The 54900-nt window shown below is 70.1% G+C and carries 59 protein-coding genes and 1 tRNA gene (1 of these 60 only partly in view); 34 read left to right on the top strand and 26 right to left on the bottom strand.

The window, feature by feature from the left end:
- The 6 genes from Aau02nite_RS25480 to Aau02nite_RS25455 form a co-directional block, all read left to right on the top strand.
- Positions 1-295, top strand: the 3' portion of a protein-coding gene (locus tag Aau02nite_RS25480; protein ID WP_212991090.1) for an alpha-amylase family protein. Its footprint begins 1352 nt before the window's first position; 295 of the gene's 1647 nt are visible here — the last part of the coding sequence; the start codon falls outside the window, past its left edge; the stop codon is at positions 293-295.
- Between the two features lie 109 nt (positions 296-404).
- Entirely contained in the window at positions 405-1163 is a 759-nt protein-coding gene (gene fabG, locus Aau02nite_RS25475; protein ID WP_212991089.1) for a 3-oxoacyl-ACP reductase FabG, read from the top strand.
- A gap of 85 nt (positions 1164-1248) precedes the next feature.
- Positions 1249-1656 (top strand): hypothetical protein, encoded by a 408-nt coding sequence (locus Aau02nite_RS25470; protein ID WP_212991088.1) that lies wholly within the window; start codon positions 1249-1251, stop codon positions 1654-1656.
- 3 nt (positions 1657-1659) lie between these two features.
- Entirely contained in the window at positions 1660-3123 is a 1464-nt protein-coding gene (locus tag Aau02nite_RS25465; RefSeq protein ID WP_212991087.1) for a glutathionylspermidine synthase family protein, read from the top strand.
- A 52-nt stretch (positions 3124-3175) separates the two neighbouring features.
- Positions 3176-3673 (top strand): SigE family RNA polymerase sigma factor, encoded by a 498-nt coding sequence (locus tag Aau02nite_RS25460; protein WP_212991086.1) that lies wholly within the window; start codon positions 3176-3178, stop codon positions 3671-3673.
- Positions 3673-4686: a hypothetical protein gene (locus Aau02nite_RS25455; protein WP_212991085.1), complete on the top strand. Its 1014-nt coding sequence runs from the start codon at positions 3673-3675 to the stop codon at positions 4684-4686. The genes Aau02nite_RS25460 and Aau02nite_RS25455 overlap by 1 nt, the downstream gene beginning before the upstream one ends.
- Positions 4687-4695: 9 nt before the next feature.
- On the opposite strand, the gene Aau02nite_RS25450 is transcribed toward Aau02nite_RS25455, so the two are convergent.
- Positions 4696-5127 carry a hypothetical protein gene (locus tag Aau02nite_RS25450; protein WP_212991084.1) on the bottom strand — a complete coding sequence of 144 codons (432 nt, stop codon included), beginning with the start codon at positions 5125-5127 and terminating at the stop codon, positions 4696-4698.
- On the bottom strand, positions 5120-5485 hold the full coding sequence (locus tag Aau02nite_RS25445; protein WP_212991276.1) for a hypothetical protein: 366 nt from the start codon (positions 5483-5485) through the stop codon (positions 5120-5122). The genes Aau02nite_RS25450 and Aau02nite_RS25445 overlap by 8 nt, the downstream gene beginning before the upstream one ends.
- 79 nt (positions 5486-5564) lie before the next feature.
- On the opposite strand from Aau02nite_RS25445, the gene Aau02nite_RS25440 reads away from it, so the two are divergent.
- Complete coding sequence (locus Aau02nite_RS25440) at positions 5565-6476, top strand: Gfo/Idh/MocA family protein (protein WP_212991083.1); 912 nt, start codon at positions 5565-5567, stop codon at positions 6474-6476.
- Here Aau02nite_RS25440 and Aau02nite_RS25435 read toward each other — a convergent pair.
- Together Aau02nite_RS25435 and Aau02nite_RS25430 are read right to left on the bottom strand one after the other, a co-directional pair.
- Positions 6473-7699: a hypothetical protein gene (locus Aau02nite_RS25435; protein ID WP_212991082.1), complete on the bottom strand. Its 1227-nt coding sequence runs from the start codon at positions 7697-7699 to the stop codon at positions 6473-6475. The genes Aau02nite_RS25440 and Aau02nite_RS25435 overlap by 4 nt on opposite strands.
- Positions 7696-8208 (bottom strand): SigE family RNA polymerase sigma factor, encoded by a 513-nt coding sequence (locus Aau02nite_RS25430; protein WP_212991081.1) that lies wholly within the window; start codon positions 8206-8208, stop codon positions 7696-7698. The genes Aau02nite_RS25435 and Aau02nite_RS25430 overlap by 4 nt, the downstream gene beginning before the upstream one ends.
- Before the next feature lie 153 nt (positions 8209-8361).
- On the opposite strand from Aau02nite_RS25430, the gene Aau02nite_RS25425 reads away from it, so the two are divergent.
- From Aau02nite_RS25425 to Aau02nite_RS25405, 5 genes are all read left to right on the top strand, one after another.
- Positions 8362-8982 carry a sigma-70 family RNA polymerase sigma factor gene (locus tag Aau02nite_RS25425; RefSeq protein WP_212991080.1) on the top strand — a complete coding sequence of 207 codons (621 nt, stop codon included), beginning with the start codon at positions 8362-8364 and terminating at the stop codon, positions 8980-8982.
- Entirely contained in the window at positions 8979-9737 is a 759-nt protein-coding gene (locus Aau02nite_RS25420; protein WP_212991079.1) for an anti-sigma factor, read from the top strand. The genes Aau02nite_RS25425 and Aau02nite_RS25420 overlap by 4 nt, the downstream gene beginning before the upstream one ends.
- A gap of 68 nt (positions 9738-9805) precedes the next feature.
- On the top strand, positions 9806-10177 hold the full coding sequence (locus tag Aau02nite_RS25415) for a DUF4383 domain-containing protein (protein ID WP_212991078.1): 372 nt from the start codon (positions 9806-9808) through the stop codon (positions 10175-10177).
- Between the two features lie 100 nt (positions 10178-10277).
- On the top strand, positions 10278-10907 hold the full coding sequence (locus tag Aau02nite_RS25410) for a fasciclin domain-containing protein (protein ID WP_212991077.1): 630 nt from the start codon (positions 10278-10280) through the stop codon (positions 10905-10907).
- Positions 10908-10975: 68 nt separating this feature from the next.
- Complete coding sequence (locus tag Aau02nite_RS25405; protein ID WP_246595431.1) at positions 10976-12484, top strand: molybdopterin-dependent oxidoreductase; 1509 nt, start codon at positions 10976-10978, stop codon at positions 12482-12484.
- A gap of 17 nt (positions 12485-12501) precedes the next feature.
- On the opposite strand, the gene Aau02nite_RS25400 is transcribed toward Aau02nite_RS25405, so the two are convergent.
- Positions 12502-12792: a hypothetical protein gene (locus Aau02nite_RS25400; RefSeq protein ID WP_212991076.1), complete on the bottom strand. Its 291-nt coding sequence runs from the start codon at positions 12790-12792 to the stop codon at positions 12502-12504.
- 314 nt (positions 12793-13106) lie between these two features.
- On the opposite strand from Aau02nite_RS25400, the gene Aau02nite_RS25395 reads away from it, so the two are divergent.
- Entirely contained in the window at positions 13107-13445 is a 339-nt protein-coding gene (locus tag Aau02nite_RS25395) for a hypothetical protein (RefSeq protein WP_212991075.1), read from the top strand.
- Between the two features lie 370 nt (positions 13446-13815).
- Positions 13816-14172, top strand: coding sequence for an STAS domain-containing protein (locus Aau02nite_RS25390; protein WP_203775492.1), 357 nt, complete (start codon positions 13816-13818; stop codon positions 14170-14172).
- 58 nt (positions 14173-14230) lie between these two features.
- Here Aau02nite_RS25390 and Aau02nite_RS25385 read toward each other — a convergent pair whose 3' ends face one another.
- The gene (locus tag Aau02nite_RS25385; RefSeq protein ID WP_212991074.1) at positions 14231-15136 is read right to left on the bottom strand and encodes a LysR family transcriptional regulator; all 906 of its coding nucleotides are present in this window, start codon (positions 15134-15136) and stop codon (positions 14231-14233) included.
- Between the two features lie 72 nt (positions 15137-15208).
- Between Aau02nite_RS25385 and Aau02nite_RS25380 the strand changes: the two genes are divergently transcribed.
- Positions 15209-16060, top strand: a complete 852-nt coding sequence (locus tag Aau02nite_RS25380) for an oxidoreductase (protein WP_212991073.1) — start codon at positions 15209-15211, stop codon at positions 16058-16060.
- 6 nt (positions 16061-16066) lie between these two features.
- Entirely contained in the window at positions 16067-16528 is a 462-nt protein-coding gene (locus tag Aau02nite_RS25375; RefSeq protein WP_212991072.1) for a VanZ family protein, read from the top strand.
- Here the strand turns inward: Aau02nite_RS25375 and Aau02nite_RS25370 are convergent.
- Positions 16443-17345 (bottom strand): alpha/beta hydrolase, encoded by a 903-nt coding sequence (locus Aau02nite_RS25370; RefSeq protein WP_246595430.1) that lies wholly within the window; start codon positions 17343-17345, stop codon positions 16443-16445. The genes Aau02nite_RS25375 and Aau02nite_RS25370 overlap by 86 nt on opposite strands.
- Before the next feature lie 77 nt (positions 17346-17422).
- Between Aau02nite_RS25370 and Aau02nite_RS25365 the strand changes: the two genes are divergently transcribed.
- Positions 17423-17794, top strand: coding sequence for a winged helix-turn-helix transcriptional regulator (locus tag Aau02nite_RS25365; RefSeq protein WP_212991071.1), 372 nt, complete (start codon positions 17423-17425; stop codon positions 17792-17794).
- On the opposite strand, the gene Aau02nite_RS25360 is transcribed toward Aau02nite_RS25365, so the two are convergent.
- The 4 genes from Aau02nite_RS25360 to Aau02nite_RS25345 form a co-directional block, all read right to left on the bottom strand.
- A complete protein-coding gene (locus Aau02nite_RS25360) occupies positions 17740-18366 on the bottom strand; it encodes an NADPH-dependent F420 reductase (RefSeq protein ID WP_212991070.1) in 627 nt (208 codons plus the stop codon). The two genes, Aau02nite_RS25365 and Aau02nite_RS25360, sit on opposite strands and share 55 nt — an antisense overlap.
- An 86-nt stretch (positions 18367-18452) precedes the next feature.
- Positions 18453-19655, bottom strand: a complete 1203-nt coding sequence (locus Aau02nite_RS25355) for a VOC family protein (protein WP_212991069.1) — start codon at positions 19653-19655, stop codon at positions 18453-18455.
- 57 nt (positions 19656-19712) lie between these two features.
- A complete protein-coding gene (locus tag Aau02nite_RS25350; protein WP_212991068.1) occupies positions 19713-20009 on the bottom strand; it encodes a DUF3817 domain-containing protein in 297 nt (98 codons plus the stop codon).
- Positions 20010-20011: 2 nt separating this feature from the next.
- Positions 20012-20554 carry a hypothetical protein gene (locus tag Aau02nite_RS25345; RefSeq protein ID WP_212991067.1) on the bottom strand — a complete coding sequence of 181 codons (543 nt, stop codon included), beginning with the start codon at positions 20552-20554 and terminating at the stop codon, positions 20012-20014.
- Between the two features lie 95 nt (positions 20555-20649).
- Between Aau02nite_RS25345 and Aau02nite_RS25340 the strand changes: the two genes are divergently transcribed.
- Both Aau02nite_RS25340 and Aau02nite_RS25335 read left to right on the top strand, forming a co-directional pair.
- Complete coding sequence (locus tag Aau02nite_RS25340) at positions 20650-21597, top strand: GlxA family transcriptional regulator (RefSeq protein WP_212991066.1); 948 nt, start codon at positions 20650-20652, stop codon at positions 21595-21597.
- A gap of 67 nt (positions 21598-21664) precedes the next feature.
- On the top strand, positions 21665-22228 hold the full coding sequence (locus Aau02nite_RS25335; protein ID WP_212991065.1) for a dihydrofolate reductase family protein: 564 nt from the start codon (positions 21665-21667) through the stop codon (positions 22226-22228).
- A 9-nt stretch (positions 22229-22237) separates the two neighbouring features.
- On the opposite strand, the gene Aau02nite_RS25330 is transcribed toward Aau02nite_RS25335, so the two are convergent.
- Together Aau02nite_RS25330 and Aau02nite_RS25325 are read right to left on the bottom strand one after the other, a co-directional pair.
- On the bottom strand, positions 22238-22705 hold the full coding sequence (locus Aau02nite_RS25330) for a hypothetical protein (protein WP_212991064.1): 468 nt from the start codon (positions 22703-22705) through the stop codon (positions 22238-22240).
- Positions 22702-23091 carry a winged helix-turn-helix transcriptional regulator gene (locus Aau02nite_RS25325; RefSeq protein ID WP_212991063.1) on the bottom strand — a complete coding sequence of 130 codons (390 nt, stop codon included), beginning with the start codon at positions 23089-23091 and terminating at the stop codon, positions 22702-22704. The genes Aau02nite_RS25330 and Aau02nite_RS25325 overlap by 4 nt, the downstream gene beginning before the upstream one ends.
- A 74-nt stretch (positions 23092-23165) precedes the next feature.
- Between Aau02nite_RS25325 and Aau02nite_RS25320 the strand changes: the two genes are divergently transcribed.
- The 4 genes from Aau02nite_RS25320 to Aau02nite_RS25305 all read left to right on the top strand — a co-directional run bounded on the left by Aau02nite_RS25320 (position 23166) and on the right by Aau02nite_RS25305 (position 27399).
- The gene (locus Aau02nite_RS25320) at positions 23166-24161 is read left to right on the top strand and encodes a zinc-binding alcohol dehydrogenase family protein (protein ID WP_246595429.1); all 996 of its coding nucleotides are present in this window, start codon (positions 23166-23168) and stop codon (positions 24159-24161) included.
- A gap of 33 nt (positions 24162-24194) precedes the next feature.
- The gene (locus Aau02nite_RS25315; RefSeq protein ID WP_212991062.1) at positions 24195-25361 is read left to right on the top strand and encodes a serine hydrolase domain-containing protein; all 1167 of its coding nucleotides are present in this window, start codon (positions 24195-24197) and stop codon (positions 25359-25361) included.
- A 60-nt stretch (positions 25362-25421) separates the two neighbouring features.
- Positions 25422-25790, top strand: a complete 369-nt coding sequence (locus Aau02nite_RS25310; RefSeq protein WP_212991061.1) for a nuclear transport factor 2 family protein — start codon at positions 25422-25424, stop codon at positions 25788-25790.
- A 163-nt stretch (positions 25791-25953) separates the two neighbouring features.
- Positions 25954-27399 (top strand): serine/threonine-protein kinase, encoded by a 1446-nt coding sequence (locus Aau02nite_RS25305; RefSeq protein WP_246595428.1) that lies wholly within the window; start codon positions 25954-25956, stop codon positions 27397-27399.
- A gap of 10 nt (positions 27400-27409) precedes the next feature.
- Here the strand turns inward: Aau02nite_RS25305 and Aau02nite_RS25300 are convergent, their stop codons facing one another.
- Entirely contained in the window at positions 27410-28192 is a 783-nt protein-coding gene (locus tag Aau02nite_RS25300; RefSeq protein ID WP_212991060.1) for a helix-turn-helix domain-containing protein, read from the bottom strand.
- 63 nt (positions 28193-28255) lie between these two features.
- Here Aau02nite_RS25300 and Aau02nite_RS25295 point away from each other — a divergent pair, with 63 nt between their 5' ends.
- A complete protein-coding gene (locus tag Aau02nite_RS25295) occupies positions 28256-29062 on the top strand; it encodes an SDR family NAD(P)-dependent oxidoreductase (protein WP_212991059.1) in 807 nt (268 codons plus the stop codon).
- A 219-nt stretch (positions 29063-29281) separates the two neighbouring features.
- Positions 29282-32650 carry a CARDB domain-containing protein gene (locus Aau02nite_RS25290; protein WP_246595427.1) on the top strand — a complete coding sequence of 1123 codons (3369 nt, stop codon included), beginning with the start codon at positions 29282-29284 and terminating at the stop codon, positions 32648-32650.
- On the opposite strand, the gene Aau02nite_RS25285 is transcribed toward Aau02nite_RS25290, so the two are convergent.
- The gene (locus Aau02nite_RS25285) at positions 32647-33645 is read right to left on the bottom strand and encodes a hypothetical protein (RefSeq protein WP_212991058.1); all 999 of its coding nucleotides are present in this window, start codon (positions 33643-33645) and stop codon (positions 32647-32649) included. The genes Aau02nite_RS25290 and Aau02nite_RS25285 overlap by 4 nt on opposite strands.
- A gap of 405 nt (positions 33646-34050) precedes the next feature.
- Here Aau02nite_RS25285 and Aau02nite_RS25280 point away from each other — a divergent pair, with 405 nt between their 5' ends.
- Positions 34051-34686: a DUF4360 domain-containing protein gene (locus Aau02nite_RS25280; RefSeq protein ID WP_212991057.1), complete on the top strand. Its 636-nt coding sequence runs from the start codon at positions 34051-34053 to the stop codon at positions 34684-34686.
- 293 nt (positions 34687-34979) lie between these two features.
- Here Aau02nite_RS25280 and Aau02nite_RS25275 read toward each other — a convergent pair whose 3' ends face one another.
- Genes Aau02nite_RS25275 through Aau02nite_RS25265 form a run of 3 tightly spaced genes read right to left on the bottom strand, consistent with a single transcriptional unit; the run spans position 34980 to position 37497 of the window.
- Complete coding sequence (locus Aau02nite_RS25275) at positions 34980-35339, bottom strand: hypothetical protein (RefSeq protein ID WP_212991056.1); 360 nt, start codon at positions 35337-35339, stop codon at positions 34980-34982.
- On the bottom strand, positions 35339-35839 hold the full coding sequence (locus tag Aau02nite_RS25270) for a cation:proton antiporter regulatory subunit (RefSeq protein WP_212991055.1): 501 nt from the start codon (positions 35837-35839) through the stop codon (positions 35339-35341). The genes Aau02nite_RS25275 and Aau02nite_RS25270 overlap by 1 nt, the downstream gene beginning before the upstream one ends.
- Positions 35836-37497: a potassium/proton antiporter gene (locus Aau02nite_RS25265; protein ID WP_212991054.1), complete on the bottom strand. Its 1662-nt coding sequence runs from the start codon at positions 37495-37497 to the stop codon at positions 35836-35838. The genes Aau02nite_RS25270 and Aau02nite_RS25265 overlap by 4 nt, the downstream gene beginning before the upstream one ends.
- A 446-nt stretch (positions 37498-37943) precedes the next feature.
- Between Aau02nite_RS25265 and Aau02nite_RS25260 the strand changes: the two genes are divergently transcribed.
- The gene (locus Aau02nite_RS25260; protein ID WP_212991053.1) at positions 37944-38894 is read left to right on the top strand and encodes a HAMP domain-containing sensor histidine kinase; all 951 of its coding nucleotides are present in this window, start codon (positions 37944-37946) and stop codon (positions 38892-38894) included.
- 2 nt (positions 38895-38896) lie between these two features.
- Positions 38897-39550: a response regulator gene (locus Aau02nite_RS25255; protein WP_212991052.1), complete on the top strand. Its 654-nt coding sequence runs from the start codon at positions 38897-38899 to the stop codon at positions 39548-39550.
- 98 nt (positions 39551-39648) lie between these two features.
- Here the strand turns inward: Aau02nite_RS25255 and Aau02nite_RS25250 are convergent, their stop codons facing one another.
- From Aau02nite_RS25250 to Aau02nite_RS25240, 3 genes are all read right to left on the bottom strand, one after another.
- Positions 39649-39807: a hypothetical protein gene (locus Aau02nite_RS25250; protein WP_212991051.1), complete on the bottom strand. Its 159-nt coding sequence runs from the start codon at positions 39805-39807 to the stop codon at positions 39649-39651.
- A 436-nt stretch (positions 39808-40243) separates the two neighbouring features.
- Positions 40244-41422: a cation:proton antiporter gene (locus Aau02nite_RS25245; RefSeq protein WP_212991050.1), complete on the bottom strand. Its 1179-nt coding sequence runs from the start codon at positions 41420-41422 to the stop codon at positions 40244-40246.
- Positions 41423-41428: 6 nt separating this feature from the next.
- Positions 41429-41929: a cation:proton antiporter regulatory subunit gene (locus tag Aau02nite_RS25240; RefSeq protein ID WP_212991049.1), complete on the bottom strand. Its 501-nt coding sequence runs from the start codon at positions 41927-41929 to the stop codon at positions 41429-41431.
- A 384-nt stretch (positions 41930-42313) separates the two neighbouring features.
- Between Aau02nite_RS25240 and Aau02nite_RS25235 the strand changes: the two genes are divergently transcribed.
- Together Aau02nite_RS25235 and Aau02nite_RS25230 are read left to right on the top strand one after the other, a co-directional pair.
- Positions 42314-42526: a hypothetical protein gene (locus tag Aau02nite_RS25235; protein WP_212991048.1), complete on the top strand. Its 213-nt coding sequence runs from the start codon at positions 42314-42316 to the stop codon at positions 42524-42526.
- Positions 42527-43104: 578 nt separating this feature from the next.
- Positions 43105-43668, top strand: coding sequence for a site-specific integrase (locus Aau02nite_RS25230; RefSeq protein WP_246595426.1), 564 nt, complete (start codon positions 43105-43107; stop codon positions 43666-43668).
- 49 nt (positions 43669-43717) lie between these two features.
- Here Aau02nite_RS25230 and Aau02nite_RS25225 read toward each other — a convergent pair whose 3' ends face one another.
- The 5 genes from Aau02nite_RS25225 to Aau02nite_RS25205 all read right to left on the bottom strand — a co-directional run bounded on the left by Aau02nite_RS25225 (position 43718) and on the right by Aau02nite_RS25205 (position 49262).
- On the bottom strand, positions 43718-46717 hold the full coding sequence (locus Aau02nite_RS25225; RefSeq protein ID WP_212991047.1) for a tetratricopeptide repeat protein: 3000 nt from the start codon (positions 46715-46717) through the stop codon (positions 43718-43720).
- A 114-nt stretch (positions 46718-46831) separates the two neighbouring features.
- On the bottom strand, positions 46832-47206 hold the full coding sequence (locus Aau02nite_RS25220; RefSeq protein ID WP_212991046.1) for a Het-E N-terminal domain-containing protein: 375 nt from the start codon (positions 47204-47206) through the stop codon (positions 46832-46834).
- Between the two features lie 437 nt (positions 47207-47643).
- Positions 47644-47715 (bottom strand) — tRNA-Arg (locus tag Aau02nite_RS25215).
- Between the two features lie 66 nt (positions 47716-47781).
- Positions 47782-48450 (bottom strand): DUF305 domain-containing protein, encoded by a 669-nt coding sequence (locus Aau02nite_RS25210; RefSeq protein ID WP_212991045.1) that lies wholly within the window; start codon positions 48448-48450, stop codon positions 47782-47784.
- Complete coding sequence (locus Aau02nite_RS25205; protein ID WP_212991044.1) at positions 48450-49262, bottom strand: thioredoxin-like domain-containing protein; 813 nt, start codon at positions 49260-49262, stop codon at positions 48450-48452. Before Aau02nite_RS25205 ends, Aau02nite_RS25210 begins: the two co-directional genes overlap by 1 nt.
- Positions 49263-49358: 96 nt before the next feature.
- Between Aau02nite_RS25205 and argS the strand changes: the two genes are divergently transcribed.
- From argS to thrC, 4 genes are all read left to right on the top strand, one after another.
- Complete coding sequence (gene argS, locus Aau02nite_RS25200; protein ID WP_212991043.1) at positions 49359-51029, top strand: arginine--tRNA ligase; 1671 nt, start codon at positions 49359-49361, stop codon at positions 51027-51029.
- 2 nt (positions 51030-51031) lie between these two features.
- Positions 51032-52417: a diaminopimelate decarboxylase gene (gene lysA, locus Aau02nite_RS25195; RefSeq protein WP_212991042.1), complete on the top strand. Its 1386-nt coding sequence runs from the start codon at positions 51032-51034 to the stop codon at positions 52415-52417.
- Complete coding sequence (locus tag Aau02nite_RS25190) at positions 52414-53724, top strand: homoserine dehydrogenase (RefSeq protein ID WP_212991041.1); 1311 nt, start codon at positions 52414-52416, stop codon at positions 53722-53724. Before lysA ends, Aau02nite_RS25190 begins: the two co-directional genes overlap by 4 nt.
- A 79-nt stretch (positions 53725-53803) precedes the next feature.
- Positions 53804-54853: a threonine synthase gene (gene thrC, locus Aau02nite_RS25185; protein WP_212991040.1), complete on the top strand. Its 1050-nt coding sequence runs from the start codon at positions 53804-53806 to the stop codon at positions 54851-54853.
- Positions 54854-54900: the final 47 nt, after the last annotated feature.

Here is a 54900-nt window from a genome sequence, read left to right as displayed (position 1 = left end):
GATCCATACCCTGCGCGAGGCGCCGGAGGTGGGCAGCGGCAGCTGCACGCACGTCGACGTGCCGGCGCCCTCGGGCCTGCTGGTGCACCGCGCCGACGACGTCACCGGGACGATGTTGTTCCTGCACAACCTGGCGCCCGAGGACGGGGAAGTAGACCTGAGCAGCCTCTACCCGGAGGCCAACTTCCCCAACGACGTGCTCGCCGACCAGGAGTATCCGGAGCCCGGCAAGCTCGACAAGCTCGCGGTGGCGGGCTACGGGTACCGCTGGATCCGGCTGTGCCGGAAGCCCTGAGCAGCAATCTGCATCCTTGATGCAGAAAGATGCCCCGGCCGGGTAACTCGCGGGTAACCCCTGGGTTAGAGTCGGCCGACTGCGTAACAGATCAACCGGGAGGCCAGCAATGACCCAGCCGAGTCGGGTAGCGATCGTGACCGGGGCCGCACGTGGCATCGGCGAGGCGACCGCGCGCAAGCTCGCCGCCGACGGCATGTCCGTGGCGGTCGTCGACCTCGACGAGGGTGCCTGCGCGAACACGGTGACCGCGATCCACGACGCCGGCGGCACCGCCCTGGCCGTCGGCGCCGACGTCTCGGACGCGGTCCAGGTCGCGGCCGCGGTCGAACGGGTCACCGCGGAGCTCGGCGCACCCACGGTGCTGGTGAACAACGCCGGCGTGCTGCGCGACAACCTGCTGTTCAAGATGAGCGACGACGACTGGGAGACCGTGATGGCGGTCCACCTGCGCGGCGCGTTCCTGTTCAGCCGGGCCGTGCAGAAGCACATGGTCGACGCCCAGTGGGGTCGCATCGTCTGCCTGTCCAGCACGTCGGCGCTGGGTAACCGGGGTCAGGCCAACTACGCCGCGGCCAAGGCCGGTCTGCAGGGTTTCACCAAGACGCTGGCCATCGAGCTGGGCCGCTTCGGCGTCACGGCCAACGCGGTGGCGCCCGGCTTCATCGTGACCGATATGACCGCCGCCACCGCGGCCCGGGTCGGCGTCGACTTCGCGGACTTTCAGAAGGCGGCGATCGGTCAGATCCCGGTCGGCCGGGCGGGCCGTCCCGAAGACGTCGCGAACACCGTATCCTTCCTGGTCAGTGAAGGAGCGGGGTTTGTCTCCGGTCAGGTGATCTACGTGGCCGGCGGTCCCCGCGACTAGCCGTCATGACTTGATCCGGCGAGCTACACATGATGGAGCGGGCCGGACGGGTCGAAGGGTGGAGAAGCCGACAGTGAACCGAAGGATGAGCTCTCGTAGCGTGTCGTTGACCAGCACGTTCCTGCTGCTGGCGGCGGGCGGGGTGGCCGCCTGCGACAACGACAACGAAACGCAGGAGGGCTTCTACTGCGCCGATGCCAACGGCACCGTGGTGGACGAGGACTACTGCGACGACGACGATAACAACAACGGCGGCGGTGTCGGTGTCGCGCCGCTCTTCTTCATCTGGCACTCGTCGAGCTACCGCTCCGGCTACCCGGTCGGTTCCCGGCTGCCGCCGGGCGGTAGCCGGTTCGCCTACAACGACCGGGCTGCGCGCTCGTCGTTCGGGTTGCCGTCGACCGGCCGGATCAGCAACGGCACGGTCAAGACCAGCGTGGTCGGCAAGGGTGGCAGCGGCACCTCCGGCAAGTCCGGCAAGTCGGGCGGCTGAGCGTTGCGACGTGTTCCTTACGGACCGGTCCGTGACGGCTGGCGGCTGACCAACTACAGCCTCGGCCTGACCTACAACGACACGGAGCTGCCCGACGGCACCATGATGTCGTACTGGCAGGAGGGGCCGTACTACGACTTCAGCCAGGCCGAGATCGAGGAGCTGGAGGCGGCGACGACCGCGCTCAACAGCATGTGCCTCGACGCCGGCGACTGGATGGTCCAGCAGTGCCCCCGGCACACCGCGCAGGGCCGCCGCGACGGCTACTTCGCCTCGGTCTGCGGCCCGGAGACCTGTTTCCTGGCCAAGATCGGCATCCCGGAATACACCCACGAGCAGATCATCCGCACGTGGTTCGACGGCGACGCCGAGACCTGGACGCACCAGGACAAGGACCCGGACGGCCGGGTCCCGCTCCAGACGCCGGACTACTCGCCGTCCGTCTACGGCCGGTTCGACCTCTGGTACAACGGCGCCGGCAGCACGCCGCGCCTGCTGGAGTACAACGCGCAGACGCCCACGTCGCTGGTCGAGGCCGCGGTCATCCAGTGGCACTGGGTGGACCAGACCGGCGTGACCCAGCACCCCTGGCGGCAGTGGAATTCCATCCATGACCGGCTGGTCGGCTGGGAGGCGGCCGACGGCGAGCCGGCCAACCCCGGCGCCTGGCGGCGCAACATCGGCAAGCTGCGCGAGGCGCGCCCGTGGCTGCCGGAGAAGCCCAAGATCTTCTTCGCGTACGAGACCAGCGAGACGTCCGGTGAGGACCGGATGAACGTGGCCTACCTGATGGCGACGGCCGAGGAGGCCGGCTATCCGGTGGAGCTCATCGCGATGAGCCAGATCGGCTGGGACGTGGCCGGTGACCGGGTGCTCTTCGTGCCGGCGCCGGGCCAGGAGCACAGGGCGCAGCCGATCGACGTGATCTTCATGCTGTATCCCTGGGAGTGGTTCTGGAACGAGGAGGGCGGCAAGGCCTTCTTCCGCAACATGGCCGACCCCGCCAAGCGCGGCACGGTGTGGATCGAGCCGCCGTACAAAGCGGCGCTGCTGGGCAACAAGGCGCTGCTGCCGGTGCTGTGGAAGCTCTTCGGCGACGACCCGGAACGCGGCAAGTACCTGCTCCCGGCCTACTTCGCGGAGTCGTCGAAGGCGGCCACCCTGACCTCGTACGCGAAGAAGCCGGTCTGGGGTCGCGAGGGCGGCTCGGTCAAGCTCGTCAAAGAAGGCGTGACCCTGGTCGACAACCCCACCGAGTACGGCAGCGACGGCCGTTTCGTGGTGCAGGAGCTGCTGGAGCTGCCGTCGTTCGACGGCCTTGAGGGCACCGTGCACCCGGTGATCGGCGCCTGGCTGATCGACGGCGAGCCGGCCGGCATGGGCATCCGTGAGGGCCTGGGCACCGACGGCCTGGTCACCCGGGACAACTGCAACTTCCTCCCGCACACCGTCGGCGCCGATTCCTGAGTTCGTCTCCCGACCCCTCAACGTTGTGGTGCCGCCGCAGCGTTGAGGGGTTGTGACATTCGAGGAGTTCGTGGCGCTGCGGCTGGGCGCCCTGCTGCGCTACGCCACGGTGGTGACCTGGGATCCGCACCTGGCCGAGGACGTCACCCAGGAGGTCCTGGTCCGGGCGCAGCAGCGGTGGGGCCGCATCGCCGCGCTCGACTCGCCCGAGGCCTACGTCAAGCGCATGGTCGTCAACGAGTTCCTGTCGTGGCGGCGGCGCCGCGCCGCGCGGCCGGTGAGCCGGGAGTCGCTGGAGGCCGCCGCCGGCAGCGTGCCCGACCACGGCACCTCCTGGGGTGAGCGCGACGCGATGTGGCGGCTGATCGCCACCCTGCCGGCCCGGCAGCGCGCGGCCGTCGCCCTGCGCTTCTACGAGGACATGTCCTACGACGAGATCGCCGACGCCCTCGGCTGCCGCGCGGTCACCGCCCGTTCGCACGTCTCCCGCGCCCTGCTCACGCTGCGCGAGCAGCTGCCGGCCGCGCCGATCCTGACCGGGGAGAAATGATGAGCCAGTCCCTCGAAGACCTCGTCCGAGCGGCGCAGCACGAGCAGGCCGAGCGGGCCGTGGATCCGCAGCGCGTCCTCGCCGCTCTGCCGCAGCGCCGGACCCGGGTGGTCCGGCGCCGCCGGCTGGTGCTGGCGGTGGCTGCCGCGGCGGTCGTCGCGGTGGTGGCCCCGATCGTCGTCCTGCGTCCGGGGCCGGCCCCGCAGCCGCTGAGTGTCGCCCCGGGCCCCGGCCCGGCCGGGCCGGAGAGCCGGTTCGTGCCCCTGGAGTTCAGCCCGGGCTGGCTGCCGGCGGGGTACGCGGAGTACTACCGCTCGATCCGGCCGGGGGAGGGCCTCCTCCGGGTCTGGGGCTCGGCCCCGCCGCCGTCACCGCTGCTGATCGACGATGTCCCGCGCCGGCTGTCGATGACCGTCGTCGAGACCGGGGACGCGGCGGTCACCCGGGACGAGAGTGACGAGACGGTCGAGATCAACGGCGGCCGCGGCGGCTACCGTGCCGACGGGCCGCCGGGGGTGTACTGGCAGGCCGGCGGCTTCACCGTCGAGATCCGGGCGGACCGGCCGGGACTCACCAGGGACACCATGCTGCGCATCGCCCGCTCGGTGCGGCCCGATCCCGCCGGGACGGAACTGCCCCTGGTGGTCGGCGTTCCGGACGGGCAGGTGAGCGTCGCCCAGAGCGTGACGGGGGTCTCGCCCGGCGAGTGGCTCGCGGTGACCGACCTCGGCGAGGAGGATCCCCTCGGCAACGCCGTGGCCTCGGGCACCTCGGTCAGCGTGGGCACGGTGACCCCGGCCCCCGCGGGCGGCACCAGCCTGCGGGTCGGCGGCCGGCCCGCCCGCCACCTGTACGCGGAGGTCCCGGAGGGCGGCCACTATCTGGTCGTCGAACTCGGCGGCGGGCTGCGGGTGACCGTCTTCTCCCTGGACCTGGACCGGCCGGCGATGGTCGCGCTGGCCGAGGCGGCCGGTGCGCCGAACCCGACGGCGCTGGGCTGGATCGGGCGCTGAGCCTGCCGGTCAGGGCCGGCCGGGGCGGTTGCGCCACAGCCACCAGAGGCCGATGAGCGGCAGCACCAGCGGGACGTAACCGTAGCCGCTGCCGAAGCGCGACCACACCGTGGCGTCCGGGAAGGCCTCCTGGTCGAGCACGCTCAGCGTGCCCACGACCAGCACCCCGACCAGCTCGATCGAGCAGCTCGCCAGGGCGATCAGCCGGCCCCGGACACCGCCGACGGCCAGGCCGATCGTGGCTGCGACGTACACCAGCGCGGCGAACGCCGACAGCAGGAACGCCAGCGGCGCCTCGGAGAACTTGGTGGCGATCTGCACGCCGGCCCGGGCACCGGCGGAGACGGCGAAGATGCCGTACACCAGCAGCAGCACCCGCCCGGCGCCGGTGCCGATGGCCGCGTCGCGGGGCCGGGTGCGCCCGGAGGTCGGCTCAGCCACCGGTGGCCTCCGCGATCTGCTGCAGCCGCAGCACGAGAACCGGCAGCACCAGGCAGGCGACGCCGAGGATGAGGGTGCCCCAGCGGGTCGGCTCGAGCCGGGCCAGATAGAAGCCGACCGGGGCGAACGCGGCGGTGGTGATCAGGTAGCCGATGAAGGTGGTCACATCGCCCGGCCGGTCACCGGTGATGAGCCCGACCACGGACACCACCACGAGCACCGCGACCAGCGCGCTGAGCCCGAGCATGGCCCACAGGTCGGTGTTGCCGGGGGCGCGGTCGAGCGCCGAGCGGATCAGATACCAGATCCCCAGCAGGAGGGCCACGACGATGGTCGCGGTCGACAGCGGGCCGTTCATCACCGGCACAGCGTACTGATCAGCGGCCGCGTGTTAGCTTTCGGCCGGGTGTGATCTCCAGGGGGAAGGCGGCACGAGGATGCGGTTCGGACTTTTCGGTACGGGACCGTGGGCCCACCAGGCACACGCCCCGGCCCTGGCGGCGCACCCGGACGTCGAGTTCGTGGGGGTCTGGGGCCGGGACCCGGCCAAAGCGGCGGCCCTCGCCGAGGAGCACGGCGCGACGCCGTACGCGGAGATCGACGCCCTGATCGCCGACGTGGACGCCATCGCGGTCGCACTGCCCCCGGACGTGCAGGCGGACATCGCCCTGCGCGCGGCCCGGGCGGGCAAGCACCTGCTGCTGGACAAGCCGATCGCGTTCACCACCGAGGCCGCTGCCGGGATCGTCGCGGCCGCCGCCGAGCAGCAGGTGGCCGGGGTGGTCTTCTTCACCCGCCGCTTCATGCCGCAGATCCAGCAGTTCATCGACGAGGTCCGCGCGGCCGGTGGCTGGCTCGAGGCCCGGATCGACCACCTCGGCTCGATCTTCCAGCCGGGCAACCCGTTCGGGGCGTCGGTGTGGCGCAAGGAGAGCGGCGGCCTGTGGGACGTCGGCCCGCACGCGGTCGCGCTGATCCTGCCCGTACTGGGCCCGGTCACGCAGGTCACCGCGCTGGCCGGCGACCGCGACATGACCCACGTGCTGCTGCGGCACACCGGCGGCGCGATCAGCACGCTGACGCTGTCCGTCGACGCCCCGGCCGCCCTGGAACGCGAGGACGCGGCGTTCTTCGGGGAGTCCGGGGTCGCCGACGTGCCGCCGGTGCCGTGGCTGCCGGTGGAGGCCTTCGGCCGGGCGGTGGACGACCTGATCGGCGCGGCGAACGGTGGCCCGGCCTCGGCGCTGGACCTGAGCTTCGGCGCCGAGGTGGTGGCCATCCTGGCCGCGGCCGGTGAGTCGATCACCACCGGCCGGACCGTCACGCTGCCGGCGGGCGAGCCGGGCTAGCGGCAGCGCCAGAGCAGCGGGTGGTTCGCGGTGTCCGGCCCGGCCGAGTAGCCGGCCACCACCAGGCCGTCGTCGCTGATGCTCTCGACGATGTAGTCGTGTTCACCCTTGAGCTTCGAGTACGCCGGGAGCTTCGTGTTGCGGGTGCCGACGGTGATCACCGGCCGCTCGGCCTCGCCCACCACCCAGCCGTTCGCTGCCACCCGCGCCGGCATCCCCGCGCCGTTCACGAGCCGCTCGTAGCGATTGCTCGCGATGCGGTAGCGGAAGTAGGCGAACGATCGGGAGTCCGCGGTGTCGAACACGGCCCGGCCGACCACCCAGCCGTCGCGGATCGCGGCCGGCCAGAACATGTCCGCCTTGCGGCCGTCGACCTCGGGCAGCGGCATCCGGCGGGTGGTGCCGTCGGCCAGCCACAGGTAGCCCGTGCCTTCCTTGCCCTTGGGCGTGATGGTGCCGAGCACGTTGCCGGCCTCGTCGATGTCGCCGGCCTCGCCGGCCTCCGCACCGGCCGGCAACGGCAGCCGCTGCGGCTTCGCGGTCGTGGACGGCCAGCGTGCCGGGACGCCCTCGTACAGCGGGCCGAGCGAGCCGACCACCACCCCGGCGTCGTTGATGGCCGACGCCGCGCCTTCGCCGCCGGCCAGGGTGCGGGCCTTGCCGTCGCTGTACACGTACGGGCTGATGTCCGGATCGAAGCCGGAGCCGACCGCCACGCCGCGCGAGTTGACGTCGGTGAGACTGTCGTCGCCACCGTCGAAGAGGACCTTGCTGACGATCTTGCCGTCCCGCCACAGCACCAGGGGGCGCTGCTGGGCGCGCCCCGGCGGATACAGCCGGCCGACGTGCCAGCGCCCGCTCGGGTCTCCGCCGGTGACCAGCGCCTTCTCGAAGCCGTCGGTCGGCAGCCGGCTCACCGTGCAGTCCTTCGGTCCGGCCGGCGGGGCGGCGACCGCGATGGACGGGGACGCGTTGACGATCGGACGTGGTGGCGGCGTCGTCGGCCGGCCCAGGGCGGAGAAGGCGAGCGTGCCACCGGCCGCGGTCGTCGCGGTGGCGGCGACGACGGCTATTCCGCTGGTCCACCAGCGGGTGCGACGGCGGCGCCGGCCCTCGGCCATCGCACCGGCCACGTCGATGCGGGACGGGCCGGCCGGGTCGCCGGCGAGCGGGCTCAGCAGGGCCGCCGCGTCGCGGTCGGCGCTGTCCGGGTGCTTGTTCATCGTGTGCCCCCGAGGGAGTGGATGCGGTCGCCGAGGATCCGGCGCAGGGCCGTGAGTCCGTGGGCAGTCTGACTTTTCACGGTGCCCTCGCTGCAGCTCAGCACCCGGGCGACGTCGGCCACCGGCTGATCGCACAGGAAGCGCAGCACCAGGACGGCTTGCTGCCGGGGCGGCACCTGGGACAGGGCGGCGCGCAGCAGGGCCCGTTCCTCGACGTCGCCCCCGGCCTGGACGGGCGCGGGCCGGTCGGGTGGGACGCCGAGACGCACCTTCCACCAGCCCCGGCGCTTCTCGTCGAGGAAGATGCGGACCAGCATCGTGTGCACGTACGCGTCGAGGTTCTCCACGCCGCTGATCCGCGACCACCGCACGTACAGCTTGGTGATCGTCTCCTGCACCAGATCGTCGGCGTGGTGCTCGTCGCCGCTGAGCAGGTACGCGGTACGGCGCAGCCCCGTCGTCCGCCCGTGCACGTACGCCAGGTACTCCGCGTCCGATCCGTTGGCCATCCCCGCTCCCGCCCGTTGTCCCTGTAGTAAACGGTGACGTCGGACGATCGGTTGTATGCCGTCGCGGCCGGTCTGTGGTGCGATGACCCATCCGCGTAGCCGTCCGTGCCGAATGGCAGTTGAAACGGCATGAGCGATGGAGAGGCTGACTTCATGACTGAGCGCGGCGCCGCCCGCCGGCCTGACCATCTGTCGGCCGTACCCGATGCCCCGCCCGGCCCCGCCACGGACATCGGCGACCTGGTGCGGGCGGTCGCGCGCGGCGACGAGCCGGCGTTCGCCCGCCTCTACGATCTGGTCTCGCCCCGGGTCTACGGCCTGATCAGGCGCGTGTTGCGCGATCCGGCCCAGGCCGAGGAGGTGGCCCAGGAGGTGCTGGTGGAGGTGTGGCGCACGGCGGCCCGTTTCGACGCCGCCCGCGGCTCGGCGACGTCCTGGATCTTCACCATCGCGCACCGCCGCGCGGTGGACCGGGTCCGCTCCGAGCAGGCTTCGTCCGACCGCACCATGAAGGTCGGCGTCGCCTCGGTGGAGACCCCGTACGACGAGGTGGTCGACGAGGTGGCCGGGCGGCTGGAACGCCGGCAGGTGCGGCACTGCCTGGACGATCTCACCGAGCTGCAGCGTCAGGCGGTGACGCTGGCGTACTACCAGGGCCACTCGTACCGCGAGGTGGCCGAGCTGTTGAAAACCCCCCTGCCCACGGTCAAGACCCGGATGCGCGACGGCCTGATCCGTCTGCGCGACTGCCTGGGTGTGGAGGTGACCTCGTGACCACGACGGATATTCACGCCCTGGTCGGCGCCTACGCGCTGGACGCGGTGGACGATCTCGAGCGGGCCGCCTTCGAGCGCCACATCCTGGCGTGCGACGGGTGCCGCGGCGAGGTCGACGAACTGCGCGAGACCGCGTCGCGACTGGCCGACAGCACCTGGTCGGTCCCGCCGCCGCAGCTGCGCACCGATGTGCTGGCCGCGATCGGCCGGACCCGTCAGCTGCCGCCGGGCGAGTCGGCCCGGCCGGAGCCGGACGCGCGGGCGGCGGTGTCACGCTGGCGCCGGTACACGGCGGGCGCGGCCGCGGCGTGCATCCTGGCCACCGGGGCGGGTGCCGCCACGTGGGCGGTCCAGGAGCAGCGGGTACGCGCGAAGAACACCGCCGTCGCCGCCGCCGAGCTGCGGGAGGCCCGTACCCAGGCCATCCTGGCCGCCCCCGACCTGGTGGTCCGCACCGCCCCGATGATCGGCGGCGGCCGGGTCACCGTGGCCTCGTCCGCTCAGCAGGCAGCCAGCGTGGTGTCGTTGCGCGCCGAGCGGGCGCCGGCGACGGACCGGGCCTTCCAGCTCTGGACCATCCGCGATGTCGCCGCTCCAGCGCCGGTCGACGCCGGGTTGCTGGCTCCCGGGGAAGCCTCGGCGGCCCAGATCGTGGAAGGCGTACCCGGAAACGAGGTCTTCGCTGTCTCGGAGGAGCCGGCCGGCGGCTCGCCGCAGCCGACCCAGGTGGTCGCGCAGGTTCTCCTGACGTAGACCCATCCGGGACTCATACCGCTCCGAATCGTCTGTAGAGGAAAGAAAACGACGAAACGGAGATACCGATGGTCACCGACATCCGGCAGGCGGTCCAGGGGGTACGCGACAACAGCGGCCCCGTGACCTTCGCCTTCGGGATGGTGCTGGTGGGCATCGGTATCGCCGGGTTTCTCGCCGTCGGCCGGGGTGAACTGCTCGGACTGTTCCAGGTCACGATGCCGTTCAGCGTCCTGCACGTCGCGCTGGGTGCCGCCCTGGTGTCCGCCGTGATCCTCGGCCCGCGTCCGGCGCGGGTCACCGCCACCGGGGCCGGTCTCACGTTGTTCGCCCTCGGTCTCGCCGGCCTGGCCGGTGTCACCCGGATCGCGCCGACCGGTGCCGATATCGCCCTCTATCTCGTTCTCGGTATGGCGCTGACGGCCGTCGGCCGCCGCTGACCAGAAGCACTGCCCGCAAAAAAAGGTGCCCCTGTGCGCATCTGCCCGAGCACTTCGTCACGAATATTCCGTGACATCCATTTTCGAAGGGGATCCCATCATGCGCGCCACCAAGATCACTGCCATCACCGCCGCCTTCTTCTTCTCCGCCTCCCTGGCGGCGTGCGGCGGGGACGAAGCCGGCAGCAACGACACCGCGGCGGCTCCGGCTGCCACGACCGCGTCGGCCGCTCCGTCCATGGCCACGGACACCATGGCGAGTTTCGGTGCCGGCTGTGCCGCCGTGCCGACCGAGGCCACCGACCCGGGCAGCTTCGACGCCATGTCCAAGGTGCCGGTCGCGACCGCCGCCTCCGGCAACCCGCTGCTGTCCACCCTGGTCACCGCGGTCAAGCAGGCCGGGCTGGTCGACACGCTGAACACCGCGCCCGCACTGACCGTCTTCGCGCCGACCAACGACGCGTTCGCCAAGATCCCGGCGGCCGACCTCAAGGCCGTGCTGGCCGACAAGGAGACGCTGACCAGCATCCTCACCTACCACGTGGTCGAGGGGAAGCTCGCCCCGGCGCAGCTGGCCGGCACCCACAAGACCATCCAGGGTGACGAGGTCACGGTCGAGGGCAGCGGCAGCGACTTCAAGGTCAACGAGGCGTCGGTCGTGTGCGGCAACGTCCAGACCGCCAACGCCACCGTCTACATCATCGACTCCGTCCTCATGCCGAAGGGCTGATTCGAATCGGGGAGTGCGCCGGCCGTGGTGGTGACCACGGCCGGCGCCCGGCCAGGAAGGAGATCGTCGTGCGTCGTATCGCCTGGCCCGCCCTCATCGGTGTGCTCTCGGCCGCATTCGGGGTCGCTCTCGCGGAAGTGCTCGCGGCCGCGACCCGCCCCCAGGCCGGTCCGCTGGTCGCCGTCGGGGGCGCGGTGATCGACGCGGCGCCGACGCCGCTCAAGGAGTTCGCGGTACGCACGCTCGGCACGAACGACAAGCCCGTCCTGCTCGGCACGATCGCCCTGGCGCTGATCCTGTTCACCGCCCTGGTCGGCGTGCTCAGTGTCCGGCACCGCTGGATCGCCGTCGCCGGGGCCGCTCTGTTCGGCCTGGCCGGCGCGGTCGCCGCCGCGCTGCGGCCGGCCGCCATCGCCTACGACGTGGTGCCGTCCATTGTGGGCGCTGCCATCGCCGGAGCCACCCTGCTGTTCCTGCTCCACCGCTCCTACCGGACCGATCCGGCGGAGCCCGGGCCGGCCGGTTTCGATCGCCGCGCCTTCCTGCGCACCGCTGCGGTGATCGCCGGCGGCGCCGTCGTCGCCGGTGGTACGTCGGAAGTCGTCAAGCGGGTCCGCGGCGGTGCCGTCACCCGGTCCCGCGAGGCCATCGACCTGCCCGTGGCCGCGAGCCCGGCGAAACCGCTGCCTGCGGGCACCGCCCCGGGTTTCATGACCACCAACGCCGACTTCTACCGCGTCGACACCGCGCTGACCGTGCCCTCCCTCGACGTGGACACCTGGCGGTTGCGTATCCACGGGATGGTCGGGCGCGAGGTCGAGCTGTCCTTCGACGATCTGCTGAAGCGGCCGCTGATCGAGCGGGACATCACCCTCAACTGCGTGTCGAACGAGGTCGGGGGGCCGTACATCGGCACTGCCCGCTGGCTCGGCGTGCCGCTCGCCCCGCTGCTGCGGGAGCTCGGCGTCAAGCCCGGCGCCGATCAGGTGGTGGCCCGCTCGGCCGAGGGCATGACGATCGGGACGCCGGTCGAGACGATCTTCGACGGCCGCGACACGATGCTCTGCGTCGGGATGAACGGCGAGCCGCTGCCGCTGGAACACGGTTTCCCGGTCCGCATGCTGACCCCCGGCCTGTACGGCTACGCCGGTGCCTGCAAGTGGATGACCGAGATCGAGCTGACCACCTTCGCCGACTTCGACGCCTACTGGGTGCGCCGCAAGTGGGGCGCCCGCGGCCCGGTCAAGACGGCATCGCGGATCGACAAGCCGGCACCCTTCGCGAAGCTGACGGCGGGCCGGGTCACCGTGGCCGGCGTCGCCTGGGCCCAGGGCCGCGGCATCAGATCGGTCGAGGTACGCGTCGACGACCGGGCCTGGGCCAAGGCGGAGTTGCTGCCCGTCCCGTCCACGGACACCTGGGTCCAGTGGCGCTACGACTGGCCCGCCACCGCCGGCCTGCACACCCTCTCCGTCCGGGCGATCGACGGCACCGGAGCCGTGCAGACCGGGCAGCGCGCGACCCCGTTCCCGGACGGGGCGACCGGCTGGCACACCATCACCGCGACGGTGGAGTGATCAGCCAGGACGGGGCCCTAGGGAACCGTGCGCTCGATGGCTGCCGCGCCGTCCCGTTCCAGCTCCCGGCGGGCCCGCTCGATGTTCTCCGGTGTCGGGTCCCGGCCCTCGGCCAGCGCCAGGTCGACCGGCTCCCACTCCTGCTCAGCCCCGGTCCGTACCGCCGGCTCCGCGCCGGGCTCCAGGAACTCCGGATTGTCGGAGTCGGGACCGCCGCCGGTGACGAAAGCGCTCACGGCGACATCGTCCTCCACGGCGTCCGCGACCTCCGGGGTCTCCTCCAGCGGCTGGCGGTTCTCGTCGGTCATGGCCCCTCCAACGTGGATGCCTCGATACCTCGATCTTCTTCCTACTCCGCCTTACCCGGGTTGCCCAGCACTCATCCGCCCGTCCCGCCGGCCGCATAAATGGGACGATCAAGCACTTCGACCGCCAAGCGAGCGTGATTCGGACAACGGGCGCGCGCATCGGATGGACGGTGTGTAGTGAGCCGAATACATTTCTGCGTTGGCACGTGTGTGAGTGTTCCGGCGGGGATCGCTCAGTGCGTGGGCCGCCGGCGGCGACTCGCGGCACGTGGCGCGAGGGGAACGTGACAGATGATCGATCGCTGGGATGTTCAGTGAGCAGCCTGCCGGATGCCGAGCGGGACGCGAGTGAGGTCGTCCAGCTGCTGGCGGGGCTGGCCGCTCTGCTGCGCGGCCGGGACCGCGCGTTCGACGAGGACACCCGCGTGATGCTGAACATGGCGCTGGAGGGCTGTCTCTCCGCAGCCCGGGTGCTGGAGTATCTCCACGCTCTGCAGGGCTCCGGTGACGGGGTGGCTGCCTCGGTGCCACCACGGCTCGGCCCCTGGCGGGACTGGGTGCCGTCCCGGGGAAACCTGCTCGGCGAGACCGCCGGCGCACCCCGGATAGAGCAGCTGCCACGCCATCGCCGCCGCCACGATCCCGGCGAATAGCGGCGGGGGCGCGACAAGCGTCACGCCGAGGCGGAAACCCGGCCGGCCGATGACCCCGGGTCCGACTTGGATCATGTCGCGCAAGGCGGTCGTTCGGGCCTCAGCTGACGTTCCGCGCTCTGCCGCGGGTCCGGTTCGGCCCGGGGCCGTCGACGCGCGGGTCCGCCGGTGACCGATCCAGCACATTCTGGCCATATGAACTACTCTGGCGTTCCGCGCCTACCTGGCGTAACTTGCAGACCAGCGGACTGTTGTTGGACGCGGTATCCGGTGGGCGCCTGGGTGAGGCGCCGAGCTGCGCAGCTGGTCAGCGCAGAGACCCCCGCGCGGAGGTGGCGTCGTCCGCACGACGCCCAGGAAGAGGGCAGCTGTGTATCTGCCGATCACCACTCGTCAGTTGGCCGATGGCACCGTCGAGATCGCGCCGAGCGGCGAGATCGATCTCGACAACGCGCACGTGATGCGTGATGCGGTCAACGACGTGCTCACCACTTCCACGCCCGGGAAGATCGATCTCGACCTCCAACGGGTGATGCTGATCGACAGCATCGGCATCGGCATCCTCGTGGCCTGCTTCCACACGGCCGCCGCCAGCGGCGTCAAGCTCGTGGTGAGCCACCCGAGCCCGACGGTCTACCGCCAGCTGTGGATCTCCGGACTGGTCGGCCTGCTGGGCTGCGCCGAGCCGCCCTCCCCGCGGACCTCGGTGGGCCTGCGCCCCAGCTGATCCACCGTCACCCGATCGAGGGAATTCGGCGCGCCGATTTCCCGGCCTGCCCGCGACCTCATCCGGCCCGGGTGAGGTCCGTCGAAGCGGCCAGGTCGGTGACCACCTCCAGCAGGTGGGTCAGCACCGGCCGTTCCGCCCGCGGATGCCAGGCGGCGACAGTGGCGGCCCGCTCGGCGACCAGCGGGACGAAGACCACCCCGCTGTCGCGCAGCGTGCGGGCGGACCGGGCCAGCCGCGTCACCCCGACGCCGGCCGCGACCAGCCCCAGCAGGCTCGGCACGGTGGCCGACCGCTGCACCACCCGGGGCGTGAATCCGGCGATCGCGAAGTCCCGGTCGTACTCGGCGTGCCACGGCGGCCACGACTCGCGCGGCGTCAGCACCCACGGATCGCCGGCCAGCTCGGCCAGCTCCACCTCGCTCCGGCCGGCCAGGCGGTGCCCGGCCGGCAGCACGGCACAGACCGGCTCGACGGTCAGTGTGCGGGTGACCAGGTCGTCGACCAGCGGTGGCCGGGTGAAGGCGGCGTCGAAGCGCCCGTCGCGCAGACCGGCGACCAGCTCGGCGATGCCGATGTCGGCGGTGACCAGCTCGACGTCCGGATACTGCGCGCGGAACGCCCGCACGACCGGCGGCAGCATGTAGTTCGCCACCGACGACAGGAACGCCACGCTGAGCCGGCCGATCTCACCCCGGGCCGCCCGGCCGACCGTCGCCACCGCTTCCTCCGCCCGGGCCAGCACGGCGCAGGCCTCCGGCAGGAACAGCCGGCCGACCTCGGTGAGCCGGGTCCCGCGGCTGTCGCGGTCGAACAACCGGGCGCCGAGGATGCGTTCCAGCACGGTGATCTGGGCGGACAGCGACTGCTGCGCGATGTGCAGGTCGGCCGCCGCCCGGGTGAAGCTCAACCGCTCGGCGACCGCGACGAAGTAGCCCAGCTGCCGCAGCTCGGGGGTGGTCACAGTCTCCGACTGTAGTGACGTCAGGAAGTCGATGTTGGCCGCGTCGTCCGCCGGACCGGCAGGCTGGGAGCCATGGTCGAGACAGACAAGGTATGGGTCATCACCGGCTGCTCGGCGGGCTTCGGCCGGGAACTGGTGCTGGCGGCCCACGCGGCCGGTGACCGGGTGCTCGCGACCGCCCGCCGCCCGGAACAACTCGCGGATCTGGTCGCGGCCGGCGGGGGCCGGATCGCACCCACGGCCCTCGACGTCACCGATCCGGCGTCCGTCGCGGCGGCGGTCGCCACCGCCCTGGACACGTTCGGGCGCATCGACGTGGTGGTCAACAACGCCGGGCACGGGTCCGTCGGCGCGGTCGAGGAGCTCACGATGGCCGACCTGCGCGCGCTGATGGAGGTCATGTTCTTCGGGGCCGTCGAGGTGACCAAGGCCGTGCTGCCGCACCTGCGGGCCCGGGGCAGCGGCGCGATCGTGCAGATGAGCTCGATGGGCGGGCAGGTCAGCATGCCCGGCTTCGGTGCTTACTGCGCCGCGAAGTTCGCGCTGGAAGGACTGTCCGAGGCGCTCGCCGCCGAGGTGCGGCCGCTGGGCATCACGACGCTGATCGTCGAGCCGGGTGCCTTCCGTACCGAATTCGGCGGGGCCCGGATGCACCGCTCGGCCCCGATCGACGCGTACCGGGAGTCGACCGGGCCGACCCGCGCGGCCGTCGAGCAGATGGACGGCAAACAGCCCGGTGACCCCGCCAAGGCCGCCCGGGCCGTCGTCACGGTGCTGCGCAGCGACGACCCGCCCCTGCGCCTGGCCCTCGGCGCGGACGCCGTCGACCACATCGGCGCGCACCTCGACGCGGTCCGGGCGGATCTCGACAAGTGGGCGGAGCTGAGCCGCTCGACCGCACTCTCCGGGGTCGCCTACCGTTGACAGATCATGGTGCGGCGGCTGACGGTCACATTCCTTTTCCTGTACGCCGTGAGCGTCGTCGCCATCACCGTCTTCCCGATCCGGGTACGGTCCGCGGCCTACTGGGCCGGGGAGCCATGGTGGACGGTGTTCCACTGGATCCCCGGGGACGTGGACGCCCCGAGCTTCGTGCTCAACGTCATCATGTTCATCCCGCTGGGCATCCTGCTGCCGCTGCTCCGGCCGTCGCTGGACGCCATCGGCCGGCTCGCCGGGCACGCGGCCGCGGCCAGCTCGGCCATCGAGGTGACCCAGTTCATGCTCGGGATGACGCTGGGCAGCCGCCGCACGGTCGACGTCAACGATCTGATCGCCAACACCGCCGGTGCGCTGCTCGGCCTGCTCATCCTGCGGCTGGCCGTGCCGTCACGGCAGCACCGCGCAGGGTACGGCGCAGGAAGTCCGCCGTCGCCGTCACCGCCCGGCTGACGTGCGGCTCCCGGTCGTACAGGTCGACGTGCCGGTCGGCGTCCAGCCAGACGATCTCCTTGTCCCCGGGCGTCTCCTCGTACATCCGGGTGGCCAGTTCCGGGCTGCAGTAGTCGTCCCGGCGACCGTGCACGATCAGCAGCGGCGTCTCGGCCAGCAACGCCGCCCGGCCCAGCGCGTCGAAGGTCAGCAACGCGTGCAGCGACCCCCGGGTCACCCTGTTCTCCCAGGTGGCGGCGGTGGAACGGGCGGTGCCGTAGTAGGCGAAGGGCTCCGCGCCGGCCATCGCGGCCTCGCCGTCGTCCGGCGCCACGGCCGGCAGGTAGTCGTCGTAGGAGTCGATGAAGCCGCGGAGGCCGGCGCGGTAGGCCGCCGGGTCGCGGGCGAACCAGGCCGGGCTGTTGTAGGCGCCGGCGATTCCGGCCACGGCGCGTACCCGGGGGTCGGTGGCGGCCGCGCTGACCGCGTACCCGCCGCCCAGGCAGATCCCGACCAGGCCGACCCGCTCGGGGTCCACTTCGGACCGTTTCCGCAGCAGGCTCACCGCCGACCGCAGGTCGGCCAGCTTGCCCTGGGTGTCCTCGTGACCGCGACGGCCCTCGCTGGCCCCGAAGCCGCGGTGGTCGAAGGCCAGCGTGACGAAGCCCGCACGCGCCAGCCGGTCGGCGTAGAGACCGGTGACCTGCTCCCGCACACCGGTGAACGGCCCGGTCAGCGCGACGGCGCCGCCGTCCGCGCCGGCGGGCACGCGCAAGGTGCCGCGCAGCGTGAGGCCGTCGCTGGTGAAGGTGATCTCTTCGGTACGGATGTCGTCCACGCCCCGACGCTAGGCTCGGCCCGGACGGCTGCCCAGAAGGCACTTCATAGTGCCCATCCGGCTCGGGGGTACGGACGATGACGCTGGTGATCCCGGACGTGCTCGAGGAGAGCTGCGCGACGCGGCAGGCACTCGAACGCCTCGCGGCGAAATGGCGGGTGCTGCTGATCTACGCGTTGCTGGCCGGCCCGCAACGCCCGGCAGCGCTGCGGCGCAGGCTGCCGGGGATCACCCAGAAGGTGCTCACCGAGACGCTGCGGGCGATGGCCGCGGACGGCCTGGTGGAGCGGCGGGTCCTGAAGCAGGAGCCGCCGCAGCACGTCGAGTACGCCCTCACCCCGCTGGGCCACACCCTGGAGGAGCCGCTGGCCGCGATCTGCGGCTGGGCCGCAGCTCAGGCCGCGTCGAGCAGTTCGACCAGCTTGGCGGCATCCACGTCGGGACCGTAGGCCGGGGTGCCGGGCTGCTGCCGCCACGACTCGTCGAGGCCGCCGATGTCCACGGCGTCGAAGCCGAGCTCATCGACCAGGCCGAGCACGACCGTCTTGGCGCGCCGGTCGTCACCGGCCACCGGAAGCGCCCGCCGGCCCTCGGTGCCCGGCGGCGTGGGCCGGTCCAGCAGCTGCCGCGCGGCGATGGTGTTGAAGACCTTCACGACCGGGTGACCCAGCTGCTCGCCGACCCAGCGCGAGGAGACCATGCCGTCGTCGATGGGCCGGATCTGCCCGTCACGCTGCGGGTAGTAGTTGTTCGTGTCGATCACGACGACGCCCGGGGCGGCGCTGTCGAGCAGCCCCTCGGGCAGCTCGGCGACGGCCTTCAGCGGGACCGCGACGATCACGACCTCGGCATCGCGGGGAGCGTCGGTGACGTCCACCGGCGTGGCGCCGGTCCGTGCGGCCACCTCACCGAGGGTCCGCGGCCCACGCGAGTTGGCGATCACGACCTGGTGGCCGTGCCGGACGAGAAGCTGCGCCAGATTGCCACCGATGTGCCCGGCGCCGATGATGCCGATCCTCATGACGATCCTCCGTCTCTCCACCGGAGAGAATGCTCGACGGCGCCGGCGTCATCCCGGACGTGTCGCACGCCATGCCGGCCCCGCCGTCAGACCATGAGCTCCGGCTCCACCTGATGGATCTTGATCGGCATCCCGTCGGGCGTCTCCACGTGCAGCCGCGCCCCGAGATCCCGGTCGACGGCGACCTCGACGACGGTCACACCCCGCGAGCGCAACAGGCGCTCGAGCCGGTCGAGCGGCATCGTGGCGGTGAAGTTGAGCTCCACGGTGCTCTCCCCGCGCGAGGCGTCCGGCGGCCGGGTGACCAGGCCGATCTGGGCGGTACCGACCTGCATCAGCACCCACTCACCGTCCCGCTCGCCGTGGTTGACCTCCCCACCGAGCTGCTCGTAGAACGCGACGGCCGCGGCCATGTCGTCGACGTGCACCATGGGCTGCAGCTGCAGGCCGGGCAGCAGCGGGCGGGGTGGTGGCACCTTGGCGACCCCGACGGTCTCGGGGCGGCGGCCGGTGGCCGGGAGGAAGGAACGCTGATTGCCGGCCGGTCCCGGGCCGGAGTGCACGGGCAGGGCATTGGCCGTGCCGGGACGCCCGGCCGCGGGCGAGACGTTGTGCGGCTCCGACCTGCGCTGTTCGGCGGGCGCCCCGCCCATCTCGGGTCCGCCGGGTCCGGCGGGATCGGCGGGCGGCCTGCCGGCGCCGGGCTCGTGCTGGGCGGTGGGACCGGGTGGAGTGGCCTGCTCGGCCGCCGGAGCAGCCGGAGGGTAGGGATGGGCCGTCTCGGCAGGGTTCTCTGTCGGCGGGGTGCGACGAGGGCTGGGCATCGGGCGGCCGGATTGCCGCACGGGCCGGTTGCCGCCGGCCGCCAGCGAGTCCGTCCCCGCCTCGGCAGCGCGGGCCACCGGCTGCGGCAGCCCGCTGCCGTGCGGTTCGGCGGCCGGGTGGGGGAGCCCGGTTTCGTGCTGTCCGGGCTGCGGATGCGGGAGCCCGCTCGCGTGCTGCTCGGCTTCCGGAAGCCCGGCCTCGGCGGACGGGTGGCCGGCTTCCGGATGGCCGGCCGCGGGACCGTGGTGGGCCTGATCCGGGTGATCAACCTCGGTCCGGGCGTCCGGGGCCGGATGCTGCATGAACGGCGCAGCGATCGGGCGCGGGTCGGACGGGTCGCCCGCAGGTGGCCGCCGTGGCCCGGGCGGTGTGGCGGCGATCGGTGGGCGGGCCGGGGTGGCCTGGTGGTCCCGGGGATTCGCCGGCTTCCTGCCACCGGGCGGGACCGGTCGTTGCTTGGCCATGGCGGGCTCCTGTCGAGCGGACTCTCGGCGCCGGCGAGGTACCGGCCGCCGAGAGGTTCAACGACCCGTGGCGCTCATCGATACATCTCCACCCTCGCCGCCCGGCCCCGGAAGGTGCCGCAACCGGCGCAGGACGAGCAGACCGCCGATACCGGGGACGGCGGCGAGGAGGCGGGTGCGCAGGTCCCCGGTCACCTGGACGGTCGCCCCGATCACGAACAGGTAGGCGGATCCGTGCACCGGTCCGAGCAGCGAGGCGACGGGCGCCCAGTGCACGGTCACCAGGTTGGTCAGCAGCAGGACGAGGCTGGCCAGCTCGACCAGGGCGGCGATCCGCAGGAGTCGGTAGGCCACGGTCAGGCCCCCGTCGTGGAGCCGGGCCGGACGATCATCAGCACCACGACCACCGCCCACAGCAGGTTGAAAACGCCGGTGACCATGCCCAGCCGCGCCGCGACCCGCCCGTCGGCCGCCGCGCCGGGTGAGTGCTCGGCCTCCTCGCCGGCCGCCGCGCCGGGTGACTGCCCGGCTGCCTCGTCCGCGAAGACCCGAGCCGGGACGGGCACCGACCGCAGGGCGGTGGCCTGGCCCGGCAGGACGAGGAAGACCAGCACCGCAGCCGCGGCGACGGTCAGGATGATCGAGATGATCAGCCAGGCGTCACCCAGCACGCCCAGGCTGCTGGCCGTGGCCAGGCCGAAGACGGGCACCAGCACGCCCAGCGTCGCGTAGACCCGGCAGATCCGGTGCAGGTTGTGCAGGACGGCCAGGTTGCGCGGGTCCGCCGGCTCGGCCAGGGCGCGCCGGGTCGCCGCCGGGAACATGCTGGCCGCCACCGTCACCGGCCCGATGGCGACGATCGCGACCAGGACGTGGATCGAGAGAAGCAGTTTTGTCACGGTCGATCACGCTATGCAGGCCGGCAGCCCGCGGACAGTGGCTGGAACGCCACATGCCAACGGATTCTCGCCAGCGCTGAGCTAGGCTCCCCGGCATGCACACCGTCGCCGTGCTCGCCCTCGACGGCGTCGTCGCTTTCGACCTGTCGACGCCGCTGGAGGTCTTTGCCCGCACCCGGCTGCCCGGGGGAGAGCCCGCCTACGAGGTGCGTGTCTGTGCCGCCACCCCGGAGGTCGATGCCGGGGCCTTCGTGCTGCGTGCGCCGTGGGGGCTGGAGGCGCTGGACACCGCGGACACGATCATCCTGCCGGGGCTGGTCGAGCTGGCCGCGGACGTACCCGATGAGGTTCTGGCGCGGCTGCGGCAGGCCGCGGGCCGCGGCGCCCGGATCGCCTCCATCTGCGCCGGCGCCTTCGTCCTGGCCGCGACCGGGTTGCTGGACGGCCGGCGGGCGACCACCCACTGGCTGGCCGCCGCCCAGCTCGCCGAGCGTCATCCGCTGGTCGACGTCGATCCGGACGTGCTCTACGTGGACGAGGGGCAGCTGCTGACCTCGGCCGGAGCGGCCGCGGGGCTCGACCTCTGCCTGCATCTCATCCGGCGGGACTACGGCTCCGCGGTGGCTGCCGACGCGGCCCGGCTCTCGGTCATGCCGCTGGAACGCGACGGCGGGCAGGCGCAGTTCATCGTGCCGGAGCGGCCGCCGACACCGCGGGGTTCCACGATGGAACCGCTGCTGCGCTGGCTCGACGAGAACGCCGGACGTGACCTGACCATGGCCGAGATCGCGACGCAGGCCGGCATGAGCACGCGTACGCTCAACCGCCGCTTCCGTGAGCAGACCGGGACGACGCCGCTGCAGTGGCTGCACCGGGCCCGGGTGCGGCAGGCCCAGCACCTGCTGGAGACCACCGCCGAGGGTGTGGACCGGATCGGCGCGCGGGTCGGTTTCGGCTCACCGACCGCCTTCCGGGAACGCTTCAAGCGCATCGTCGGCACCAGCCCGCACGCCTACCGCCACGCCTTCCGCTCTGCTGCCTAGTGATGAGTTCTCGCGGTGGCTGCCGTCTCACTGTCATACGGGCAATCAACCGGCAGAGGAGACAGCAGTGGACGACATCGAACCGCAGACCGCCGACGGCAAGGTGCTCTGGCACTTCACCATGTCCCTGGACGGCTTCGTGGCCGGGCCGAACCACGAGATGGACTGGATGATGACCGGCGTCTCACCCCAGCCGGGCCTGGTCGAGCAGTACGTCAAGACGACCGGCGCGGTCCTGGGCGGCCGCCGCGGGTGGGACCAGTTCCCGGATCCGGGGGCCGTCTACGGCGGGGCCTGGACCGGGCCCATCTTCGTGCTCACCCATCATCCCGAGGACGCCGAGCCGGCCGACGGCGTCACGTTCCTCAACTGTGACGTGGCCGAGGCCGTGCGGATCGCGCTGGCCGCGGCCGGCGGCGGGAACGTCGAGGTGCTGTCGCCGACGATCGGCGGCCAGCTGCTCGAACGCGGTCTGCTCGACGAGATCAACCTGCACATCGCGCCCGTGCTGCTCGGCGAGGGCATCCGGCTGCTGGATCTGCCCGCTGGCCGGCCGCACTACCTCCACCGGGTCGGTGCCGGCGACCCCACGGCCGAGCTGACCGTGCGGTACCGCCCGGTCCGGCCCTGACCGGGGGCCTCAGTCGTTGAGCTGGGCTCTCTCGATCTCGCCCAGCGCCAGCGTGAGCACCTCCGTCAGCGGCCGAGGGCCCAGCAGATGGGCGATGAGCAGCGCGGAATGCCGGCCCAGCGCGTCGGCTTTCGGGGCGGCCTCCTCGTCGTCGTGCACGCCCAGCGCTCCCGCCAGCAGGACCAGCATGACGTGCGGGTCCACCTCGGGCTGCCAGGTGGCTGCCGCCCGGACGCTCTGCTCCAGGACGGTGCGGATGTCGTCGCCGTCCAGGCCGTCCGGGTGGGTCAGCTCCAGCAGCAGGCGCACCGTCGTACCCAGGATCAGGCCGGTCTGGGCCTGGTCCAGCGCGGCCAGCTCGCTCACCGCCGCGGTCAGCGCCTCGGCGTCGTGGTCACGGGCGGCCGCGACCGCGGCGTCGGTGGCCGCGGCGATCGGGCGTGCGGGTGCGGGCAGGTGCCGCCACTGGTTGGTCACGCTCCGACGCTAACGCTCGGGTCCGACAGAACCGGGCTGCCGGGGAAGCGGTCGATGTTGTCGACCACCCAGCGGCGCAGCAGGGCCAGCGGCTCACACGCGTCCTGGCCCAGCGGGGTCAGGGAGTATTCGACGTGCAGCGGCACGGCGGGATAGACCGTACGGTCGACCAGCCCGTGCTCCTCCAGCCGGCGCAGTGTGGCGGTGAGCACTTTCGGGCTCACCCCTTCGAGCTTCGCGCGGATCGCCCCGAAGCGGCGCGGGCCGTCCTCCAGGGCGCCCAGCGCGAGGGCACTCCACTTGTTGGCCAGCAGATCCAGCATGTCCCGGCACGGGCACGCAGCCGCGTAGACGTCGTGCGGCTTGCCGCAGGAAGGGGTCGCCATCGGGCCATCGTAGTTCCCTTTGGATACCAGCAGCCGTTGACGGTAACCAGGACCCCCGGCATAGCTTCGCGGACATGGCTGAACTCATGCGCGCGGTGGGCTACCGCAGGAATCTTCCGATCTCCGACCCGGCGAGCCTGCTGGATCTCGAGCTGCCGGTGCCGTCCCCCGGCGAGCACGATCTGCTGGTCCGGGTCGAGGCCGTCTCGGTGAATCCGGTCGACGTCAAGGTCCGGGCGGGCAGCGACCCGGGCGGCGATCCCAAGATCCTGGGGTACGACGCGGCCGGCGTCGTGGTCGCGGTGGGCAGTGCGGTCACGCTCTTCCAGCCAGGCGACGAGGTCTGGTACGCCGGTTCCATCGCCCGCTCCGGCACCGACGCGCAGTTCCACCTGGTCGACGAGCGGATCACCGGCCCCAAGCCGGCGTCGCTGGACTTCGCCGAGGCCGCCGCCCTGCCGCTGACCACGCTGACCGCCTGGGAGGCCCTCTTCGACCGGCTTCGGCTCACCGCCGCCAGCACCGGCACCCTGCTCGTTCTCGGCGCGGCCGGCGGCGTCGGCTCGATCCTGGTCCAGCTCGCCCGTCGCCTGACCGGCCTGGAGGTCGTCGGCACGGCGTCGCGCCCGGAGTCGCAGCAGTACGTGCTGGACCGCGGCGCGCACCGCGTGGTCAACCACCACGACGACCTGGCGGCGGCCCTGCCCGGTGGCGTCGACTACGTCTTCTCCCCGCACTCCGATGGCATGGTCGACACGTTCGCGCAGATCCTGCGGCCGTACGGGGCGGTGGTGGCGATCGACGAGCCGGCCGGGCTGGACCTGCGGCCGCTGAAGTCGAAGAGCATCGCCTGGCACTGGGAGCTGATGTTCACCCGCGCGCTGTACGACCCGGCGAGTACCGCTCAGCACGACATCCTGCGGCAGGCCGCCGAGCTCGTCGACCAGGGTGTGCTGCACACCACGCTGACCGAGCGGATCGACGGCATCACCGCCGAGCACCTGCGCCGGGCCCACGGCATCGTGGAACGCGGCTCCGCGATCGGCAAGACGGTCCTCGCCGGGTTCTGATTTTTGTCGGTGCCGGATGGCAGGGTGGTCGACATGCAGACCTCCAAGTTGCGGCAGGCGATGGCGGCACGCGTCGAGCGCGGCGAGTTCCCCGGGATCGTCACGCTCGTCGCGCGCGGCGACGACGTCCGGGTCGAGACGATCGGCTCGACGGCGTTCGACGGTGGCGTGCCGATGCGCCGCGACACCGTCTTCCGGATCGCCTCGATGACCAAGCCGGTGCTCGCCGCCGCCACGATGATCCTGGTCGAGGACGACGTCATCGACCTCGAGGAGCCGATCCACAAGCTGCTGCCCGAGCTGGCCGGCCAGCGGGTGCTGGCCCGGATCGACGGCCCGCTGGAGGAGACCGTCCCGGCGCGCCGCCCGGTGACGGTGGAGGACCTGCTGTCCTTCCGCAACGGCTTCGGCACCATCATCGAGCCCACCTTCGACCCGCCGTTCCCGATCGTGCGGGCCGCGGCCGAGCTGGAGCTGGTGCTCGGCCCGCCGGATCCGCGGACGCCGCACGACCCGGACGAGTGGATCCGCCGCTTCGCCACCCTCCCGCTGATGTATCAGCCCGGCGAACGCTGGCAGTACAACGCCGGCACCCTGATCCTCGGGGTGCTGCTGGCCCGGGCGGCCCGGCAGCCGCTCGGCGACCTGCTGCGCGAGCGGTTGTTCGAGCCGCTGGGCATGGCCGAGAGCGGCTTCTGGTTGCCGGCCGGGCGGGCTGCCGAGCTGCCGCCGCACTACATGACCGATCCCGCGACCGGGACGATCACCGAGCAGCTGGCCACACCACCAGAGGTCTGGAGCAGCCCGCCGGTCTTCCCGTCCGGCTCGGGTGGCCTGGTGTCCACCGTGGACGAGTTCCTCGCGTTCGCCCGCATGCTGCTGCGCCGCGGTGTCCACGGCGGCACCCGGCTGCTGTCCGAGCAGTCCGTCCACCTGATGACGACCAACCGGTTGACGCCGGAGCAGATCGCCAGCGGCGGCATGCTCTTGTCCGGCAGCGGCTGGGGTCTCGGCATGGGCGTGACCGTGACACCGAAGGAGCCGGCCACCAGCCCGGGTCAGTACGGCTGGTCCGGCGGTTACGGCACGGCGTGGTTCAACGACCCGCACGAGGACCTGACCGCCATCGCGATGACCCAGGTCAGCGACTTCCTGTGGAGCGGCGCCCTCGACGAGTTCCGGCAGGTGGCGTATTCATGAGCGCCATCCGCCGGCCGGCTCGGTAGGCTGGCGGGCGGCGTTCCCGCGGAAGGGGAGACGATGACCAGCCTCGACGCTGTCACTGCCTGGGTGGGTAACTACCGGCGGGCCTGGGAGTCCAACGATCCCCGGGACATCGGCGGGCTGTTCACCGACGACGCGGCGTACTTCACGGAGCCGTACGCGAAGCCCTGGCTCGGCCGCGACGAGATCGTGGCGCAGTGGCTGCGGGCGCGCGACGAGCCGGGCACCACGACCTTCGAGTGGCACCCGCTCATCGTCACCGACGAGCTGGCGATCATCGAGGCCACCACGGTCTACCGGGAGCCGGCCCGGACGTACAGCAACATGTGGGTGCTGCGGCTGGACAATCAGGGCCAGGCCCGGCAGTTCACCGAGTGGTGGATGAAGCACCCGCAGGCGGAGTGACGCTCACCCGTCGTCGGGTTTTCTCCCCATGTGCAAGATCTCCCTGTGATGGGCCGCTCACTTTCCGATTTGGGTGCTCTGGTCGCCGGTGCGGGTGACGGCACGCCGCGTCCGGCCGCGGCGCGCGGTGCGGATCCGCGTCATTGCAGGCAGACTGCCTCGGGTGGAGGTGCAGCAGCAGATGCTCGGCGGCCGTTACACGCTGCTGGGCGAGCTCGGCCGGGGCGGCATGGCGGTCGTCTGGCGCGGCCGTGACGAGGTGCTCGGCCGCTCGGTCGCGGTCAAGGTGCTCGCCGGCCGGTACGCCGCGGACCCGCAGTCCCGCGCGCGCATCCGTGACGAGGCCCGCGCCGCCGCGACGCTGTCGCACCCCAACATCGCCCAGGTGTACGACTTCGGCGAGTCCGACGAGCACGGCGTACGCGTCCCGTACGTGGTCATGGAGCTGATCCACGGCGGCACCCTGCAGCAGCGGATGAAGGCCGGGCCGATCCAGCCCGGGCAGATCTTCCGGATCTGCGGCCAGGTGGCGGCGGCGCTGGCCGCGGCCCACGCCGACGGTCTGGTGCACCGCGACATCAAGCCGGGCAACGTGATGGTGACCGGGGAGGGCGCCAAGGTCGTCGACTTCGGCCTGGCCGCGGCGGCCGGGCCGGCCGATCCCGACGACGAGGTGTTCGGCACGCCCGCCTACCTCGCGCCCGAGCGGCTGACCGGCGGCCCGGTGGAGCCGGCCTCCGACGTGTACGCGCTGGGCGTGCTGATGTACCGGCTGCTGACCGGCGAATCCCCGTGGACGGTCGACAGCACGACGCAGATGCTGACCGCGCACGTCTACGTCGAGCCCATCCCGCTGCCGCCCCTGGAAGGCGTTCCGCCGCAGGTCACCGAGCTCGTCAACCGGTGCCTGCGCAAGGAGCCGGCGGACCGGCCGAGCGCGGCGGAGGTGTCCACGGTCCTCGCCCGGGCCGCTCTCCTGGCTCCTCTGCCGCCGTCGTCCCCGCCACCCGCGCCCGTGGCGCCCGTCGTCGGGCGGCCGGGCAAGCGGCTGATCCTCGGCGTGGTCGCCGCGGCGGTGGCGTCGGCCGTCCTGCTGTGGCTGATCCTGCCCGGCGACGATGCCGAGGGAGAGGTCGAGGCCGTGGCGTCCGCGCAGCCGTCGGTCTCCGGGCGGTTCGGCACCGGCGCCGCTCCCGTGGCCCCGGCCGAACCGGCGGTGACCGCGACCCGCCCGGGGACGGTGGTCGCCCCGGGACAGCCCGGTCCCAGCCCGTCCGCGAGATCTTCGGCTGCTGTTCTCCCGCCGCCGGCCGGCACCGGTGAGCCGACCGCGACGCGATCGAGCCCGGCGCCCGGGCCGACCACGGCCCAGCCGATCGCGGACGTCCGGACGTTCACTTCGCGCGGCGGTACGGTCGAGGCACGCTGCAATGCCGCCGGGCGGGCCGAACTGGTGTCGTGGACGCCGACGGATCCGTACGAGGTGCAGCGGGTCAACGAGGGGCCCGCGCTCACGGCGGTGATCGTCTTCCGGGACGGCAAGAGCCGCGTCCGGATGACGGCGACCTGCGTCGCGGGCACGCCCACCGTCGTCAGCCTGCCGCTGTGAGCGCCGCCGGCTACGCCAGCCGGGCCAGGGCCGCCGCCGACGGACTGCCCGGTTCGGCCTGGTAGGCGATGATCACCTGGTCCTCGGCGCCGGCGACGACCAGGGCCTGCCGGCGCAGGGTGAGCGGTCCGGCCACCGGATGGTGGAAGTGCTTGATCTCGTCCCGCGGCGGTCGCACGTCGTGCCGCGCCCACCAGCGCCGGAAGTCGGGGTCCTCCTCCAGCTCGGCGACCAGCGCGGCCAGCCGCGGGTCGCCCGGCTCCGCCCCGGCGCGCAGGGCCGCGACGGTCTGTTCGGCGATCACCTCCCACTCCGGCAACAGCTTGCGCACGCTCGGCTCCAGGAACATGTCCCGCGCGAGGTTGCGCCCGGCCGTGTAGATCGGGGACAGCGCCGCGGCCAGCCGGTTGCCGGCCAGCACGTCGAGGCGGGGACCGCGGACGTAGGCCGGGATACCGGCCCAGTCGTCGAGCAGCCGCTGCACCGCGGGGTCGAGCGGGTGCTGGGGTGCGGGCACCGGCGGCTGGGCCAGGGCGTGCAGGTGGGCGGTGGTGTCCGGGTCCAGCCGCAGGGCGCGGGCCAGCGCGTCCAGCACCTGCGGTGACGGGTGCCGGGCGCGGCCCTGTTCGAGGCGCATCAGGTAGGGGGCGCTCACTCCGGCGAGCCGCGCGAGCTCGTCGCGCCGCAGCCCGGCGACGCGCCTGCGGCCGTACGGGATGAGCCCGACGTCTCGCGGCAGCAGCAGCGCCCGGCGCGCTTTCAGGAACTCCCCGAGCGGGTTGCCGTCCACCATCGCTGCAGGGTAGCCCTGTCGCGGTACTGGCTACCGCCGTCCGCCGCGGCCAGCGTGGAAGTCATGAAGACATGGTTCATCACCGGTGCGGCCCGCGGCCTGGGCAACGTCTGGGCGGCCGCGGCGCTGGGCCGCGGCGACCGCGTCGCCGCGACGGCCCGGCACCCCGAAGACCTCAAACCCCTGATCGACGCGTACGGCGACAGCCTCCTCCCGCTCGCCCTCGACGTCACCGACCGCGCCGCGGCGTTCGCGACGGTCGAGCAGGCGGCCCGGCACTTCGGCCGCCTCGACATCGCGGTCAACAACGCCGGTTACGGACTGTTCGGCATGGTGGAGGAGACCACCGAGGAGCAGGCCCGCGCGCAGCTGGAGACCAACCTGTTCGGGGCGTTGTGGGTGACCCAGGCGGTGCTGCCGATCATGCGCGCTCAAAGGGCCGGCCACATCCTGCAGGTGTCCAGCATCGGCGGCATCGCGGCGTTCCCGACGCTCGGGCTCTACCACGCGTCGAAGTGGGCGCTGGAGGGACTGAGTGAGTCGCTGGCCCAGGAGGTCGCGCCGCTGGGCGTCAAGGTCACGATCGTGGAGCCGGGTCCGTACGGCACCGACTGGTCCGGGGCGTCTGCCGTGCACACCGTGCCGATCGCCGCGTACGAGCCCGTCCGGGAGGCCCGCCGGGCCGGGGCGGCGAACCGGGCGCCGAACGACCCCGCCTCGACGGCCGGGGCCATCCTGACCCTGGTCGACGCGCCGGAGCCGCCGTTGCGCCTGTTCCTGGGCGCGTTCCCGTACGCGGTGGCCGAGCGCGCGTACCGCGACCGGCTCGCCACCTGGGAGGCCTGGCGGGCCGTGGCGGAGACCGCTTGACCTCTGCTCCGTCCTGATCGGCCCGTCCGGCTCTGCCGGGCGGGCCGATGTCGTATGTGTTTCCGGGCGTTGACGAACCAGTGACGCATCTGCAACATTGAATGCCCCGCCCCGCAAGAACTCAACAGTAGCCGCGTAATTTACGTGGCGAGTGTCGAAAGATTCGCGTCACTGGTTCGCGGGTTCATCCCCCTGCCGTTCTCACAGAACAAGGACGCCATGACCCCCATGCAGCTCAGGAGGCGGCTGGTCAGCAGCCTCTTCGCGGCCGGTCTGGTCGCCGCCGCCGCGCTCGTCCCCACTCCCGCCCTCGCCGCCGGCGGCCCCAACCTCGCTGCCGGCAAGCCGGCCTCGGCCAGCAGCGCCAACGGCCCGTACGGCGCGGCCAACGTCAACGACGGCAACGCGCAGACCTACTGGGAGAGCCCGTCCAACGCGTTCCCGCAGTGGGTGCAGATCGACCTCGGCAGCGCCGTCGCCGTCGACCAGGCGGTCCTCAAACTGCCGCCCGCGACGGCGTGGAGTGCCCGTACCCAGACGCTCAGCCTGCAGGGCAGTACCACCGGCAGCAGCTTCAGCGTGCTGTCCGGCTCCGCCGGCCGGGTCTTCGACCCGGCCTCGGCCAACACCGCGACGATCACCTTCGCCGCGGCGACCGTCCGGTACGTGCGGGTGGTCATCACCGGCAACACCGGCTGGCCGGCCGCGCAACTGTCCGAACTGGAGGTCTACGGCGTCGCCGGCCCCGACCCGGATCCCGATCCCGACCCGCCGGCCGGGACGAACCTGGCGAGCGGCAAGCCGATCGAGGCGTCGTCGTCGGTCTTCGGCTTCGTCGCCGGTAACGCCAACGACAGCAGCCCGGCCAGTTACTGGGAGTCCAACGGCTTCCCGGCCACGCTGACCGTCAAGCTCGGGGCCGACGCCGACGTCACGGGCGTGGTGGTCAAGCTCAACCCCGATCCGGTCTGGGGTACGCGTACCCAGAGCATCCAGGTCCTCGGCCGCGCGCAGACCGCCACCGGGTTCACCTCCCTGAAGGCCCGGGCCGACTACACGTTCAACCCCGCGACCAACCAGAACGCGGTCACCATCCCGGTCACCGGCCGGGTCGCGGACCTGCGGCTGCAGGTCTTCAGCAACACCGGCGCGCCCGGCGGCCAGGTCGCCGACCTGCAGGTGCTCGGCACCGCGGCACCGAACCCGGACCTGGTCGTCACCGCGGCGACCTGGACCCCGGCGTCGCCGAGCGAGGCTGCGCCGATCACTCTTTCCGCCACCGTGAAGAACCAGGGGACCGCGGCTGCCGCGGCGACCAAGGTGGACTTCAAGCTGGGCGGCACGGTCGTGGGTAGTGCGCCGGTCGGCGCGCTGGCGGCCGGCGCCTCGGCCACGGTCTCGGCGAACGTCGGGGCGCAGCCGATGGGCAGCTACAGCGTCGCGGCGGTGGCCGACCCGGCCGACACGGTCGCCGAGCAGAACAACGACAACAACACCTTCACCGCGGCGACGCAGCTGGTGGTGGGCCAGGCTCCCGGCCCGGACCTGCAGGTCACCGGCATCACGTCCAACCCGGCCAGCCCGGCCGCCGGTGCGGCGGTCTCGTTCACCGTCACGGTCAACAACCGCGGCACCTCGGCGGCCGGCGCATCCAGCACCCGCCTGGTCGTCGGCGGCGCCACGCTGACCGGCGCGACCCCGGCGATCGCGGCCGGGGCGACGGCGACCGTGGCGATCGGTGGCACCTGGACCGCCACCAACGGCGGTGCCACTCTGACCGCCACCGCCGACGTGACCAACGCGGTCGCGGAGACCAACGAGAACAACAACACGCTGGCCCGGTCGATCGTCGTCGGGCGCGGCGCCGCGGTGCCGTACACCGAGTACGAGGCGGAGGCGGCCCGCTACCAGGGCACGTTGCTGGAGACGGATCCGCTGCGCACGTTCGGGCACACCAACTTCGCCACCGAGTCCTCGGGCCGCAAGTCGGTGCGGCTGACCGGCACCGGCCAGTTCGTCGAGTTCACGTCGACCAACCAGGCCAACTCCATCGTGGTGCGCAACAGCATCCCGGACGCGCCGGGCGGCGGCGGCCAGACCGCGACCCTCAGCCTGTACGCCAACGACACGTTCGTGCAGAAGCTGACGCTCTCGTCCCGCAACAGCTGGCTCTACGGCACCACCGACGACACCGAGTCGCTGTCGAACTCGCCGTCGGCCGACGCCCGCCGGCTCTTCGACGAGTCGCACGCGCTGCTGGCGCAGTCCTACCCGGCCGGCACCAGGTTCAAGCTGCAGCGGGACGCGGGTGACAACGCCGCCTTCTACGTCGTCGACCTGATCGATCTGGAGCAGGTGGCCCCGGCCGCGGGCAAGCCGGCCGACTGCACCTCGATCACCACCTACGGCGCGGTGCCCAACGACGGGGCCGACGACTCCGCCGCGATCCAGCGGGCCGTGACCGACGACCAGAACGGCGTGATCAGCTGCGTGTGGATCCCGGCCGGGCAGTGGCGGCAGGAGCAGAAGATCCTCTCGCCGGACCCGGCCCGCGGCCAGTACAACCAGCGGGGCATCCGCAACGTCGTGATCCGCGGTGCGGGCATGTGGCACTCGCAGCTCTACACGACCACCGAGCCGCAGAACGTGACCGGCAACATCAACCACCCGCACGAGGGCAACGTCGGCTTCGACATCGACGACAACACCCAGATCTCGGACATCGCGATCTTCGGCATGACGACGAACCGGGCCAACCGCGGCCACGGCCTCAACGGCCGGTTCGGCAAGAACACGAAGATCAGCAACGTCTGGATCGAGCACGTCAACGTCGGCGCCTGGGTCGGCCGCGACTACTCCGACACCCCGGCCTACTGGAACCCGGGCGACGGCCTGGAAGTGGTCGGCATGCGGATCCGCAACACCTTCGCCGACGGGATCAACTTCTCCAACGGTACGCGTAACTCGAAGGTCTTCAACTCCTCGTTCCGTTACACCGGCGACGACTCGCTGGCGGTGTGGGCCAACCCGTACGTCAAGGACCAGACGGTCGACATCGCGTCGAACAACCACTTCCTCAACAACACGGTGCAACTGCCGTGGCGGGCGAACGGCATCGCCATCTACGGCGGCTCGAACAACTCGATCGAGAACAACCTGATCTCCGACACCATGAACTACCCGGGCATCATGCTGGCGACGGACCACAGCCCGCTGCCGTTCGGCGGCACGACCCTGATCGCCAACAACGGCCTGTACCGCACGGGCGGCGCCTTCTGGAACGAGGACCAGGAGTTCGGCGCGATCACCCTGTTCCCGTCCACGAAGGACATCACCGGGGTGACGATCCGCGACACGGACATCATCGACTCGACGTACGACGGCATCCAATTCAAGAACGGCGGCGGCAACATGCCGAACGTCGCCATCACCGACGTCCGCATCGACAAGTCGAACAACGGCGCGGGCATCCTGGCCATGAGCGGCGCCCGCGGCAACGCGACTCTGTCGAACGTGACCATCACGAACTCGGCCGACGGCAACGTCGTGATCCAGCCGGGCTCGCAGTTCACCATCGCCGGCAGCTAGCCGTTTTCCCGAGGCGGGCCCCCGGTCGTTCCGGCCGGGGGCCTGGTCACCAGGTACGTCAGCCGGTCCCGCAGCCGGGGGAGCGCGCCGGTCGCGTCGAGCAGCGTGAGACCACCGACCACCATGGCCATTCCCGAAGTTCCCAGCAGCGGTACGGCGATCAGGTCCCGTCCGTCGCCGGTGAAACCGATCAGGCAACCTACGGCGGTCAGCGAAACGCCGCCGAGGACCAGCAGGACGCCCACGACCGGGCTGTGGCGTTCCGGCAGCCACAGGACGACCTCGACCCCGGCCACGGCCAGCGCGGCGATCAGGACCAGCACGATCGCCGCCACCGCGACCGGCCCGTACTCACCATCCGTCAACGCGATGACGCAGAGCAGCACGATGACGCCGCTGGTGGTGAGGAGCAGGCCGTTCCCCGCGCCGTAGAGGAACTGCCGAAGGCGTCGCAGGCTGGCCACCGTCACGCCGGTCGGGCGGACCACCCGTTCGGGCCGGCTCAGCACGGCGAGCCCGCCCAACGCGATCATGACGCCGAAGTACGTGCAGGCAGCCACGAGCAGAGCCGGTGCGGTCGGCGCCGGGGTGAGGAACACCAGGGTGACGCCGTAGGTGAACAGGCAGATCCCGATCAGGGACGCGAGTACGGTGCCCCGCTGCGGGGTGAGCAGCACGAGAAGAACGATCAGCAGAACGAGTGACCCGATGACCGGCCGAGACCAGGACGCCGGCAGCACCAGGGCCGCCACGAGGCCCGCCGTGATGACCCGCAGCAGCATCCTCGGCAATCCCCGCACCAGCGGCGCCGTGGCATCGAGCCGGCTGAGCCCGTACAGGACGGCGACCAGGAGGAGCGCGCCGCCCACGACGAGATAGGGCACCACGTCGGCGAGCTGGTTGAGCGCCACACCACAGACGGCGGGCCCCAGCCACCGCAGCAGCGTCCGCTGCCACCCCGGCACTGCCGGCGTCAGGGGCGTTTCTTCGGCCATGGGACCAGTCTGTGGCCCGACCGCTACCCATCGCCACAGTGGGCACTCACGTCCCGGCGGGCCGATAAGAATCGGAAATCAGCCGGCTGCCGTCGCCACATTCAGCCCTTCAGCCTCCCCTGACCGCTTTATAGTCAGCCGAAAGGGAAGACCTTTACCCGCACCGCATACTGCACGCTGCATTCGTAGCGCCTTTCCGGTGCTATTCGATGGTGGTATCCGTAGCACCGTTCGTCGCGGCGCGCGGGAAACCCGAAAAAATACCGGCCGAACGTCCGGTATCTGCCTGCCGGGCGCGGTGCCACGTGGTTGAACTGCGGTTCCGGGATCTGATATGTACCGTCGGAATTCGTACCGATTGCCATTCCACCTGTCGTGTCGGTCACCTATTCATCAGGAGTGGTCATGTTGCGCACCTTCACCGCCGGCGCTGCGATGCTGGCGGCCCTCGCCATCCCGGCACCCGCCCTCGCCGCACCGTTGGCACCACCGCCCGGAGCGATGACCGTCAAGGTCGTAGGGGCGAACGGCTCAGGCTGTCCTCCCGGATCCATCGCGATCCTGCCGTCGGAGGACAACACCGCCTTCACCGTCATCTACAGCGAGTACACGGCGCAGGTCGGGCCGGACATCAAGGCGGCCGAAAGGCGCAAGAACTGTCAGATCGCGCTCGACATCAGGGTGCCGGGCGGCTTCACGTACACGATCGCGCAGGTCGACTACCGCGGCTACGCGCAACTCGCGCCCGGGTCCAGCGGCGTCCAGACGGCCGGCTACTACTTCGCGGGCAACTCGCAGACGGCCCGCTCTCAACACAACCTCAAGGGTCCGAAGGACGGCTACTGGCAGAAGAGCGACGAGCTGGGCATCACGTCGCTGAACTACAAGCCGTGCGGTGTAGAGGTGAATTTGAACATCAACACCGAACTGCGCGTCAACGGTGGTTGGTCCGACGTGAAGAAGACCACCAGCATGCTCACCATGGACTCCACGGACTGGAGTACCAAGACCATCTTCCACCTGTCGTGGAAGAAGTGCTGACACCGCATCCGTGACCGCCCGGCTGCCGCGTGAGCGGTGTCGGGCGGTGCGCCCGCCGTCCGGCGGTGCGGTTCCAGACGGACCAAGAGACAAATGAGGCCGCTGGCCGGGTTGCGCCTCGGTCAGCGGCCTGAACGTACTGGCGTCGACCCCGAGGACGTCCCAGCCCTGCTGCGTCAGTTTCAGGGCGACCGCGCTGCCGAAGCGGCCGAGGCCGAGCACGGCGATACGGGCGCCGGCCGGCGGTCTGTCCGGGACCAAGGGTGATCCTTCCATCGTCTGGCGCTGCGGGATCAATGCCACCAGCGGCGGCGGGTTGGGCGGGTGGACAGTCGTTCGACGCCGGCCTCTAGCTCGTCCAAGCGGACTCGTAATGCTTCCCAGGCGACACCGCGTAGGTCCCCGAGCGCGCTGACCAGGTCGTCGTACCAGGGTCCGGAGTACCGGGTGGGGGTTACCTGTTGTGCCGGGTCGAGCCGTTGTCGCAGGTCGCGTATTTTATCGGCGACCGTCATGGCGTGGCCGCGTTGTGGCGTGTCTGCGGCGGCTGTGGCTACGTCGATCAGCCGGACGAGGTCGTCGAGCAGGTGCAGGACCTCGGCGGTCGCCTGGTGGTCGGCCGGGCCGGGGCGTTCGGCTCTCCTGAGGGCCATCAGTGGTTGGCCGGGGTGTCGGGCGCCGTGTTGGTGAGCATGTCGGTCAGCGCGGTGATGCCGTGGTGGTCGCCGATGGCGACGAGGGTGTCGTCGTGGTGCAGGACGAAGTCGGGGTGGGGGGCGGTGATGACCTGCTGGCCGCGGATGACCGCGATGATGGATGCCCCGGTGCCGGGGCTGGTGGCGGCCAGGGATCGGCCGTCGTAGTGCGAGCCGGCGGGCAGGCGGATGCGGGCGGCGGTGATGCCGGTCAGATGCTGTTCGGGGTCGGCGAGGTGGTCGACGGTGACGGTGGTGTTGAGCAGGTCGGCGATCCAGCGGGCTTCGTCGGGTTCCAGCGGCAGGGTGCAGGCGGCGCGGTCGGGGTCGTTGGGGTCGTAGAGGACGATGTCGCGTTGGCCGGTGGTGTGGGCGATGACGCCGAGGCGTTGGTGGGCTCGGGTGGTGATGGCGTGGCAGACGCCGACGCCGGGCAGGGGGATGCGTTCGATGGTCATCGTGGTGTTCCGATCAGGTTGGTCTTCGCTGTCGGATGGTTTTCTGAGCCGCGGTTCGGGTGTGCACGGCCCGGGTGGGTCCTCGGCGGTTGCGTGTCACGGCGGGGGTGCCGGTCGGCGGGGGTAGGGGCGCACCGGGGCGGGCCGGGTCGTGGGGTTTGGTCCGGGTGGCCGGTTTCGCCGTGCCAGGTGGCCAGGCGTCCGGCGCGGCCGATCGCGCGTAGGCGGCGTTCGGCCATGTCACGGGTGTCCGGGGTGGTGATCAGTAGCAGTTCATCGCCTTCGCGCAGCATGGTGTGCCGGTCGGGTACGAGGGTGACGCCGTCGCGGATGATGAGGGTGACCGCGACAGGTGGGGGCAGCCGTAGCTCGAAGATGCTCACCCGGTGCAGCCGTGAGCTCTTGGGGATGGTGACGGTGAGCAGGTCGGCGTCGATGACGTCGAGTGGGGCCGTTTCGACCGCGATGTCCCGCAGGGGGTCTGAGCGGGTGAGGCGCAGCAGCCGCGCGACGGCGGGCAGGCTGGGGCCCTGGACCAGGGTGAAGATCACCACGAGGACGAAGACGATGTTGAGCAGTTCGCGGCTGCCGGTCACACCGGCGACGATGGGGAAGGTGGCCAGCACGATGGGCACCGCCCCCCGCAGCCCCGCCCAGGACAGGAACGCCTGTTCGCGCCAGGAGACGCGGAACGGCATAAGGCAGGCGAGCACGGAAATGGGTCGGGCGAGCAGGAGCAGTACCAGCCCGATGGCGATGGCGGGCAATACGGCGGCGGGTAGTTCGCTGGGCTCGACGAGCAGGCCGAGCATGACGAACAGGCCGATCTGGGCGAGCCAGCCGGCGCCTTCGGCGAAGGACCGGGTCGCGGCGCGGTGTGGCAGCTTCGCGTTGCCGAGCACGAGCGCTGACAGGTAGGCGGCGATGATGCCGCTGGCGTTGAGCGTGCCGGCGGCGGCGAACGCCACGATGCCGAAGCCCACGTTGGCCAGCGGGTACAGGCCGGTGGCGGGCAGGGCGATGTGCCGCAGGGCGACGGCACCGAGCCATCCGACTGCGAGGCCGGTCGCGACGCCCACCGCGAGCTGGTAGGCGAGATTGCCGGCGATGGCGGCAGGGCTGGGCAGGTCGAGCGTGGCGGTGCTGAACACCAGGACCAGGATGATCGTCGGGGCGTCGTTGAAACCGGACTCGGCCTCCAGCAGACCAGTGGCTCTGCGGGGCAGGGGCAGGGCCCGCAGGACGGCGAACACGGCGGCGGCGTCGGTCGACGACACGATCGCCCCGAGCAGCAGCGCCAGGTGCCAGTCCATGCCCAGCAATAGGTGGGCGCCGGTGGCGGTGACCAGCACGGAGATCGCCACACCCGCGGTGGCCAGCACACCGGCCGGCAACAGCAGCCGCCGGATGTCGGCCCACCGCGTGGTCAGGCCCCCGTCTACCAAGATGACGGCCAGCGCCGCGGTGCCGACGGTCTGGGCGAGCTGGGCGTCGTCGAAGGGCAGCCCCAGCACGTCCTCACCAAGGACGACGCCGACGCCGAGGAACAGCAGCAGGCTGGGCAGTCCGAGGCGGCTGGCGAAGCGTGCCCCGGCGATGCTCGCCAGTAGGGCGGTGCCACCGACCAGCAGTACCAGGTACAGCTCCGGCAAGCTCATCAGCGGTCCTCCTTCTGCAGCCGTGACATGGTGTGGCGCCCAGTGCAGCGGCCACCGGCAGGTCCCGAGGACGTCCTCGTACCGGCCGAACATCCGCGCCTGCTCATCGTCAGCCCGCCGCGACGAGCTACGGCGCTCGCCGTCCATCGCGGCGTGGCGACGGATCCTTGACCTGAACGGTTCGACCAGCGATCCGGGCAGCGTGTACAGGTCTGCCTTCTACACTCGCCGAGCGATGCCTCGCTTACCATCCGTGCCGACACCCATTTGGCCGGCACAGAGAGCCGCAGCGCCGGGACGCCGGATGTGGGGGTCCGCCCGGATGGACGGGCGGCCACGGCGTGGACACCCTGGTAGCCGGGAGTTTTCGGCGTCGCTGCGTCCGCCGACCGGGTGCCGAGGCGGCCCGGCAGTGGGGTGGAACGTCACCGTGAAGGGAGGCAGCCGTGTCGCTGTTCTGGCGGATCTTTCTGCTGAACGGTGTTGTGCTGGTCGTGGCTGTCGTCCTGCTCCTGCTGGGGCCGGTGACCGTGTCCACCCCGGTGCTGCTGACCGAGGCGGTCGTCCTTACTGTCGGGCTCGCCGCCATGCTGATCGCCAACGCGATTCTGTTGCGGATCGGGTTGGCGCCGCTGGCCAGGCTCACCGGCACCATGGGCACCATTGATCTGCTGCGTCCCGGGCATCGGCTGCCGGTTACCGGCCGGGCCGGGATCGCGGAGCTGATCCGCACCTTCAACGCCATGCTGGACCGCCTCGAAGCCGAACGCGCGACCAGCGCTGCACGGGCCCTGTCGGCTCAGGAAGCCGAACGGCACCGCATCGCCCAAGAACTGCACGACGAAATCGGACAGACCCTCACCGCAGTCCTACTGGACCTGAAACGGGTCGCGGACTACGCGCCCCCACCGGTGCGCGATGACCTGCACCAGGTTCAGGAGACTACCCGTAACAGCCTCGACGAGATCCGCCGCATCGCCCGCCGGTTGCGTCCTGGAGTGCTTGACGAACTCGGCCTGACCAGCGCCCTGAGAGCACTCGTCGCCGAGTTCTCCACCGCCGGGCTGACCGTGCACCGGCACCTCGACAGGGACATGCCGGAGCTGGGCAAGGACGCCGAGCTGGTTGTCTACCGCGTCGCTCAGGAAGCCCTGACCAACGCCGCACGGCACGCCCACGCCCACGCCGTCGATCTCACACTGCGCCCTGTCGACGACGGCGTCGAGCTTTGCGTCCGCGACGACGGCATCGGGCTGGGTGACGCCGGTGAGGGAGCCGGCATCCGTGGCATGCGCGAACGCGCTCTGCTCATCGGCGCCGACCTTGCCCTCGGTGCTGGGCCCGCCGATGGCACCGAGGTCTGCTTGCGTATCCCGCTGCGAGACAGGAACACCTGATCATGCCGGATCCCATTCGCATTCTGCTCGCCGACGACCACGCCCTGGTACGCCGCGGCGTCCGGCTCATCCTGGACAACGAAGCCGACCTCACCGTCGTCGCCGAAGCAGCCGACGGCACCGAAGCCCTCGACCAAGCCCAAGCCACCCGTCCGGACCTGGCCATCCTCGACATCGCCATGCCCCGGACAACCGGACTGCAGGCCGCCCGCGAGCTGTCACGCAGCATGCCGCACCTGCGGATCCTGATGCTCACCATGTACGACAACGAGCAGTACTTCTTCGAAGCCCTGCGCGTCGGCGCCGCCGGCTACGTCCTCAAGTCGGTCGCCGACCGAGACCTCGTGGAAGCCTGCCGGGCCGCGATGCGCGACGAGCCGTTCCTCTACCCCGGCGCCGAGACCGCCCTCATCCGTAACTACCTCGAACACGCCGGCGACCCGGGCACCCTGCCGGCTAGGAGCATCACCGACCGGGAGGAAGAGGTTCTGAAGCTCGTCGCTGAAGGCCACTCCAGCAAAGAGATCGCCGACCTGCTGTTCATCGCCGTCAAGACCGTGGAACGACACCGGTCCAACATCCTGCAGAAGCTTGGGCTGCGCGACCGGCTGGAGCTCACCCGCTACGCCATCCGCACCGGCCTCATCGAACCCTGACCGGCCCGCCCGCACTGGCCAGACCCCGCCGCTGCAGCGCGTGACCAGGCGCTCGACCGACCCGCCCCGAGGAACACAGCTTTGGCGCAACAGCGGCGTCAGCCGGGTCCTCGGCCCACCACGCGGCTGCCCGCCCCGCTGGACGGGCCCAGCAGCAACCACACCGCGGTGAGCTCGACGGTGAGGGCCCGGAGCGCCTCATCTACCGCGTCGATGTAGTCGTCGAAATGGGCGCAGGCGTACGCCGGCGTGACCACCGCGATCCTGGCGTTGTGCGGAACCTGCTGCGTGCTTCACGCCGGCTCTACCACCTGCCCCAGCGGCAACCCGCCCGGACCGGCATCGACCACCACGCACGGTGCACCTTTTGGCCCAGGCGAGGCTGGCAGGGCAAGGATTTCCGGGGAACCAGCAACCACCCGATCGGTGCACCGACCCCCACAGCCGCCATCACCACGGCGTTTCCCGTCACGGCCAGCAACGCCGTACGCCAGCATCCTCACGCCCGAGCCATACCGATCCAGCCGCTACGCCAGCAGCCCTGGCGGCGATGACAAACTTCGTCTGGTCTGTCTACCTGGATGCCCGCAAGATCACATCGTCCGACGCCCCAGCGACTGGCTGGCGGCGACCGTCCTGGCCCTGGAACTCACCGCGACCACGACACCGTCCACAAGCCCGCCCGGCGCGCCGTCACGGCGCCGTCGTCGTGCGTCGGCGTACGAACGCCTTGAACCACGCGTAGTCGGGCAGCCGCGCCAAAGCCGGACCGCTAACCACCGTGATCAACACATATGCCGTCGCCAACGGAGCCAGCCCCGGCTCCACCCCGGACGCCACCGCCAAACCGGCGATGACGACGGAAAACTCCCCGCGCGGCATCAGCGCCAAGCCGGCGCGCAGCCGACCCGGCACGGCGATACCGACCCGCTTGGCCGCGAACCAGCCGGTGAGCACCTTCATCGCCATGGTGACCACCGCCAGGCCCAAGGCCGGCAGCAGGACCGGCGGCATGTCGGCCGGGTTGGTGGCCAGGCCGAAGAAGACGAAGAACACGGCGGCGAACAGATCCCGCAACGGCGACAGGATCTGCGTGGCGTGATGCGCCACCGGCCCACCCAGAGCAATTCCGACCAGGAAGGCACCCACCGCAGCCGACACCTGCAGCTTCGCGGCCACACCCGCGACGAACAACGTCAGCCCCAGCACGCTGAGCAGCAACGCCTCAGGATCCTTGACCGACATGAAAGCACTGATCTTGTGCCCGTAGCGGATCGCGACGACGAGGACCGCGATAACGGAGGCAACCGCGATACCCAACGCCTTGGCGCCACCGAGCAGGCCCGCCCCGGCCAGTACCGCGGTGACCAACGGCAGGTAGAACGCCATCGCCAGGTCCTCGATGACCAACACCGACAAGATCACCGGGGTTTCCCGGTTACCGAGCCGCCCCAGATCACTGAGAATCTTCGCGATCACCCCGGACGACGACACCCAGGTGATGCCCGCCAGCACCAGCGCAGCCCGCCAGTCCCAGCCCAGCAGCAACGCGAACCCGGCCCCGGGCAAAGCGTTGAGCACAGCGTCGATCAGCCCGGCCGGCGCGGCGGCGCGCAAGTTGCCCACCAGCTCACTGGCGGAGTACTCCAAGCCCAGCATGAGCAGCAACAAGATCACGCCGATCTCGGCGCCGACCTCGATGAACTCCTCACTGGCGTGCAACGGCAGTAACCCGCCGTGGCCGAACGCCAGGCCGGCGAGCAGATACAACGGGATCGGCGACAGCCCGAACCGCCGTCCGATCCGGCCCAGCATGCCCAGCGCGAACAGCAGCGCCCCGACCTCGACGAGCAACACTGTGGTGCCGTGCATGACCCCTCAGCCGCGCGTCCGGCCGGACGCGAAAATGGCGGTGACCCCGTCGACGCCTTCACGGGTACCCACCACCACGACCACGTCATTGGCCTCGAACACGAACGACGGATCCGGCGACACGATGACCTCCCGGTCCCGCAACACCGCCACGATCGACGCCCCGGTCCGCGAACGGGCATGGGTGTCACCAAGCCGACGTCCCACGAACGGCGAACCGGCATTGATCCCGACCTGCTCGGTCAGCAGACCCGCGGCCTGCTCACGCACACCCGCCAACTGTCCCAGCATCAGCGACGCACCCAACACATCCGCCAGCGCCTCGGCCTCGTCATCGGTCAGCGGGATCGACGCCGCGCTCGAGTCCGGATCATCCACGTCGTACAACAGCAGATCCCGACGGCCGTTGCGGTGCGACACCACCCCGACCGTGCGACCCGATGCCGTCACCAGATCATGACGCACACCGATACCCGGCAACATGGTCTGCTCCACCCGTACACGCACACCAGCACACTACGCGATCTTCACAGGTCGCAACCGTCGCGGCGTAGCCGTAACACGCCACTACCGCTGCCCTACGCGATTCACCTCTCCACGCACGCCCGGACGCCAAGTCGGCACCAACGCAAGGTCTACGCCGACCGCGGCCAGACCACGACCACAACACGTTGCAAGCTCGTCCGAACCTGTATCACCACGCCGGCCATCGTCACTGCGGCAAACCACGCGGCCCGGCCTCGGCAAGAAGCCGAAGGCAGCGCAGCTCGGGAACGGGTTGTCCCAAGCTTCAACGCGACGATCAGCCGTGCGTCCGTCGGTTGACACGAGGGTTGCAGTCGTCGACGTGTGCCGGGCTGCCGCTGCTGTGACCGGTGACGAGACGTGCGAATGGGTGCTGGCCCGGATGGCCGGAACACCCCCATTCGGGCCACCCTCGAAGCAGCCGACTTCTCTGCTGTCGCCGTCATCCCGCGCCGGGCACGACCACAGTGCCCGGACTTCGACCTCGTCCTGCATCACGACGACGACGCCATCGGCGACGACCCGGGCGTCACCCTGATCACCGGCATCCCCACCACTGAATACCAGCTTTATGGCTGACCACGACAACCAGCCCAAGCGGGCCGCCACCAATCACCGCGACACTGCTCCAACCGCACGATGGGAAGTGAAGATGACTAGAACGGACTGGCACGTACTGGCACTGGCTATGTTCATCGCGCCGCTCACAGTGACCGGAGTCGGCTGGGCAGTCAGTCGGGGAAACAATGAAGCCCTCATTGCGGTGGGAGTGGCCGTCAGCGCGCTGGTCGTCCACCTGACCCGCCACCGCAGACGCCACCACGTGCCGGCCGCACGCTCCGCACGGCCCGACGGCACCACTCTGCCTGCGGACTCGGACTACGCCGGGCCGTTGACCCAACCATTTGCGGCCGGCAACGGGCGCCGACTCCGACCGCATGGCGGCCCACCGCTCAAGCCATCACCGACGGAAGGTCAAGAGCAGTAGCGCAGCACTCGGCGGGCACGCTGAGATCCGGCCTCGGTACAGGCACAGTTCTGATCGGTCGTGACTTCGCCGCTGCGGCGTTCACCAGCGCTACGTCGGTGACATCACATGGCCCCATCGATGCATGACCCCATGCTGCACGATCCTCACAGCAAGCGAGCCCGACAGCGTGGTCGCCGTCGGGCTCACGCGTCGTCGAAAGATCTTCACGGCGATGCTCGAACATGGGCTGGAGGTCAAGGCGTTGACCGCCAACCCGTGGCCCACCATGAAATGGACGCCGCCAAAGACAGCCTCCAGCGGCATTGATCGCCGTAGGGTCGCCAACCCAGTGCAGGCACGGACCCTGCTCGCTGGCGTACACGAGCAGGGGAGAATCGGTCCACGGTTGGTGGCGTTCTATGCCTGTCTCTACTACGCGGCACTCCGGCCGGAGGAGGCGGTAGGGATCATCGTTTCCCGGAACCTCGTGCTGCCGGCCAAGGATGGCGAGTGGGGCAAGTTCGTCTTGGAGACGGCCGAGCCACACGCAGGCAAGCACTGGACGGACAGCGGCCGGAACCGCGACTCCCGACAACTGAAGCAGCGAGCGGTAGGGGAGACGCGTGAGGTGCCTTGCCCGCCGCCGCTCACGGCGATTCTGCGCAGTCCTACGTCATGCAGCGGTGTCAACTTGGCTCAATGCCGGAGTATCGCCTACTCAGGTGGCCGAATGGGCGGGCCAATCCTCTGAAGTCCTCTGGCGAAATTACGCCAAATGTCTTGACGGAGGCGACGCTGAGTTAAGGCGCCGAATTGAGACCGGGTACGGACTCAGTGGGCTGCAGTAATTCGGCGCTCATCGGTCCTTCCAGCACGAACCCTGCAAAACGCTGCAGTACTTGGGGATAGGTCTTCGAGATGGCGCCGAGGCGTTCGTACCACCTGGAGTAGGTTAGCGCTTCGCCAATTAGGCGGCCCGCATTCGGGGTATTGGACATCACTGCGAGTTCACTCAACGCCGCAGCCCGCCAGGCTAAGTATGGAATCCCGCGTGCAGTTCGCTCCGCATGTTCGCGTCGGCGCGCGGCTTGTTCAGAGCCTTGACTCAACTTTGTAAGGTGACCCAGAATCCGGGCCTTCAACGGAGCGTCAACAACACTAGATACTTGTTGCTCAATTTCATCGGCCAATGAGAAAGCTCGTTCTTGGTCGCCCTTCTTGTAAAGCTCCTCGGCTAGCAGAATCAAGTGCCATGCGCGCTTGCCGTGGTCAGGCATGTTTCGAGCGATACGTTCAATCGTGTCAAGCGATTGAGTAGCCTCACCCAGGCTTTGGGTTACAACCGGGGACTGCCGATCGTCGAATATCTCAGCGATATCGTCGATGCGATACCGGTCATTTGAATCCTCACGGGCGTCTCCTACGAGGCCTCGAAAGCGCTGTAGCTCGCCAGCCTGTGCCAGCATGTCAACGATGTCGTACATCACGTCATGAACATCGATCTCCTCATCGGAAACTACGTCACGGAAAAGCTTTTCCGCCCGACCGTAGTCGCGCACTGTCAGGTAAATGCGAAGAACTTCAGAAAGTGCCCAGGCTCTGGGTGCCGGTTCTTTGATCCTAATCGCAAATCGAGCCGACGCGTCAGCCAGGACCGTTGCTTGCCGTAGATCGCCAACATTGATAAGCGCCTGTGCAAAGCAAGATAGTGCGTAGCTGCGCTCCTCCGAATCTGCGACTTCTCGGGCAGACCTTTCTGCTTCCTCTGCGACGTCCTCAGCTCGCGAGTGGTTGCCGGTCCCGATTAGAGAGTGGGCCACATTTGTAAGAGATGACGCTCGCCTGTCTGCCATTGCAATGGCGCTCGCAACCTTAATCGCGCGATCGGGCTCCCCTGAACGAATCAGTATGTGGACCACGTCATCGAAGACTTCGGCTTGGTCATCGCGATACAGGGAGGAGGTGTCCTCTATCCATGCCTGGTCGATTGATCCAGACGAACATTCCTGAGCTTCGAATGTGGGATCTGGCTTGTTCCAGGAATGCAGTCCATCGAATGGCTGCTCGATCGACCAGTCATCCTCGCTAGGGTCCGCGGCGTCCCAACCCAAGCTCAGCGGCACGGGCGACCGCGCTCGCCTTTGCATTTGAGTTGCGCTGATCTTCGCGATTATCCGAGCAGCGGGATCCCTTTTTTCTACACCAAACAAGGCTTGCGCTAAGCGAGCATAGGCGCGGTCCTGCATCTCTCTCATCGAGATGCCGTCGGCGATCCTTTCGGCCTCGCCGAAATCACCAATGTCCGAGAGATGCCACACCAAAGCGGCGAACGCTCGATCTTGCTCAATCGAATTTACGATCTTCTCCGCGAATTTCTCAGCTTCTTGTCGGCGGCCCGCATAGCCTAGCGACTTCACCACTTCCGCAAGCGCCCCCGCTCGGCCTATCGGGTCGGCGATCCCTGACGCGAGTGCTTCAGCCCTCACGGGCTGACCTAGAAGCGCCCATACGGCGGGTAACGTGCTCGGAATAGCGCTGTTCCGGTCCTCAAGCCTGTTGCGGTAAAAAGATAGTCTGGTGAGATCGAACAGCTTTGAGTCGTCGACATTTTCTTGCTGAAGGAGAGCATCTTGGCAGGTACGAATTTCTTCAGCGGCCACTGCATCGCCGCCAAATGCAACTAGCATCGTATCGTGCCGCGCAGGGTCAGTAACAAGGTCTACTAGTCGTCCGATTTCTCCCGCATCGAGGAGCATTCGCGAATAGCCGCGAAGCAGATACTGAGGGGTCTTGATTGACCATGCCGGACGGTCATTGTCGGTGGCCTTATATCTTTGTGCCCAGTCGTGGAGGCGATCTCTGTATCTCGAAAGCATGCTCCCGAGATAGCTGACCGCAGTCTCCCGTAGCGCTTCGTGAGTGAAGAGGAAGACTCGGGTCGAGCTTATGTTGTCGGCGCGGCCTGCGATTGTTCGACCGAAGACCCCCGCGAGCAAGCCTTCCAGTTTGTAAAGCGGTGCGCCGATTAACTCCTCCAACTCGGCGGCAGTGAGTCCGCCACCTGACGCCGCCACCAAACCGATGATGTCCTGGTCGACTTGTTCACCATGAAGTAGATCTTGGAGTTCGCGGCTAGCCCGAACCTCAATAGCGGCTGCGTGCGCCGATGTGGCAAGGGTCCGCGTTCGGCAACCCCGGCGCAGCGGATGGTCCGCCGGAACATCGCTGGGCAATGTAGGATTTGGACGGCTGGCAACGATAATACGCAAGCCGTCGCCGCAGATCTTTGGCAACAGGGATGCCACGCTTGCAAGGCCTGAACCTGGTCGAGTTCCGCGGTCTTCGTCAAGTCCATCCACGACCAAGACGAGCCGACGCCCCTCGGTCTTCAGTCGATCGACAGATGCTCTTAGCAGGGCTCTGCGGTGAGCGTCGCGGGCCGCTGGAGCGAGAGCCGCCGGCATGCCCTCGCCGACGATTGCCGTCAACTGGTCAATAAGCATGTCCGTGAAAGCGGTGCTGTCGGACTGAGCCGCCAAACGTGCGGTGATGAAGAAGGACGCCACCTCAGTCTGCGGCGGAGGATTCAGCACAAATGTAGAAAGAAGGGCCGATTTGCCCGCCCAAGGGCCGGCCTTCAGCCATAGATAGTCGCCCTCGCCAGCGCAGAACTTTGCTAACTCTTCCAGCTCGGTATCGCGGTCTCGGAGCGCTCCTGGCAATCCACCTCCAGGGGCAATGTCACGGACCTGTTCGATATAGCCCGACCGGGTCCACCACGGCGGTCGGTTGCCGCGCATGTGGACGTGCATTTGCGGCCCGTCTCCCACTTGAACTGCGGTGGAACCTCGCAGATCTAAGTGGGGCGAGTTGTCCGCAGCAGGAGAGTCACCTACGGACGGCATCGGCCTGCTCTAGAAGTTGATTGTCATGTTGGGGTTGTCGCCAACCTGAACGCCCTTTGCTTCGCGTAGGTCAACGACGTACTTCCCGACCTTGATGCCAGCCCGGTCAGCAGCTTCGAGCACCAGCCGTGCCTGTGATACGACCTCGGGATCATCACCTAGGTCAGTCGCTTTGATCGAAGCGTGCAACGCCTGCGGATCAGCCGCCTTGCTTTCCAACGCTCGAACGGCTTGCTCTGCGTTAACTTCCGGACTGGCGTTGCTCCGGCGAATCCTTCGGATGAGCGCATCTCTGAGGCCCTTGTAGGTGTCCTGGACTGCCCCAGTCACGGACTCGGAGAGACCTGCTGCCAACGCACCAACGATTAGGGATACCGGATCCACGCCAACCTCCTTCTCGCACTCGAACCTTAACTGATCCTGATTGGAGGGCCGAATTGATCAAGTCAATCTGGGTGCTTCAGCCATCTGAGGGTCGATCATTGGGATGACTCAGGGGATGCTGCCTAGGCAAGGCTGGGGCGGAGGGCGCTCGATCCGCCGCTCGACGCGATGCACCTGCTCGTCTGCAGTTCGCTCCGAGATCAGTTGGTCGTCGCCAGTCTTTCGGTCCAACCTCGGTCAGTTCCCGCAGCCTCCTGCGTCGTCGCTTGCTCCAGGTAGCCAGCGGCCTGGCGCGGCGGTGACGCCAAGACTTCGGCATGTATCCGGCAAGAGTGGCCGTCGCGGGCCGGCGATGGCCGGATGTGGCTGGACCGACGAAGAAGGCCACCGACCTCGTTACCGCTGGTCAGTGACCCAAATCGCCTGGTGAAGCTTTGTGCCCCCGGCAGGATTCGAACCTGCGCTTTCGCCTCCGGAGGGCGACGCTCTATCCCCTGAGCTACGGGGGCTCAGCGGAACTGAGCCTAGCAGGCGCCGCGGAGCCCTCGCCAATCGGTTCCGCGGCGCGCCGCCGGTCAGGTTGCCTGGAGCTTCTTCAGCATGGAGTCGATCAGGTTGATCTCGCCCTGCTGGCCGCGGACCTGGGATTCCGCCAGCCAGGTCACGTCGGTGTTGTCCGACTCGTCGAGGATCTCCTGGGCCATGTGGATGCCGCCCAGGTGGTGCTGGCGCATGAGGGTCAGGAACTGCACGTCCAGGGCTGTGCCGGTCGCCTTGCGGAGGTCGGCCAGCTGGGCCGGGGTGGCCATGCCCGGCATCAGCCCGTTCTGCACCGAGCCGGCCGAGTCCTTCATCCAGGACATCGGGGGCGCCGACGACGTCGGGCTCAGTTTCCAGTCGCGCAGCCAGGCCTGCATGTAGCCGATCTGGCCGTGCTGGGTCATGGCGATGTCCGCGCTCAGGGTGACGACGGCCGGGTCGGCCGAGTTCGCGTGGGCGATCATCGACATCTCCACCGCCTGGGCGTGGTGGGTGCTCATGTCGCGCAGGAAGCCGGCCTCGACCGAGTCGTCGCCGGGGGTGGTCAGGCGCGGGCCGAGCAGGCCGATGGCCAGCCCCACGAGCAGGCCGAAGACCAGGACGGCGGCGAGCCACACCGCCCCGAACCGGCGGTGGCCGGCCGGGGTGGTGTCGTCGCTCGCGCCGGCGTCGGCCGGTGCGTTCGACTCGGTCGAGACTGTCATCAGTTGCCCGCGGGAGGAGCCGCGGCCTGGATCGGGCCCGTCGTCGTCTTGCCGCTCGAGCAGGCGGCGTTCGGCTCCAGCGTCGCGTTCAGGCGCAGGGCCTTGACGAACTCGTCGATCCGCTTGTCGTCGGCGTTGTCGACCTTGAGCTGGTAGCCCCAGGCCTGCACGGAGATGTTCTTGTCGAGGTTCGCGATCGGGCTCATGAACATGTAGTCCCGGCCCTGGACCTTCTCCTGCAGCTTGGTGACCTGGTCGGCGGGGAGGCCCTGCTTGTAGGTCACCCACACGGCACCGTGCTCGAGGCTGTGCACGGCGTGCTCGTTGGCGATCGGCTCGGCGTACACGTCGCCCATGCAGTTCTGCCAGGCGGCGTTGTGCGCGCCGCCCACCGGCGGGTTCGTCACGTAGGTGAGCGGGCCGTCCTTGTGGTCCTGCGCGTTGATCGCCGGGTTGTTCTGGGCGCGGTAGTTGACCACGCCCTCGATGCCGGCCGCCCGGTCCTCCCAGGACTGGGTGCCCTTCATCGACGCGAACACGCCGTACCCGATGATGCCCACCGCGATCAGCACGACGACACCGGCCACCGCGATCGGGCCCCAGTTGCGGCTGCCTTTGACCGTGACCGGCGCGGTGGGCTTGCGGCCCTTGCCGCCCTTGCCCTGCGGGCGGGCGCCGGGGCGCGTTCCGGACTTGGCCCCGGCGGACTTCGCACCGGTGGACTTGGCCGCGGGCGGCTTGCCCTGGCCCGACGTCTTGTCGACCTTCACGGTGGACGGGACCCTGTCGGGTCCCGGGGTGCTCATGCTCATCGTTCCTCGTCAATCCGATGGAAAGGTCGGGCCGGGCCCGCGAGCAGGCCCCGGTACGCCGCCGGGCGGCAAAGTCTACCCGGATAGCATGGCTCAGTGACTCCCGCTGACCTCGCTTCCACCGTTCTCACAGCTGCGCGTGCCGTATTCGTCACCCGCGGCCTGGATGTCTCCCTGCTGCCGGAGACCACGACGGTGGAGCGACCCCGAAACCCCGAGCACGGCGACTACGCGTCGACGATGGCCATGCAGCTCGCCAAGAAGGCCGGTGTCGCGCCGCGTGAGCTGGCCGCGGCGCTCGCCGAGGAACTCAGCAGCCGTCCCGGCATCAAGTCGGTGGAGATCGCGGGGCCCGGCTTCCTCAACATCCGCCTGGACGCGGCCGCCGCCGGGGTGCTGGCGCGCGACGTGGTGCTGGCGGGCCAGGAGTACGGCCGCACCGACCGCCTGGCCGGGCAGCGGATCAACCTGGAGTTCGTCTCGGCCAACCCCACCGGCCCCGTGCACATCGGCGGGGTGCGCTGGGCGGCCGTCGGTGACGCCCTGTCCCGGCTGCTGCGGGCGGCCGGTGCCGACGTCGGCACGGAGTACTACTTCAACGACGCCGGTTCGCAGATCGACCGGTTCGCCCGTTCGCTGTACGCCGCGGCCAAGGGCGAGCCGGCCCCCGAGGACGGGTACGGGGGCGCGTACATCGCCGAGATCGCCACCGCGGTGCTGGCCGAGGCCCCGGACACGCTGAAGCTGGGCGAGGACGAGGCGCTCGAGGTGTTCCGGGTCGAGGGCGTCAAGCTGATGTTCGCCGAGATCCGGCAGTCGCTGGACGAGTTCGGCGTGCACTTCGACACGTACTTCAACGAGAAGGACCTGCACGACCGGGGTGAACTGCAGGAGGCTCTGGACCGGCTGCGCGAGCAGGGGCACATCTACGAATCCGAGGGCGCGACCTGGCTGCGGACCACCGACTTCGGTGACGACAAGGACCGGGTGCTGCGCAAGTCGGACGGCGACTGGACCTACTTCGCCGCGGACTGTGCCTACTACCTGGACAAGCGCAAGCGGGGCTTCGACCGGGTCGTGATCATGCTGGGCGCCGACCACCACGGCTACATCGGCCGGATGAAGGCCATGGCCGCCTGCTTCGGCGACGACCCGGACGCCAACCTCGAGATCCTGATCGGCCAGCTGGTCAACCTGGTCCGCGACGGCGAGCCGCTGCGGATGAGCAAGCGCGCCGGCACGGTCATCACGCTGGAGGACTTCGTCGACGCCCTGGGCGTGGACGCCACCCGGTACGCCCTGGCGCGGTACTCCTCGGACTCGCCGATCGACATCGACATCGCCCTGTGGACCCGCGCGTCCAGGGACAATCCGGTGTACTACGTCCAGTACGTCGCGGCCCGTACGGCCAGCGCCGCGCGCCAGGCCGCGACGGTGGGGCTGACCCGCGGTGAGGCCGCCGACTTCCGGCCCGAGCTGCTCACCAACGAGAAGGAGAACGACCTTCTCAAGGCGCTGGGTGAATATCCGGCTGTGGTGGCGAGCGCGGCCGAGCTGCGTGAGCCGCACCGCGTCGCCCGCTACCTGGAAGAGGTCGCGGGGGCGTATCACCGGTTCTACGACGAGCCGGCCTGCCGGATCCTGCCGAAGGGCGACGAGCCGATCGGCGAGGCCAACAAGGCCCGCCTGTGGCTGAATGACGCCACCCGAACGGTGATCGCGAACGGTTTGGCACTGCTGGGCGTCTCCGCCCCCGAGAGGATGTAGTCATGCGGGCACATGAGGCCGGAGCGCTGCACGGCGACATCGGCAACCGGGGACCGGCGTGGCTGCGTCCCCCGCAGGACGTCAACGCGCTCGTACCGCAGCTCTGGCCGCGGACCGTGCGCCGCGCCGAGGCCGGGGCCGTGGAGATCGGCGGCGTCAGCGTCCTCGATCTGGCCGCCGAGTACGGCACGCCGGCGTACTTCCTGGACGAGGACGACCTGCGCTCGCGCTGCCGCGATTTCGCGGCCGCCTTCGCCGGTGCCGACGTCTACTACGCAGGCAAGTCGTTCCTGTGCAAGGCCGTGGTCAAGGTCATCAACGAGGAGGGCCTGTTCCTCGACGTCTGCTCCGGCGGCGAGCTGGCCGTCGCACTGGCGGCCGGCTTCCCGGCCGAGCGGATGGGCTTCCACGGCAACAACAAGTCGGTCTCCGAGCTGACCCGGGCGCTGGACGCGGGCGTGGGCCGGATCATCCTGGACTCGTTCCAGGAGATCGACCGGCTGACCGCGCTGGCCCGGGAGAGCGGCAAGCGCCCCAAGGTGCTGATCCGGGTCACCGTCGGCGTCGAGGCGCACACCCACGAGTTCATCGCCACCGCGCACGAGGACCAGAAGTTCGGCTTCTCGCTGGCCGGCGGGGCCGCGTTCGAGGCGGCGATCCGGGTGCTCGACGAGGACGTGCTGGACCTGCACGGCCTGCACTCGCACATCGGCTCGCAGATCTTCGACACCTCCGGCTTCGAGGTCGCCACCCGGCGGGTGCTGGAGCTGCAGGCGCAGATCCGCGACGCCCGCGGGGTCGAGCTGGAAGAGCTGGACCTCGGCGGGGGCTTCGGCATCGCCTACACGACCCAGGACGACCCGTCGCCGGCCGGCGACCTGGCCAAGCGGATCAACAAGATCGTCGACGCCGAGTGCGCGGCGGAGAATCTCCGCCGGCCCAGGCTGTCGATCGAGCCGGGCCGGGCCATTGTCGGACCGGCCGTGTTCACCCTGTACGAGGTGGGCACGGTCAAGGACGTCGACGGCATCCGGACGTACGTGAGCGTGGACGGCGGGATGAGCGACAACATCCGTACCGCCCTCTACGACGCCTCGTACTCGGCCACGCTGGCCGGTCGCAAGTCCGACGCGCCCCCGCTCCTCGCCCGCGTCGTGGGAAAGCATTGTGAATCCGGGGACATTGTCGTGAAGGATGAATTCCTGCCCGCCGACGTGCAGCCCGGAGATCTTCTCGCCGTGCCCGGTACGGGTGCGTACTGCCGGAGCATGGCCAGCAACTACAACCACGTGCCCCGGCCGCCGGTGGTCGCCGTGCGTGACGGCGCGTCTCGCGTGATCGTCCGCCGGGAGACCGAAGATGATCTGCTCGCATTGGATGTGGGATGAGTTCTGAGAAGCCCGCGGTTCGCCTGGCCCTGCTCGGATGCGGCACTGTCGGCAGCGAGGTCGTCCGCCTGCTGCACGAGCAGTCCGAGGATCTGACCGCCCGGATCGGCGCCCCGCTGGAGCTCGTCGGCATCGCGGTGCGCCGGCCGGGCCGTCAGCGCGACAGCGACATCGATCCGGCCCTGTTCACCACCGACGCGCTCGGGCTGGTCAAGCGCGACGACGTCGACGTGGTCATCGAGGTGGTCGGCGGCATCGAGCCCGCGCGCTCCTGGCTCACCGAGTCGCTGAAGGCCGGCAAGAGCGTGGTCACGGCCAACAAGGCGCTGCTCGCGGAGGACGGTGCGACCCTGCACGACGCCGCCGCCGAGGGCGGCGCCGACCTCTACTACGAGGCCGCCGTGGCCGGCGCGATCCCGCTGCTGCGCCCGCTGCGCGAGTCGCTGCACGGCGACCGCGTCACCCGGGTGACCGGCATCGTGAACGGCACGACCAACTTCATCCTGTCGTCGATGGACGCCACCGGGGCCGGTTTCGGTGAGGCCCTGGACGAGGCCACCGAGCTGGGGTACGCGGAAGCCGACCCGACCGCCGACGTCGAGGGGTTCGACGCCGCCGCCAAGGCCGCCATCCTCGCCTCGCTCGCGTTCCACACCCGGGTCACCGCCGCGGACGTGTTCCGGGAGGGCATGACCGGCGTGACGGCGGCCGACATGGCCAGCGCCAAGGAGATGGGCTGCACGATCAAGCTGCTGTGCATCGCCCAGCGGGGCGAGGACTCGGCCGGCACCGACTCGGTCAGCGTCCGGGTGCACCCGGCGATGATCCCGCGCAGCCACCCGCTGGCGGGCGTCGGCGACGCCTTCAACGCGGTCTTCGTCGAGGCCGAGGCCGCGGGGCAGCTGATGTTCTACGGCCGGGGAGCCGGGGGTACGCCCACCGCCAGCGCCGTGCTCGGCGACATCGTGGCGGCGGCCCGCAACCGGCTCTCGGGCACCCGCGCGCCCAGCGAGAGCTCGTACGCCCACCTGCCGATCCGGCCGATCGGCGAGTCGGTCACCCGCTACCACATCAGCCTCGACGTGGCTGACCGCCAGGGCGTGCTGGCCACCGTGGCGGGCGTCTTCGCCAAGCACGAGGTGTCCATCGCGACCGTGCGGCAGTCCGGCCGGGACGAGGACGCCACGCTGGTGATCGTGACCCACGGCGCGCCGGACGCGAACCTGGCGGCCACGGTGGAGGATCTCCGCTCGCTGGACATCGTCCGCTCGATCGCCAGCGTGCTGCGCGTCGAGGGCGGCGCCTGATCCCAAGCCGTGGACGTCTAGTCCCGGTATTCGGGTACGTACGGCATGCTTGCAGGGTTGACGACGAAGGGGCAGTGCCATGTGGCGGGGCTTGATTGAGGCGTACCGGGACCGGTTGCCGGTCTCCGCGACCACCCCGGTGGTCACGCTGCATGAGGGCAACACGCCGCTCGTGCCGGCGCCGGTGCTGTCCCGGCGCACCGGCGCGGACGTGTACCTCAAGGTCGAAGGGGCCAATCCGACCGGCTCCTTCAAGGACCGCGGCATGACCATGGCCGTGTCCAAGGCCGTCGAGGAGGGGTCGAAGGCGATCATCTGCGCCTCGACCGGCAACACGAGTGCCTCCGCGGCCGCGTACGCCGCCCGGGCCGGGCTGACCTGTGCCGTGCTCGTGCCCCAGGGCAAGATCGCGCTCGGCAAGCTGGCCCAGGCGCTGGTCCACGGGGCCAAGCTGCTGCAGGTCAACGGCAACTTCGACGACTGCCTGGCGCTCGCCTCCAAGCTGTCCCAGGACTTCCCGGTCTCCCTGGTCAACTCGGTGAACATCTTCCGCCTGCACGGGCAGAAGACGGCCGCCTTCGAGATCGTCGAGGCGCTCGGCGCCGCTCCCGACATCCACTGCCTGCCGGTCGGCAACGCGGGCAACATCTCCGCGTACTGGATGGGCTACCAGGAGGACCACGAGGCGGGCAACAGCAAGATCATCCCCAAGATGTACGGCTTCCAGGCCTCCGGCGCAGCCCCGATCGTCAACGGTCAGGTGGTGCCGGAGCCGTCGACGATCGCCACCGCCATCCGGATCGGCAACCCGGCGAGCTGGACCAAGGCCCTCGACGCCCGGGACAGCTCGGGCGGTCTGATCTCGGCGGTGACCGACCGGGAGATCCTGTCGGCGTACCGGCTGCTGGCCCGTGAGGTCGGTGTCTTCGTCGAGCTGGGCAGCGCGGCCAGCGTGGCCGGGCTGCTGCAGCAGGCCGAGGCGGGGATGATCCCGGCCGGCAGCACGGTGGTCTGCACGGTGACCGGGCACGGCCTGAAGGACCCGGAGTGGGCGATCAGCACCGCGCCCTCGCCGACGACGATCAAGAACGACGTCATGGCCGCCGCTCAGGCCCTCGACCTGGCCTGACGCACGCTGCCGCCCGCTTCCGGCCTGGCCTGGCCTGACGCGAGCTG

The sequence above is a fragment of the Actinoplanes auranticolor genome (assembly GCF_018332655.1).
Classification (GTDB): domain Bacteria; phylum Actinomycetota; class Actinomycetes; order Mycobacteriales; family Micromonosporaceae; genus Actinoplanes; species Actinoplanes auranticolor.
Note: the sequence above shows the minus strand (reverse complement) of the source record. Positions and strands in the feature narration are given on the sequence as shown.

Bases quoted from the DNA above. Each gene is read 5' to 3' on its own strand.
- Aau02nite_RS25415 (WP_212991078.1), top strand. From the start codon at position 9,806: ATGGTCACCGACATCCGGCAGGCGGTCCAGGGGGTACGCGACAACAGC.
- Aau02nite_RS25300 (WP_212991060.1), bottom strand. From the start codon at position 28,192: ATGGTGGACGGCAACCCGCTCGGGGAGTTCCTGAAAGCGCGCCGGGCG.
- Aau02nite_RS25235 (WP_212991048.1), top strand. From the start codon at position 42,314: ATGGGTGCTGGCCCGGATGGCCGGAACACCCCCATTCGGGCCACCCTC.
- Aau02nite_RS25380 (WP_212991073.1), top strand. From the start codon at position 15,209: ATGGTCGAGACAGACAAGGTATGGGTCATCACCGGCTGCTCGGCGGGC.
- Aau02nite_RS25325 (WP_212991063.1), bottom strand. From the start codon at position 23,091: ATGGCGACCCCTTCCTGCGGCAAGCCGCACGACGTCTACGCGGCTGCG.
- Aau02nite_RS25310 (WP_212991061.1), top strand. From the start codon at position 25,422: ATGACCAGCCTCGACGCTGTCACTGCCTGGGTGGGTAACTACCGGCGG.
- fabG (WP_212991089.1), top strand. From the start codon at position 405: ATGACCCAGCCGAGTCGGGTAGCGATCGTGACCGGGGCCGCACGTGGC.
- Aau02nite_RS25210 (WP_212991045.1), bottom strand. From the start codon at position 48,450: ATGACAGTCTCGACCGAGTCGAACGCACCGGCCGACGCCGGCGCGAGC.
- Aau02nite_RS25285 (WP_212991058.1), bottom strand. From the start codon at position 33,645: ATGGCCGAAGAAACGCCCCTGACGCCGGCAGTGCCGGGGTGGCAGCGG.
- Aau02nite_RS25470 (WP_212991088.1), top strand. From the start codon at position 1,249: ATGAGCTCTCGTAGCGTGTCGTTGACCAGCACGTTCCTGCTGCTGGCG.
- Aau02nite_RS25295 (WP_212991059.1), top strand. From the start codon at position 28,256: ATGAAGACATGGTTCATCACCGGTGCGGCCCGCGGCCTGGGCAACGTC.
- Aau02nite_RS25315 (WP_212991062.1), top strand. From the start codon at position 24,195: ATGCAGACCTCCAAGTTGCGGCAGGCGATGGCGGCACGCGTCGAGCGC.
- Aau02nite_RS25430 (WP_212991081.1), bottom strand. From the start codon at position 8,208: ATGGCCAACGGATCGGACGCGGAGTACCTGGCGTACGTGCACGGGCGG.
- Aau02nite_RS25375 (WP_212991072.1), top strand. From the start codon at position 16,067: ATGGTGCGGCGGCTGACGGTCACATTCCTTTTCCTGTACGCCGTGAGC.
- Aau02nite_RS25320 (WP_246595429.1), top strand. From the start codon at position 23,166: ATGGCTGAACTCATGCGCGCGGTGGGCTACCGCAGGAATCTTCCGATC.
- Aau02nite_RS25360 (WP_212991070.1), bottom strand. From the start codon at position 18,366: ATGAGGATCGGCATCATCGGCGCCGGGCACATCGGTGGCAATCTGGCG.
- Aau02nite_RS25425 (WP_212991080.1), top strand. From the start codon at position 8,362: ATGACTGAGCGCGGCGCCGCCCGCCGGCCTGACCATCTGTCGGCCGTA.
- Aau02nite_RS25275 (WP_212991056.1), bottom strand. From the start codon at position 35,339: ATGGCCCTCAGGAGAGCCGAACGCCCCGGCCCGGCCGACCACCAGGCG.
- Aau02nite_RS25340 (WP_212991066.1), top strand. From the start codon at position 20,650: ATGCACACCGTCGCCGTGCTCGCCCTCGACGGCGTCGTCGCTTTCGAC.
- Aau02nite_RS25245 (WP_212991050.1), bottom strand. From the start codon at position 41,422: ATGCACGGCACCACAGTGTTGCTCGTCGAGGTCGGGGCGCTGCTGTTC.
- Aau02nite_RS25280 (WP_212991057.1), top strand. From the start codon at position 34,051: ATGTTGCGCACCTTCACCGCCGGCGCTGCGATGCTGGCGGCCCTCGCC.
- Aau02nite_RS25440 (WP_212991083.1), top strand. From the start codon at position 5,565: ATGCGGTTCGGACTTTTCGGTACGGGACCGTGGGCCCACCAGGCACAC.
- Aau02nite_RS25265 (WP_212991054.1), bottom strand. From the start codon at position 37,497: ATGAGCTTGCCGGAGCTGTACCTGGTACTGCTGGTCGGTGGCACCGCC.
- Aau02nite_RS25225 (WP_212991047.1), bottom strand. From the start codon at position 46,717: ATGCGCGGCAACCGACCGCCGTGGTGGACCCGGTCGGGCTATATCGAA.
- Aau02nite_RS25190 (WP_212991041.1), top strand. From the start codon at position 52,414: ATGAGTTCTGAGAAGCCCGCGGTTCGCCTGGCCCTGCTCGGATGCGGC.
- Aau02nite_RS25435 (WP_212991082.1), bottom strand. From the start codon at position 7,699: ATGAACAAGCACCCGGACAGCGCCGACCGCGACGCGGCGGCCCTGCTG.
- Aau02nite_RS25455 (WP_212991085.1), top strand. From the start codon at position 3,673: ATGAGCCAGTCCCTCGAAGACCTCGTCCGAGCGGCGCAGCACGAGCAG.
- Aau02nite_RS25205 (WP_212991044.1), bottom strand. From the start codon at position 49,262: ATGAGCATGAGCACCCCGGGACCCGACAGGGTCCCGTCCACCGTGAAG.
- Aau02nite_RS25270 (WP_212991055.1), bottom strand. From the start codon at position 35,839: ATGACCATCGAACGCATCCCCCTGCCCGGCGTCGGCGTCTGCCACGCC.
- thrC (WP_212991040.1), top strand. From the start codon at position 53,804: ATGTGGCGGGGCTTGATTGAGGCGTACCGGGACCGGTTGCCGGTCTCC.
- Aau02nite_RS25355 (WP_212991069.1), bottom strand. From the start codon at position 19,655: ATGGCCAAGCAACGACCGGTCCCGCCCGGTGGCAGGAAGCCGGCGAAT.
- Aau02nite_RS25255 (WP_212991052.1), top strand. From the start codon at position 38,897: ATGCCGGATCCCATTCGCATTCTGCTCGCCGACGACCACGCCCTGGTA.
- Aau02nite_RS25410 (WP_212991077.1), top strand. From the start codon at position 10,278: ATGCGCGCCACCAAGATCACTGCCATCACCGCCGCCTTCTTCTTCTCC.
- Aau02nite_RS25290 (WP_246595427.1), top strand. From the start codon at position 29,282: ATGACCCCCATGCAGCTCAGGAGGCGGCTGGTCAGCAGCCTCTTCGCG.
- lysA (WP_212991042.1), top strand. From the start codon at position 51,032: ATGCGGGCACATGAGGCCGGAGCGCTGCACGGCGACATCGGCAACCGG.
- Aau02nite_RS25365 (WP_212991071.1), top strand. From the start codon at position 17,423: ATGACGCTGGTGATCCCGGACGTGCTCGAGGAGAGCTGCGCGACGCGG.
- Aau02nite_RS25400 (WP_212991076.1), bottom strand. From the start codon at position 12,792: ATGACCGACGAGAACCGCCAGCCGCTGGAGGAGACCCCGGAGGTCGCG.
- Aau02nite_RS25445 (WP_212991276.1), bottom strand. From the start codon at position 5,485: ATGAACGGCCCGCTGTCGACCGCGACCATCGTCGTGGCCCTCCTGCTG.